The sequence below is a fragment of the Companilactobacillus kimchiensis genome, assembly GCF_001438805.1.
GTDB lineage: Bacteria > Bacillota > Bacilli > Lactobacillales > Lactobacillaceae > Companilactobacillus > Companilactobacillus kimchiensis.
In genome coordinates, this window is sequence record NZ_JQCF01000010.1 from 1 (window position 1) to 57,671 (window position 57,671).

At 34.8% G+C, this 57,671-nt stretch carries 63 protein-coding genes and 1 other annotated feature (1 of these 64 running past the window's edge); of the genes, 16 read left to right on the plus strand and 47 right to left on the minus strand.

The features are described from left to right. Positions 1 to 496: 496 nt before the first annotated feature. From IV57_RS06405 to IV57_RS06435, 8 genes are all read right to left on the minus strand, one after another. The gene (locus IV57_RS06405) at positions 497 to 2,461 is read right to left on the minus strand and encodes a fructose-1,6-bisphosphatase (protein ID WP_338025657.1); all 1,965 of its coding nucleotides are present in this window, start codon (positions 2,459 to 2,461) and stop codon (positions 497 to 499) included. A gap of 148 nt (positions 2,462 to 2,609) precedes the next feature. After that, positions 2,610 to 2,747, minus strand: a complete 138-nt coding sequence (locus IV57_RS13285; protein WP_169790824.1) for a hypothetical protein — start codon at positions 2,745 to 2,747, stop codon at positions 2,610 to 2,612. A gap of 6 nt (positions 2,748 to 2,753) precedes the next feature. Then, entirely contained in the window at positions 2,754 to 3,005 is a 252-nt protein-coding gene (locus tag IV57_RS06410; protein ID WP_057880683.1) for a GlsB/YeaQ/YmgE family stress response membrane protein, read from the minus strand. Positions 3,006 to 3,088: 83 nt separating this feature from the next. After that, on the minus strand, positions 3,089 to 3,682 hold the full coding sequence (locus IV57_RS06415; protein ID WP_057880684.1) for a type 1 glutamine amidotransferase family protein: 594 nt from the start codon (positions 3,680 to 3,682) through the stop codon (positions 3,089 to 3,091). Between the two features lie 132 nt (positions 3,683 to 3,814). Further along, positions 3,815 to 4,807, minus strand: coding sequence for a tRNA dihydrouridine synthase (locus tag IV57_RS06420; RefSeq protein WP_057880685.1), 993 nt, complete (start codon positions 4,805 to 4,807; stop codon positions 3,815 to 3,817). Between the two features lie 84 nt (positions 4,808 to 4,891). Continuing rightward, a complete protein-coding gene (locus IV57_RS06425; protein ID WP_057880686.1) occupies positions 4,892 to 5,704 on the minus strand; it encodes a chitosanase in 813 nt (270 codons plus the stop codon). Positions 5,705 to 5,716: 12 nt separating this feature from the next. Next, positions 5,717 to 7,189 (minus strand): MFS transporter, encoded by a 1,473-nt coding sequence (locus IV57_RS06430; protein WP_057880687.1) that lies wholly within the window; start codon positions 7,187 to 7,189, stop codon positions 5,717 to 5,719. Between the two features lie 67 nt (positions 7,190 to 7,256). Further along, positions 7,257 to 7,529 carry an ArsR/SmtB family transcription factor gene (locus IV57_RS06435; RefSeq protein WP_057880688.1) on the minus strand — a complete coding sequence of 91 codons (273 nt, stop codon included), beginning with the start codon at positions 7,527 to 7,529 and terminating at the stop codon, positions 7,257 to 7,259. A gap of 219 nt (positions 7,530 to 7,748) precedes the next feature. Between IV57_RS06435 and IV57_RS06440 the strand changes: the two genes are divergently transcribed. Then, positions 7,749 to 8,906, plus strand: coding sequence for a multidrug effflux MFS transporter (locus IV57_RS06440; RefSeq protein WP_057880689.1), 1,158 nt, complete (start codon positions 7,749 to 7,751; stop codon positions 8,904 to 8,906). 707 nt (positions 8,907 to 9,613) lie between these two features. Here IV57_RS06440 and IV57_RS06445 read toward each other — a convergent pair. Continuing rightward, positions 9,614 to 10,471, minus strand: a complete 858-nt coding sequence (locus IV57_RS06445) for an alpha/beta fold hydrolase (RefSeq protein ID WP_057880690.1) — start codon at positions 10,469 to 10,471, stop codon at positions 9,614 to 9,616. 85 nt (positions 10,472 to 10,556) lie between these two features. Here IV57_RS06445 and IV57_RS06450 point away from each other — a divergent pair, with 85 nt between their 5' ends. Continuing rightward, positions 10,557 to 11,030: a TetR/AcrR family transcriptional regulator gene (locus IV57_RS06450; RefSeq protein ID WP_236704332.1), complete on the plus strand. Its 474-nt coding sequence runs from the start codon at positions 10,557 to 10,559 to the stop codon at positions 11,028 to 11,030. Between the two features lie 88 nt (positions 11,031 to 11,118). Next, positions 11,119 to 12,114 (plus strand): tRNA dihydrouridine synthase, encoded by a 996-nt coding sequence (locus IV57_RS06455; RefSeq protein ID WP_057880691.1) that lies wholly within the window; start codon positions 11,119 to 11,121, stop codon positions 12,112 to 12,114. Positions 12,115 to 12,161: 47 nt separating this feature from the next. On the opposite strand, the gene IV57_RS06460 is transcribed toward IV57_RS06455, so the two are convergent. After that, complete coding sequence (locus IV57_RS06460) at positions 12,162 to 12,716, minus strand: hypothetical protein (RefSeq protein ID WP_157051924.1); 555 nt, start codon at positions 12,714 to 12,716, stop codon at positions 12,162 to 12,164. A 125-nt stretch (positions 12,717 to 12,841) separates the two neighbouring features. Here IV57_RS06460 and IV57_RS06465 point away from each other — a divergent pair, with 125 nt between their 5' ends. From IV57_RS06465 to IV57_RS06475, 3 genes are all read left to right on the plus strand, one after another. Then, complete coding sequence (locus tag IV57_RS06465) at positions 12,842 to 13,846, plus strand: amidohydrolase family protein (protein ID WP_057880693.1); 1,005 nt, start codon at positions 12,842 to 12,844, stop codon at positions 13,844 to 13,846. A gap of 21 nt (positions 13,847 to 13,867) precedes the next feature. Continuing rightward, a complete protein-coding gene (locus IV57_RS06470; protein WP_057880694.1) occupies positions 13,868 to 14,179 on the plus strand; it encodes a DUF2316 family protein in 312 nt (103 codons plus the stop codon). A 193-nt stretch (positions 14,180 to 14,372) separates the two neighbouring features. Next, positions 14,373 to 14,651, plus strand: coding sequence for a SemiSWEET family transporter (locus tag IV57_RS06475; RefSeq protein ID WP_083488917.1), 279 nt, complete (start codon positions 14,373 to 14,375; stop codon positions 14,649 to 14,651). A 34-nt stretch (positions 14,652 to 14,685) separates the two neighbouring features. On the opposite strand, the gene IV57_RS13175 is transcribed toward IV57_RS06475, so the two are convergent. The 4 genes from IV57_RS13175 to asnS all read right to left on the minus strand — a co-directional run bounded on the left by IV57_RS13175 (position 14,686) and on the right by asnS (position 17,408). Next, a complete protein-coding gene (locus IV57_RS13175) occupies positions 14,686 to 14,847 on the minus strand; it encodes a hypothetical protein (protein ID WP_157051925.1) in 162 nt (53 codons plus the stop codon). Positions 14,848 to 14,849: 2 nt separating this feature from the next. Continuing rightward, on the minus strand, positions 14,850 to 15,392 hold the full coding sequence (locus IV57_RS06480; protein ID WP_057880695.1) for a DUF1700 domain-containing protein: 543 nt from the start codon (positions 15,390 to 15,392) through the stop codon (positions 14,850 to 14,852). Then, positions 15,385 to 15,702: a PadR family transcriptional regulator gene (locus IV57_RS06485; protein WP_057880696.1), complete on the minus strand. Its 318-nt coding sequence runs from the start codon at positions 15,700 to 15,702 to the stop codon at positions 15,385 to 15,387. Before IV57_RS06485 ends, IV57_RS06480 begins: the two co-directional genes overlap by 8 nt. 314 nt (positions 15,703 to 16,016) lie before the next feature. Further along, positions 16,017 to 17,408: an asparagine--tRNA ligase gene (gene asnS / locus IV57_RS06490; RefSeq protein WP_057880697.1), complete on the minus strand. Its 1,392-nt coding sequence runs from the start codon at positions 17,406 to 17,408 to the stop codon at positions 16,017 to 16,019. 60 nt (positions 17,409 to 17,468) lie between these two features. Beyond that, positions 17,469 to 17,708, minus strand: a binding site (T-box leader). 76 nt (positions 17,709 to 17,784) lie between these two features. Between asnS and IV57_RS06495 the strand changes: the two genes are divergently transcribed. Both IV57_RS06495 and IV57_RS06500 read left to right on the plus strand, forming a co-directional pair. Further along, positions 17,785 to 18,501, plus strand: coding sequence for an alpha/beta fold hydrolase (locus IV57_RS06495; protein WP_057880698.1), 717 nt, complete (start codon positions 17,785 to 17,787; stop codon positions 18,499 to 18,501). Between the two features lie 83 nt (positions 18,502 to 18,584). Beyond that, complete coding sequence (locus tag IV57_RS06500) at positions 18,585 to 19,274, plus strand: hypothetical protein (RefSeq protein WP_057880699.1); 690 nt, start codon at positions 18,585 to 18,587, stop codon at positions 19,272 to 19,274. A 47-nt stretch (positions 19,275 to 19,321) separates the two neighbouring features. Here IV57_RS06500 and IV57_RS06505 read toward each other — a convergent pair whose 3' ends face one another. The 8 genes from IV57_RS06505 to IV57_RS06540 all read right to left on the minus strand — a co-directional run bounded on the left by IV57_RS06505 (position 19,322) and on the right by IV57_RS06540 (position 28,273). Further along, positions 19,322 to 19,657, minus strand: a complete 336-nt coding sequence (locus IV57_RS06505) for a hypothetical protein (protein ID WP_057880700.1) — start codon at positions 19,655 to 19,657, stop codon at positions 19,322 to 19,324. Positions 19,658 to 19,806: 149 nt separating this feature from the next. Next, the gene (locus IV57_RS06510; protein ID WP_057880701.1) at positions 19,807 to 20,976 is read right to left on the minus strand and encodes a MalY/PatB family protein; all 1,170 of its coding nucleotides are present in this window, start codon (positions 20,974 to 20,976) and stop codon (positions 19,807 to 19,809) included. Continuing rightward, entirely contained in the window at positions 20,976 to 21,842 is an 867-nt protein-coding gene (locus tag IV57_RS06515; RefSeq protein WP_057880759.1) for a DUF3737 family protein, read from the minus strand. The genes IV57_RS06510 and IV57_RS06515 overlap by 1 nt, the downstream gene beginning before the upstream one ends. A gap of 28 nt (positions 21,843 to 21,870) precedes the next feature. After that, complete coding sequence (locus IV57_RS06520; protein WP_057880702.1) at positions 21,871 to 23,661, minus strand: ABC transporter ATP-binding protein; 1,791 nt, start codon at positions 23,659 to 23,661, stop codon at positions 21,871 to 21,873. Then, positions 23,651 to 25,411 carry an ABC transporter ATP-binding protein gene (locus IV57_RS06525; RefSeq protein WP_057880703.1) on the minus strand — a complete coding sequence of 587 codons (1,761 nt, stop codon included), beginning with the start codon at positions 25,409 to 25,411 and terminating at the stop codon, positions 23,651 to 23,653. The genes IV57_RS06520 and IV57_RS06525 overlap by 11 nt, the downstream gene beginning before the upstream one ends. Before the next feature lie 324 nt (positions 25,412 to 25,735). Then, complete coding sequence (locus IV57_RS06530; RefSeq protein ID WP_057880704.1) at positions 25,736 to 26,116, minus strand: DUF2255 family protein; 381 nt, start codon at positions 26,114 to 26,116, stop codon at positions 25,736 to 25,738. A gap of 135 nt (positions 26,117 to 26,251) precedes the next feature. After that, a complete protein-coding gene (locus IV57_RS06535) occupies positions 26,252 to 26,995 on the minus strand; it encodes an SDR family oxidoreductase (RefSeq protein ID WP_057880705.1) in 744 nt (247 codons plus the stop codon). Positions 26,996 to 27,007: 12 nt separating this feature from the next. Continuing rightward, positions 27,008 to 28,273 (minus strand): MFS transporter, encoded by a 1,266-nt coding sequence (locus tag IV57_RS06540; protein ID WP_083488918.1) that lies wholly within the window; start codon positions 28,271 to 28,273, stop codon positions 27,008 to 27,010. Between the two features lie 95 nt (positions 28,274 to 28,368). On the opposite strand from IV57_RS06540, the gene IV57_RS06545 reads away from it, so the two are divergent. After that, positions 28,369 to 29,238, plus strand: a complete 870-nt coding sequence (locus IV57_RS06545) for a LysR family transcriptional regulator (RefSeq protein WP_338025658.1) — start codon at positions 28,369 to 28,371, stop codon at positions 29,236 to 29,238. Between the two features lie 135 nt (positions 29,239 to 29,373). Here IV57_RS06545 and IV57_RS06550 read toward each other — a convergent pair whose 3' ends face one another. The 5 genes from IV57_RS06550 to IV57_RS06570 form a co-directional block, all read right to left on the minus strand. Next, positions 29,374 to 30,474 (minus strand): lactate oxidase, encoded by a 1,101-nt coding sequence (locus tag IV57_RS06550; protein ID WP_057880708.1) that lies wholly within the window; start codon positions 30,472 to 30,474, stop codon positions 29,374 to 29,376. Between the two features lie 176 nt (positions 30,475 to 30,650). After that, a complete protein-coding gene (locus IV57_RS06555) occupies positions 30,651 to 31,262 on the minus strand; it encodes a TMEM175 family protein (protein ID WP_057880709.1) in 612 nt (203 codons plus the stop codon). Positions 31,263 to 31,273: 11 nt separating this feature from the next. Further along, the gene (locus tag IV57_RS06560; RefSeq protein ID WP_057880710.1) at positions 31,274 to 32,428 is read right to left on the minus strand and encodes a cation:proton antiporter; all 1,155 of its coding nucleotides are present in this window, start codon (positions 32,426 to 32,428) and stop codon (positions 31,274 to 31,276) included. A 107-nt stretch (positions 32,429 to 32,535) separates the two neighbouring features. Next, positions 32,536 to 33,486: a zinc-binding alcohol dehydrogenase family protein gene (locus IV57_RS06565; protein ID WP_057880711.1), complete on the minus strand. Its 951-nt coding sequence runs from the start codon at positions 33,484 to 33,486 to the stop codon at positions 32,536 to 32,538. A 72-nt stretch (positions 33,487 to 33,558) separates the two neighbouring features. Further along, on the minus strand, positions 33,559 to 35,964 hold the full coding sequence (locus IV57_RS06570; protein WP_057880712.1) for a glycoside hydrolase family 2 TIM barrel-domain containing protein: 2,406 nt from the start codon (positions 35,962 to 35,964) through the stop codon (positions 33,559 to 33,561). A 118-nt stretch (positions 35,965 to 36,082) separates the two neighbouring features. On the opposite strand from IV57_RS06570, the gene IV57_RS06575 reads away from it, so the two are divergent. Next, the gene (locus IV57_RS06575; protein ID WP_057880713.1) at positions 36,083 to 37,081 is read left to right on the plus strand and encodes an AraC family transcriptional regulator; all 999 of its coding nucleotides are present in this window, start codon (positions 36,083 to 36,085) and stop codon (positions 37,079 to 37,081) included. Positions 37,082 to 37,111: 30 nt separating this feature from the next. Here IV57_RS06575 and IV57_RS06580 read toward each other — a convergent pair whose 3' ends face one another. From IV57_RS06580 to IV57_RS06605, 6 genes are all read right to left on the minus strand, one after another. Further along, positions 37,112 to 37,438, minus strand: a complete 327-nt coding sequence (locus IV57_RS06580) for an AzlD domain-containing protein (RefSeq protein ID WP_057880714.1) — start codon at positions 37,436 to 37,438, stop codon at positions 37,112 to 37,114. Next, positions 37,425 to 38,132 (minus strand): AzlC family ABC transporter permease, encoded by a 708-nt coding sequence (locus IV57_RS06585; protein WP_057880715.1) that lies wholly within the window; start codon positions 38,130 to 38,132, stop codon positions 37,425 to 37,427. Before IV57_RS06585 ends, IV57_RS06580 begins: the two co-directional genes overlap by 14 nt. Before the next feature lie 266 nt (positions 38,133 to 38,398). Continuing rightward, the gene (locus tag IV57_RS06590; protein WP_057880716.1) at positions 38,399 to 39,016 is read right to left on the minus strand and encodes an AAA family ATPase; all 618 of its coding nucleotides are present in this window, start codon (positions 39,014 to 39,016) and stop codon (positions 38,399 to 38,401) included. Positions 39,017 to 39,019: 3 nt separating this feature from the next. Then, positions 39,020 to 39,730 (minus strand): hypothetical protein, encoded by a 711-nt coding sequence (locus IV57_RS06595; RefSeq protein ID WP_057880717.1) that lies wholly within the window; start codon positions 39,728 to 39,730, stop codon positions 39,020 to 39,022. Positions 39,731 to 39,890: 160 nt separating this feature from the next. Continuing rightward, on the minus strand, positions 39,891 to 41,081 hold the full coding sequence (locus tag IV57_RS06600) for an NADH-dependent flavin oxidoreductase (protein ID WP_057880718.1): 1,191 nt from the start codon (positions 41,079 to 41,081) through the stop codon (positions 39,891 to 39,893). A gap of 73 nt (positions 41,082 to 41,154) precedes the next feature. After that, a complete protein-coding gene (locus tag IV57_RS06605; protein ID WP_057880719.1) occupies positions 41,155 to 41,643 on the minus strand; it encodes a GNAT family N-acetyltransferase in 489 nt (162 codons plus the stop codon). Positions 41,644 to 41,887: 244 nt separating this feature from the next. Here IV57_RS06605 and IV57_RS06610 point away from each other — a divergent pair, with 244 nt between their 5' ends. Then, positions 41,888 to 42,199, plus strand: a complete 312-nt coding sequence (locus IV57_RS06610; protein WP_057880720.1) for a DMT family transporter — start codon at positions 41,888 to 41,890, stop codon at positions 42,197 to 42,199. Between the two features lie 50 nt (positions 42,200 to 42,249). Here the strand turns inward: IV57_RS06610 and IV57_RS06615 are convergent, their stop codons facing one another. Next, positions 42,250 to 43,293 carry a WxLIP family cell surface protein gene (locus IV57_RS06615; protein ID WP_057880760.1) on the minus strand — a complete coding sequence of 348 codons (1,044 nt, stop codon included), beginning with the start codon at positions 43,291 to 43,293 and terminating at the stop codon, positions 42,250 to 42,252. A 64-nt stretch (positions 43,294 to 43,357) separates the two neighbouring features. Beyond that, complete coding sequence (locus IV57_RS06620) at positions 43,358 to 43,954, minus strand: WxL domain-containing protein (RefSeq protein WP_057880721.1); 597 nt, start codon at positions 43,952 to 43,954, stop codon at positions 43,358 to 43,360. A gap of 247 nt (positions 43,955 to 44,201) precedes the next feature. Between IV57_RS06620 and IV57_RS06625 the strand changes: the two genes are divergently transcribed. Both IV57_RS06625 and IV57_RS06630 read left to right on the plus strand, forming a co-directional pair. Then, positions 44,202 to 44,957: an NrtR DNA-binding winged helix domain-containing protein gene (locus IV57_RS06625; RefSeq protein ID WP_057880722.1), complete on the plus strand. Its 756-nt coding sequence runs from the start codon at positions 44,202 to 44,204 to the stop codon at positions 44,955 to 44,957. A gap of 156 nt (positions 44,958 to 45,113) precedes the next feature. Beyond that, positions 45,114 to 46,259 carry an MFS transporter gene (locus IV57_RS06630; RefSeq protein ID WP_057880761.1) on the plus strand — a complete coding sequence of 382 codons (1,146 nt, stop codon included), beginning with the start codon at positions 45,114 to 45,116 and terminating at the stop codon, positions 46,257 to 46,259. Between the two features lie 71 nt (positions 46,260 to 46,330). Here IV57_RS06630 and IV57_RS06635 read toward each other — a convergent pair whose 3' ends face one another. The 7 genes from IV57_RS06635 to IV57_RS06665 form a co-directional block, all read right to left on the minus strand. After that, positions 46,331 to 47,044 (minus strand): B3/B4 domain-containing protein, encoded by a 714-nt coding sequence (locus tag IV57_RS06635; protein WP_057880723.1) that lies wholly within the window; start codon positions 47,042 to 47,044, stop codon positions 46,331 to 46,333. A gap of 5 nt (positions 47,045 to 47,049) precedes the next feature. Then, entirely contained in the window at positions 47,050 to 47,568 is a 519-nt protein-coding gene (locus IV57_RS06640; RefSeq protein ID WP_057880724.1) for a GNAT family N-acetyltransferase, read from the minus strand. Next, the gene (locus IV57_RS06645) at positions 47,568 to 48,020 is read right to left on the minus strand and encodes a MarR family winged helix-turn-helix transcriptional regulator (RefSeq protein WP_057880725.1); all 453 of its coding nucleotides are present in this window, start codon (positions 48,018 to 48,020) and stop codon (positions 47,568 to 47,570) included. The genes IV57_RS06640 and IV57_RS06645 overlap by 1 nt, the downstream gene beginning before the upstream one ends. Positions 48,021 to 48,139: 119 nt before the next feature. Further along, positions 48,140 to 48,415 carry a hypothetical protein gene (locus IV57_RS06650; RefSeq protein ID WP_057880726.1) on the minus strand — a complete coding sequence of 92 codons (276 nt, stop codon included), beginning with the start codon at positions 48,413 to 48,415 and terminating at the stop codon, positions 48,140 to 48,142. Positions 48,416 to 48,548: 133 nt separating this feature from the next. Continuing rightward, entirely contained in the window at positions 48,549 to 49,181 is a 633-nt protein-coding gene (locus IV57_RS06655; protein WP_057880762.1) for a DUF6198 family protein, read from the minus strand. A gap of 111 nt (positions 49,182 to 49,292) precedes the next feature. Continuing rightward, complete coding sequence (locus IV57_RS06660; RefSeq protein ID WP_157051926.1) at positions 49,293 to 50,813, minus strand: ABC transporter permease/substrate-binding protein; 1,521 nt, start codon at positions 50,811 to 50,813, stop codon at positions 49,293 to 49,295. Continuing rightward, positions 50,813 to 51,751 (minus strand): ABC transporter ATP-binding protein, encoded by a 939-nt coding sequence (locus IV57_RS06665; RefSeq protein WP_057880727.1) that lies wholly within the window; start codon positions 51,749 to 51,751, stop codon positions 50,813 to 50,815. The genes IV57_RS06660 and IV57_RS06665 overlap by 1 nt, the downstream gene beginning before the upstream one ends. Before the next feature lie 173 nt (positions 51,752 to 51,924). On the opposite strand from IV57_RS06665, the gene IV57_RS06670 reads away from it, so the two are divergent. Next, a complete protein-coding gene (locus tag IV57_RS06670) occupies positions 51,925 to 52,371 on the plus strand; it encodes an Rrf2 family transcriptional regulator (RefSeq protein ID WP_057880728.1) in 447 nt (148 codons plus the stop codon). A 67-nt stretch (positions 52,372 to 52,438) separates the two neighbouring features. On the opposite strand, the gene IV57_RS06675 is transcribed toward IV57_RS06670, so the two are convergent. Then, the gene (locus tag IV57_RS06675) at positions 52,439 to 53,299 is read right to left on the minus strand and encodes an SDR family oxidoreductase (RefSeq protein ID WP_057880729.1); all 861 of its coding nucleotides are present in this window, start codon (positions 53,297 to 53,299) and stop codon (positions 52,439 to 52,441) included. Between the two features lie 147 nt (positions 53,300 to 53,446). Here IV57_RS06675 and IV57_RS06680 point away from each other — a divergent pair, with 147 nt between their 5' ends. Then, positions 53,447 to 54,157 carry a B3/B4 domain-containing protein gene (locus tag IV57_RS06680; protein ID WP_057880730.1) on the plus strand — a complete coding sequence of 237 codons (711 nt, stop codon included), beginning with the start codon at positions 53,447 to 53,449 and terminating at the stop codon, positions 54,155 to 54,157. A gap of 161 nt (positions 54,158 to 54,318) precedes the next feature. On the opposite strand, the gene IV57_RS06685 is transcribed toward IV57_RS06680, so the two are convergent. Then, positions 54,319 to 54,507 (minus strand): hypothetical protein, encoded by a 189-nt coding sequence (locus IV57_RS06685; RefSeq protein WP_057880731.1) that lies wholly within the window; start codon positions 54,505 to 54,507, stop codon positions 54,319 to 54,321. A 4-nt stretch (positions 54,508 to 54,511) separates the two neighbouring features. Next, positions 54,512 to 55,204, minus strand: a complete 693-nt coding sequence (locus tag IV57_RS06690; RefSeq protein WP_057880732.1) for an NAD(P)H-dependent oxidoreductase — start codon at positions 55,202 to 55,204, stop codon at positions 54,512 to 54,514. A gap of 135 nt (positions 55,205 to 55,339) precedes the next feature. On the opposite strand from IV57_RS06690, the gene IV57_RS06695 reads away from it, so the two are divergent. Beyond that, on the plus strand, positions 55,340 to 55,774 hold the full coding sequence (locus tag IV57_RS06695; protein WP_057880733.1) for an ACT domain-containing protein: 435 nt from the start codon (positions 55,340 to 55,342) through the stop codon (positions 55,772 to 55,774). A gap of 314 nt (positions 55,775 to 56,088) precedes the next feature. Here IV57_RS06695 and IV57_RS06700 read toward each other — a convergent pair whose 3' ends face one another. Together IV57_RS06700 and IV57_RS06705 are read right to left on the minus strand one after the other, a co-directional pair. After that, a complete protein-coding gene (locus IV57_RS06700) occupies positions 56,089 to 56,940 on the minus strand; it encodes an alpha/beta fold hydrolase (protein ID WP_057880734.1) in 852 nt (283 codons plus the stop codon). 104 nt (positions 56,941 to 57,044) lie between these two features. Then, positions 57,045 to 57,671 carry the 3' end of a C69 family dipeptidase gene (locus tag IV57_RS06705; protein ID WP_057880735.1) on the minus strand. 792 nt of this gene lie beyond the right edge of the window, so the window shows 627 of its 1,419 coding nt (coding positions 793–1,419); the start codon falls outside the window, past its right edge — the gene reads right to left on this strand; it ends in the stop codon at positions 57,045 to 57,047.

The following is a 57,671-nucleotide window of genomic DNA, read 5'->3' on the forward strand; positions in this document are numbered from 1 at the left end:
AAATGAGTGGTTACTTTTTCAGCAGCCTCCACAAATCGCTGACTAAGGAAAACTTCGCTATTGAACCATTTTTTCTTCCTTGCTCCGAGCTAGGTTATTGTTTTCTATACTATGTATATAATTGAAAACCTTTTTATATTACTGACTTTAAATGGATATTAAGTATTAAAATCTATCTTTCTAAGAATAAGCAAAAGCCTGTATTGACTGAAAAATATCAGTTAATACAGGCTTTTTGAGTTAAAAATATGTTTTTTCATTAACAGAAACAAATATGCAAAGTGTTAATTAGTCTGGAATAAAAATCGAAAATAAGCTCAGCTGTGAAATTCTACTTGGTCAGCGTACTTTGCTGGCCTAGTAGAAGGCTCGATTTCAAAACAACTCCGAACTTGAGTTGCTTCGAAACGATACCCACGGCGTTCCAGCTTATTTCCGATTTTTATGGAAGACGGGAAGTTAAGTATACTTACGCTCTAACCAAGATTGGTTTTTATTATTTAGTTAATCTGTGTGACAGTTCTACTATTTGATTTTTGATTTTTTCACCAGTATCAGTTTCACTAACAGTAATTCGGTGCACGGATTGTTCAATAACTCTCTTGGTTGATACAACATCAGTCATATCTGCTATGGCCCGCGCCCTAGTTGTAAATGGTTCATGTGTCACTAATTGCAAACCATAAGAATTTGACAGCAATGTATAACCACCGATTCCAGTCGTTTTGTGATAGGGTTTTGACATCCCTCCATCGATAACAAAAATTTTACCATTGGCCATAATTGGTGACATTCCTGCTTTAACCGGTGTATGACCATTGATTATGTGACCGTCGTCATTTAAACCAAATTCTTGAAAAAGCTTATCAGCAAACCACTCCTTTTTTCGTAACGAATAATAAGGATTTAATTTCTCTTGATGTAATTTATCATCGTCAATAAAATATCTTTCAAAAGTCGTCATTTTTTCTTTTCCAAATAATGGTGACATTTTTCCGGTCCACAGATACCAAATAATATCTAAATTTGAATTACCATTTGTTGAAGAATTATTTAAGCAATCACGAATATTTTTATCAAAATAATCAAAAATCTCTTTTCCAGCATAGGTTTTACCATTAACTGTCCAACTCAATAAATTACCCGTTGTATCAACTGGAATACAACCATGAAGTAGTAAGTTGCCATTATATTTCAGATACATTGAACCATTATCTACTAAATATTGAATATGTTTTCTCAATTTAGGAGCGCTACCGAATTGCGAAAGTAAGTCTTGAACAATTAAATTCTCAGCTGGTGTTAACTCAAAAGGGTGCTTGGAATCCACTAATTGAAAACACCCATCTTTAATGTCATAAGTAACTCCTGAAATTTCAATAGTATTTTTATTAACATCCAGATCAGCCAATAACATCCGGTCGTTCATTTCAAAATCCGGATGAGATTCAATCGTTTGACCCTCTAATTTGAATTGCATAATGGCAACTGCTTGTTGAACACAATTATCAATGTCACTTGATTCACTCGAAATTTCTACACCCGTATCTGATTTCGGCTTAAATGATTTCAACGGCACATAATTTTTTCTAGCGAAATCAATCAGTGAAGAAATATCAATATTATAAGAATTCTGAATGATAGATAAATTATCATATCGAGCACAGATTCGTAACAGGTTCAACATACATAACTTTGAACCAGCAACACTACCCATCCACAAAATATCGTGATTACCCCATTGAAAATCAAAATTTTGCCAATGTTTTGCTAAATGCTCGATGATGTAATCTGGATGTGGCCCACGATCATAGATATCACCAATGATATGTACGTGATCAACTACTAATTTTTGAATTGAATGACAAGTGGCAATTATAAATGAATCGGCCATTTTTAAATCGATAATATTATCCATGATTTTTTGATAGGACAATTGTTTTGTATCAACGTTAAAATCTGCATATAACAATTCTTCAGTAATATATACATAATCCGGATCAATAGCTTTTCTGACTTTTGAACGGGTATATTTATTTCCAGTATAACGAAGAATATCGATCAGATGATTAAAAGTATCGATATACCATTGTTTGAGCGCTTCTTCATCGTTGAATTGCAACTTGGTTTTTCTCAAAATTTCTGAGGGATAATAAATTAAAAATGCTAGTTTTTTTTGACTATCTGGCGTCAACTTGCCCGTAAATAACTCAGCTATTTTTTGCTTAGTATTACCAGAACCATTACGCATAATATGTGCAAATTCATCATATTCACCATGAACATCACTAATAAAAGCCTCTGTTCCTTTCGGAAGGCTTAGAATTGCCGACAAATTAATGATTTCAGATTTAATTTCATTTCTATTCGAAAATTCATTTTCCATTTCAAATTGTATATACCTTTCATCAAATTTAGTTCTTAATCTCTTGTCACAAGTACATGATTCAAACCATACCATTTTATGACATCGGTTTCAATTGATGAAAGATGATTTTTTAGTTAAGGCATTCAATGTGCTAACAAAATACCCCCAATTCAAAATTCAAATTGGAGGTATTTCATATTAATATTCGAATGTTAGTTTTGTTAGACTTCCTTTGATTTAATTAATAAATTTTATCTTGTAGCTTATCACCTGATTGATCGATTTTTTTGGCTGCAAAGACAGTTCCACCAACCAAAAATCCACCTACAATTAAAGTACTTACCATCATGAACTTAAAAACATTCTTGATAATTTCCATATTCCTTTACCTCGCAGACATTTTTCTAACAACAAATGAAACTATGGCAACCAATACAATTGCACCAATTAGAGAAGGAAAAATAGCCATACCTGCTAGCTGTGGTCCCCAAGAACCCAGGATTCCTTCGCCGATACTTGAACCAATGATACCTGCTAGAATATTACTGATCCATCCCATGGATTTACCATTATTAGTCACCGCTCCAGCGATAGCACCAATAATCGCTCCGATAATTAAAACCCACAACCAATGCATAATATTAATTCCTCCTTTATTTATTATTTATAATTTAATGTTAATAAATTCCGGAAAAATTTGCACGAAATATGCTAGACAAATCAAGCGAACGGATTCCCATATTTATCACAGTATTGATAAAAGCCTAGTTTATGAAGATCTGTAATCTTATCAACCTCTGAATTAGAGGTAAATTGAATCTTCTTCAAAACTAAATTAGTAAATTCAAGTGCTGCCGTTCCATTCGATGTAACTAGATTTTTATCACTAACCACCTGCTCCATCTGAAAGTCAGTTGGATTTTTATATTCAGCGTAATCCTTCCAAAGATATTGAGCATTTCCAGTATGCTTATAACCTGTCAACAAACCATTCTTCGCTAAATAATCAACTGCTCCGCATATGGCAGCAACTGGTTCATTATTTGCCAATCGCTCTGCAATTAATTTTTTTAATTCAGCATTTTCTAACGACCAAGAGTTGCCACCAATTAAAACTAATAAATCCACTTCCTGATTCAAAATATCATTCAATTGATAATCAACTAATGTTTTGAAGCCACCAATTGATGTAACTTCTTTCTGAGTGGATGCGGTCTTAACAGTCCATTCTTGATTCTGATTCAATTGACTAGAAAGATAAGCTCCTTCCCAATCAGCATAATCATTTAACATAAAAAAGATTACTTTTTTCATTAAAAATCCCCCATATCTTCTTTGGTAGTTAAAACCTATTCTAAGTTATTAGATGTTTCAAACTAAAAAAGCTTCAATAACTTAGATTATTCTATCTAATGTTATCAAAGTTTTTATTTTACAAAACAGCGTTTAAGATGGATCGATTTCATTAATAACTGCTCGAGCCTGATCAGTGGTTTTAGTCATCATTAATTCATTTCGAATTGCTGATGCACCTTTCATTCCCCGCACATAAATCTTAAAGAACCGTTGTAAGGGTGCAAAGTGACCAGGAATACCTTTGGCCACAAACTCATCATATAGATCCAATTGATAACGTAAAAGGCCCAACAATTCATGGCTTGAATGCACTTGCGGTACTTTTTCGAAAGCATAAGGATTCATAAAAATACCACGACCAATCATAATCCCATCAACTCCAGGATGCTCTTTAGCTAATTGAATACCAGCTTGATAATCGGCAATATCCCCATTAATTTGCAACAAAGTATCTGGAGCAATGGCATCACGCATCTGGACCAATTGGTCGATTAATTCATAATGTGCCGGGACCTTACTCATTTCTTCGCGAGTCCTGACATGGACCGTTAGTACAGGTACTTGTTGTTTTAATAAAAATGGAATCCAAGTTTCGAATTCTTCTATTTTACTATAGCCTAAACGAGTCTTGACAGTCACCGGTAAATCACTTTGGCGGGCACCATCAATAACTTCCTGAGCGGTATCAAAATGGCGGATCAAATCACTACCACTGTGATTTTTGATCACGGCAATATCAGGACATCCCATATTTAAATCAATCGCTTCATAGCCATCTTTTTCCACTTCTTTGACTGCTTTAGAAAAGTCTACACCTGAATTCCCCCATAGTTGCACAATAGGCTTGGGATTTTCTTCAGGATCAATATATAAACGACCCTTGGTCGCCTCTTTAGCCAAAGGATGTGTAATGCTCAAGGCATTAGTAAATTCCGTATAAAAATTATCTGGTGCAGCAGCTCGCATGATAACCCGCCGAAAGACTGTTCCAGTCACAGCCTCCATTGGCGCCAAACTAAAGAACGGACGATTTTCCCCTTTAGCTTTTTCTGCGATGCGATTCCAGTATGCTGACTGGGTCACAATCTCACTTCCAATCAAATTTAATTACAATACTTACAACTATAACGGCTTTTAAGACTGATAAGCAAGTATTAAGTCCAAAGTTTACTTATTCAAATGATAAGAGTCCCCATACATTTTCCATGTTAATGGCCGTCGTAAGCGAAAATTTCTTTCTTTAATGAATTCTCGCTGTGCATTGATTCGAGATAAATCGTGATGAGCTGACTCTTGACGCATCACTTTTGACCGAACATTTAAAAAGGTTCGTAAATAGACGGCTTGATTGATTCCTTGTATTGGACTCTTTGAAAGTTTTTTAGCCTTTTTTCTGATGCCACCAAAACTGGAAACATCATTTCCTGGACCATGCACCACAATGGCATCGTAATAAATATATTGACCCAAAGGCCCCAAATCATCTTCTTTAGCCGCCTTTAAAGCTGGCTTCATATACTGCTGATCCAGAATATCATCTTGAGCTTGAATAAACTTTTTGTCATGAGCCGCCTTTTTCCAATCTGTAACAAATTGTTTTCCCAGTCCTTTATGGCTAGAAGTCCCTTGGACTTTCTGCAATGCTGGTAAATAAGCTACTAACTTATTTTTCGGTGATAACCGTTGATAGCGTAAAACTACTTGACGTAAATCCCCAGTCGCTGTTGTAAAGCCAATAATCCCTGCAGTATAACCACGACCATCACCAATATCTTCAATATAACTATATTGTTTTTGATAATCCATCGTTGAATTCTCAGCACTACTGACCAATGAAAAAGTTGTCTTACGTAATTCTCCTGTTCGAATAGTATGTTGTGATTGATAACCACTGGCCTGCTTTTGTACTAAATAATAGCTTCCTAGAATCAAAACCAACAAAGCTAATAATATTCTCACTAAAACTCTACGTTTAGCCACAAGTATTCCTCATCATTTAATAATTTCTTTATTTTTATCTCGCAGATTAACAAAGAAAATAATTATAAATAAAATTAGAGTCGCTATAAAGACCAAGTGCATCCCATTCAGGATTATTTTCTTCATATCATTAATATATACCATATTAGTGGAAGAATTTTGATTTGCACTGATAAACTTATTAATCTGTTGTGAATTGATTCGACTATCTTGTCCTAAAGATCGATTGATAGCCACATTAAAAATCAATCCAAAAATGCCGGTCATAATTGTCTGCCCCAGGCTCCTACCCAGCGTTAATATTGAAGTTGCCATTCCAATATCTTTTTCAGTTACCACCTCTTGCGCGACTAAAATATTAATGGTAATAACTATTCCCAAACCAGCACCTGTAACACCAGAAATGATATAAAAAATGAACATTGGAAAATTAATCCCAGCAAAAATCAAAGGTACATAAAATAGCATTTGTATAATAACGATTGGAATCGTAATTTGTTTAGGTGAAAATCTTTTAACCAATGCACCAACAAAAAACGATGCCACTAACCACATTACCGGACTTGGTGTAACTGCCAATCCAGCGACGGTCGCTGGCACTTTATAAATTGACTGTAGCCAGATAGGAAAATAAACTTGGAAACCAACTTGCATTCCGCTTAACAAGCTTGCTGTAATAATTTCAATCGTAAATAATTGATTTTTAAACAGTGTTAAGGGAATAATCGGATCAATCGCTTGCTTCTCGGACTTATAAAAACAAATAATGAATGCTATAAATATCAGTCCAATAATTAAAATAGGAATTATTGTTAAATGCTGATTACCTAACATTTGAAATAATAATAAAAGCGATACCAATAATCCTGATAAACTTAAAACGCCTTTAACATCAATGGGTTCTTTTGATACCGTATGTTTATTTTCTTTCAAACCAATCCATACTAAAAACAAAACAATCACACCTAACGGTACATTGATGAAAAAAATCCAATGCCAATTTAGCTTATCTACAATAAAGCCACCGATAATTGGTCCCATTAAAGCTGAGATACCCCAAGCAGTATTATTCATGGCTAACATATTAGACCGCTTTTCATAACTAAATAAATCAGCAATAATCGTATACGTCACGGGTACGATTGCACCGGCACCAAAACCTTGTATAGCTCTGAAAAGAATCAAAGAATAAATATTACTAGAAATTCCACAAAGAAACGAACCAACACAAAAGACAATTAAACCAATCATAAATATCGGTTTCCGTCCAATTTGATCGGATAATTTTCCATAAATTGGTGTACTGATGGCCATCGTTAACAAATACATGGCAAAAACCCAGCTTTGCATGGATAGCCCATCTAGTTTACTAATAATGGTCGGTAAAGCTGTAGTCACGATTGTCGTTTCCACTGACGTCATAAAGGTTGCAATAAAAATGGCAATCATAATCAATAATAAACTGGAATGCTTGTTTTCATTCATAACATTGACCTCTTTTTGTTGTTCGATAGTTATCGAACTATAATGGTAAAAAAAAATTAAAGTGTCGCTAAAAACCTGGTAAATATTCTTGAAACGTCGCCATATTTAACGATAAATATTTAATTTGTGCTTCCTTTCTAGTATTAGTTAAACCAACTGTTCTCAATAGCTTAAAATGATACGAAACTGTCGATTTACTTAAGTTCAACTTTTCTCCCACCTCACCACAGGTCAACTCACGTTTGGCTTGATAAAGGATTCTAATCATTTTTAATCTATTATGATCAGACAATACTTTAAATATTTCTGTTCTTTTTAAATCTGCTTCTTCTGTTTTCATAAATTTATCCTATAACAAGTGATAATTTCTAGCCACTTCAAAACATCGAAAAATACGAAATGGAAAATTTCATTGCAAAAATATAATTTTTTCTATAACATGATAAACATACTTTAACAGAAATTAGGTGAGAACCATGGATCTACAAAACATCATGGCTTGTATGCCCGTAAATGATGCAGGACGTTTTTCAGCAGAATAAAATTTAGGAGTTTAAAAATGAAAAACGTCCGTAACACCGTACCATCACTATTATTAATCATTGTTCTGGTAGGATTTCCCCAGATCAGTGAATCGATCTTTACCCCTGTTTTGCCCAATATCAGCCAAGGATTTAACGTTTCAGCGGCAACTTCACAATTAACAATGAGTATTTATTTCATTGCTTTTGCGATTGGAGTCCTATTCTGGGGGCAATTATCTGATAAAATTGGCCGCCGCTTAGCAATGAACTTGGGAATTGTCGTTTATTTGCTAGGGAATATCGGTCTATTTATTAGTCCAACTTTCCATATCTTATTAACAGCACGTTTTATTCAAGCCTTTGGGGCCAGTGTCGGTTCCGTTGTCACACAAACTATCATGCGCGAAAGTTTCAATGGTATAACTGGTGCCAAAGTCTTTTCCAAAGTTGGCGCAGCTATGGCACTGTCTCCCGCTTTTGGACCACTGATCGGTGGTTTGATCCAGACATATCTTGGCTATCGAAATGTTTTCAGTGCTTTAATTATTATGGCAACTTTAGTCTTGTTATATAGCTACTCATATTTGCCAGAAACGCGTAACGTCAAAAATATCCAACAAGTATCTTTATTAAGAGTGACTTGGAAATTAATAAAAGATCCCATCGTTTGGGCTTATGGAATTTTGATTGGTGGCATCAACGGGATCCTCTTTGGTTACTATTCCGAAGCACCATTTATCTTTATAGAACATTTCGGTTACTCAGCTGTTAAATATGGCAGTTTGGGTCTGACCTTAGCTTTGGCTAGTTTACTTGGAGCTATTTTGGTAAATGTTTTGGTGAAATATCTCAGATCTGAAATGATTGCTCTGATTGGCTTAATTTTCAGTAGTCTTTCGGGACTATTATTGATACTTAGTTTACAACTCAATCAAGCCTATCTTTTGATCATCGGTTTCTTTTTGATATTCTTAGGACTAAACACCACTCTGCCAATTGCTTTAAATCTGGCTTTAAAAGGTTATGAAAACATCATTGGCAGTGCCAGTGGCATTTTCAGTTTTGGTTATTATTTAATTGTCAGTCTGATCCACAACGGAACCATCTGGTCCTTGCCGATATTCATTTTAGCAATCAGTTTGATAATGTTACTTGTTTACCTACTAATTGCTTTTCGAAAAGTTGAGAAATAAATATAAGAACCAAATATCAATTGCTATTTGGTTCTTACTTCAGTTTGATTAGAACGCAAGTTAACAGAGTTATTATTATGCTGCCGTCTTCCGCTCGGCAATATCGGGGGCTGGAACGCAGTGGACATCGTTTTGAACCAATTTGAAGTACAAAATTGTTTCAAAATCGAGTCTTTCACTAACCTAGCCAAGTACGCTAGGTAAGAGAAATCTCACTGCTGAGCCCCCGAATTGCTCTCGCTCCAGACTAGATTAGTTGTTTCTATCTTTTAGTAATTTAAATTATTTTAAGATATATCAATTTATTCAGATTTGTTTTAAAAGCAAAATGACCATATTGACTGAATGTTATATCAGCTAATATGGTCATTTTTTCATTTAAAAATATTATTTGTACATAATGGTTTTAGACTAAATCACTTTTAATTAACAAAACTATCAAAGTAATATTTAGTCTGGAGTAAAAATTGGGAATAGGCTCAGCCGAGAAATTGTTCTTAGTGGGGAACCCACTTAGAACAAGACCGATCTTGAAGACAACCGGTCTGTGGTTGGTTCCAAGCCGTGTCCTCAGCGTTCCAGCCTATTCCCAATTTTTGCGGAAGACGGGAAGTTAAATATACTCTCGTTCTAATCAAACTTAAGCAATGGACCAATATTTTTCAGTCAATATTAGTGTTTATTTACAGAATATATTGGTAAAGCTTTTATTTATTAATCGGATTCTCCTGAACATGATCACTTATTAGTTTCGTTGTTTCAGCGGCATTAAACTCCATTAACCAGTGACCGGCATCTAATTTTTTCAATTGATAATCAGCTTTAACAAATTGAGCATTTTTTTCAATTCCAGCCGGAGCAATTGCCAAATCCTTGGTTCCCCAGATTAACATTGTTGGGACAGTTACTGGTGTATATTCAATTTGTGGTGTTTGGAAAAGAGCTCGATACCAGTTGACAACTGCGGTAATAGCACCTGGATCGGAAAAAATATCCAAGTAGGTTGTAACTGTTTCTGAATCAAAACCAGCCCACAATTTTCTCAAAACAGCATAATCATCTTTTTGTAACATCGCTTCAGCTGCACCAGGTTGTTGGAAAACTTGGACATATGAACCTTTTTGTTGTTGTGCGGGATCATTTTTTAGAGCCCATTCATAAGCTGGCAGGTCAGGTACAGAAATGGCATTCCATGAGCCAATCAAATCAGGATAGAGCGTTGTAACAGTCCAACCAACAAGTGAACCCATATCATGACCAACTAAATGAAATTTTTTATAAAAGCCAACCTTGTTGGCTAAAGTGACAACATCATTTGCCAAACTGGTCATCGAATAGGCCGCAATTTCTTGTGGTCGTGCTCCTTTGGAGTAACCTCTTTGATCAAAGGCCACACAGCGGTAACCAAGATCTGACATTTCTTTCATAGCTGGTTCCCACATCAATGAACTCTCAGGGAATCCATGTAAGAAAATAATTAATTCTCCAACATTATCTAATCCGGCAGTGCGAACATTAAAATCTAAATCATTAAAATTCATAGTTGTTTTTTGTATCTTTGACATTGTAAATCCTTCTTCATTGTAATTTTCGAGTACAATAAAAGGATAACAATTTTTTACCAAAATTTGTGGGACAATTGGAGGGGCAATGTCTATGAGTAGTCGCCAAGAAGAACAACAGATTATTATTGAGTCACTGAAAGTGGCCTTATTTAAATTAATGAAAGAGAAATCCTTTAACTCAATAACTGTCAGCGAACTGGTAAAAACTGCCGGTATTGCCAGGTCAACCTTTTATCGACACTTTAACGACAAACTCAGTTTTGTCCGTTCACTAATTCAGACTGAAATGGATCAATTTGACGCCGTCTATCAGCCACAGACAATTGAGGAACGCTTTGAGGATAAATATATCAAAGAAGTTTGGCATTCACTCCTAGGCAATAAAGCCCAGATCAAGGGACTAGTCGAAGCTGGTTTATCACATATTTACTTGGAAGAATTCAACCATCATTTACTAAAGTTATTCCCTTATTCTATGACGATTGACGAAAAAATTCATCTTTACGGTTTAGCCGGAGCACAATATAATATCATCTTTAATCTGTATGAGCATATTTGAGATAAAATATTAGTCGCCAACAATAAAAACTAGTAATATGGAATGATATGATTAACAACACTTATAACTAATAAAGAGGTAATTTCGTTTGACAGAATCAACATTTTGGTCACAAATTGCAACACAAGCTAAATCAGAAAATCGGCCATTTTTCACTATGGCACCAATGGAAGCCGTCAGTAATACCGTCTTTCGCCAGGTGATCACGCATGCCAGTGCTCCTGATACATTTTTCAGTGAATTCGTTTATGCCAAAGCTATCACTGATTATAAAACTAAATTTCCCATTCATGGTCGGTTATACGTTGATGAGCGTGAAAAAAAACGACCAGTCGTTCAACTTTGGGGAAATGTGGCTGAAGATTTTGAAACAGCAGCAGCTTCCCTAAAGGATCAAGGATTCCAAGCGATTGATATCAACATGGGTTGCCCCGACAGTACCGTCATCAAAAATCATGGTGGCAGTGATCTAATCAGAAACCACCAATGGGCACAAGATGTTATTGCGGCCGCGAAAACTTCTGGCTTGGCAGTCAGTGCCAAAACACGTCTTGGTTACAGCAAAGTCGACGAATTCAAAGACTGGATTCCTTTCCTACTTAACCAACACGTTGATGTTTTGACGATTCACCTCCGGACTAAAATGGAAATGAGTAAAGTCGAAGCTCATTTAGAGGTTATCGACGATATTCTTAAAATGCGTGACGAAATTGCTCCCGAAACTCTAATTCAAATCAATGGTGATATTCTTGATTATCAAGCAGGTTTAAAACTAGCTCAAGAGCATCCTGGACTAGATGGCATCATGATTGGTCGCGGAGTCTTCGCTAATCCATTTGCCTTTGAAAAAGAGCCACAGACTCATTCATTAACTGAATTATTGGATCTTTTAAAGATGCAATTAGACTTATTCGATGACTTTTCACAAAAGTACGATCTGCCACGTTTCCCCTCACTAAAACGTTTCTTTAAAATTTATGCTCGCCCAGAACTTGGTGCAACTGACTTAAGAAATAAAATGATGGATGCTAAGAATACTGATGATGTTCGTCAAATCCTAACCGACTATCAAAATAATATCTAATCAATTCAAAAGGCCGAAATCCCAAAAAGATTTCAGCCTTTTTTTTGCTATAAATGATTAGGAATCAATAATCGATACAACTCTAGAGCTTCACTTCTATCAATTGGTTCCTGAGCCAACGCAATCTGTTGGGCAAAATCTAAAATGGCATTGGCTAAAAATTCACTCACAAACTCTTGTTTGATTTTATTGTACTCGCGCAGCATTAAAATTTGTCTAGTCATGCCACTAAATAGCGGTTGAATTTTTGGCTGAAGATTACTCCATTGCAATATTTTAATTAATTCGAGGTTATCATAAATAGTATTTATAACAATCTCGCTAGCATTATCGAAATCAATTTTTTCAGTCGCATCAATTTGTTTCTTAAATTCAGCAATTACAATTAAAAATTGAACTACGACTACATCGGTCAAATCTTGATGATGCCGATAAAAGGTAGCCCGTGACACCCCAGCATCTTGACAAAATTGTTTGATTTCGAGTTTATCAAAATCCATCCCTTTCTTATATTCAAAACTTAAAGCATTCAATAATTTACCTTCACTACGATGTTTTCTTTGATCAATTTTTATTTGTTCATCTAAAAATATTTTGGTCATTGTCTTAATGATACATATTGGACCAATATGTATCTTAACTTCCTTTTTTTTAATATTGTGACTATATATAATACTGATTGTTGATTTAAATTATATACATTATTAATCAACCAAGGAGCATAACTATGAAAATAATTACTGTTGAAGAACATTACGAATCAGCTAAAATCACTCAAGCAATTAATCAGCAAACCGGTATAAATTCAAAACCTAGCATAAGTAATGATATGCAAAAATATATGAAAAATTCATTACCATCACCGGGAATCATGCAAGATGTGACTAAACAACGCCTTGATTTCATGGATCAATATGGAATTGATAAACAAATTTTATCCTATGGAAATTCATCCCCACAAAATTTAGATCCCAAAATTTCAATTCCCCTCTGTCAGAAAGCCAATGACGAATTAGCTCTAACAATTGCCAATAATCCAACTCGATTTGGTGCCCTAGCTGTTTTACCAGTTGGAGATCCAATCGCAGCTGCTAATGAATTAAAGCGTTCCATCACTAAACTCAATTTTAACGGTGTTTTACTCAAAGGAAATTACCAAGGTAAATTTTTTGATGATCCATTTTTCTTCCCGATTTTTGAAATGGCTAGTAAATTGGATATTCCAGTATACTTTCACCCATCATTTATTCCAACCGATATATCAGACCATTATTTTAAAAGTGACCAATGGTCAGACATTGTCACTGGAATATTCTCTAGTGCTGGTTACGGATGGCATATGGATGTTGGAATTCAAGTAATTCGAATGATTCTCTCTGGAATTTTTGATAAATTACCAAATTTAAAACTAATCTCCGGTCACTGGGGCGAAATGGTTCCAATGTTTCTAGAACGACTAGACGATGAATTAAACAACTATTCTGGTCTACAAAAATCATTCTCAGACTACTATCGACAGAATATTTTTGTAACTCCCAGTGGAATCTTAAATAATCCTCAATTAAATTTCATCTTAGTGGAAATGGGACCCGAACATATTATCTATTCAATCGATTATCCATATAAACAACCAGATAATACACAAACATTTTTGGAGAAAACCGATTTAACACCCACTGAACTTGAAGCCTTCAGTCATGGAAATGCCGAAAGAATCTTTAACTTAAAATAAATATCATTTGGAGGAACTATTATGACTTTAAATCCACAACAAATCACCAATACTATTAACGAGTTACAAGAAAATTTCGAACTTAGTGGTTTAACTAAACAACAAGTCGCTACTGACCTAAATATCAGTCTTAATAAACTAGATACTATTATGAATCTAAATCAAGAATCCTTAAATGATCCTTGGATCGTACGTAATTATCTAATTGATAAAGTAAGAGCTAAGAATCAAGAACCAGTTCCTTTTACCGCCTTGGCTGGTGACTGGCATCACTACTGGTTCTTAAACAGTCGTATCATTGATAAAAGAAAAATCACGGCTGGTGACAATTAATTTATTAGCATGGAAAAAAATAGAGGATCGTAAGAAATTAATCTTACGGTCCCTTATTTTGTGAAACATCGTTTCAATTGACATGATGTATTGTCTGATTTACCGTATATACAAAGCATTTTTCATTAATTAATTACACAATTAATGACTTTCAAATGTTTGAGGATAAAGAGAGTGGAAAGGAAGTAATTTTTTGCAAAAAGTTGATTCAACGAAAGTAGAACGAATTGGAACGATAGCAAGTGTCATGTCTGTCTTGATGTATGTTTCGTACATCCCCCAGATCATATCCAACCTATCCGGTACCAAAGGCAATCCAATTCAACCATTAGTTGCCTTCATCAACTGTACAATTTGGACGGCTTATGGATTACTCAAGAAGGAAAAGGACTGGCCAATTATTTGGGCTAATATTCCAGGGATTTTCCTTGGAGCCGCAACCTTTATCACTGCAATTTTTAGTTTTAATTAATTACTCCCGACAAGTTCAGAAATGGATTTGTTTTTTATCTCCATTTTATTGGTGCATACCAAGCTCCAGAATTGTTCACCAGCTTGCTGACATCAAAATTCAAATTACTAAAAGAAATAACAGCTATTAGCATACCGGCAATTAATAAAATTATTCCAATCCAAACAATATTCCGATTAAATTTCAACAAATTCATTATCAAACACCTCTCTTATTAAACGTCTTAAACAAATATTTACTTGATCTGAATAGTCCATTACTAGAACCCAATAGTCCTTGTTCACAAATTATTCCTAATCCCAACAGGATCAATGACATTCCAAATTGTAATAAAGCATAAGTCCAACCAATTTTAAATATCACGACAAAGCTACCTAGGAATATCCATAATCCTGAAACAATAAAAGCAATAGTACAGATAAAGAAAGCAAATATTGCAGCTAATAGAATGATATATCCTGCCATCAAGATTGGTCCCCAAATTGGCAACGCAATCGTTAAAAATAAAGTGCTTTTGATTCTATTTTTTGTTTCCGGTATCTCAACATCCTCATCTGACAGAATATGCAAAACAACTTTTTCAACCCCACCGATATTACTAATTGCTTCACCGGCATTCATACCATTTTCAATCAAATCATCTAAATATTCTGAATAATAATCAATGTAATCATTGGCATTTCTGACTCCGTATTTTTTCAAACGTTTTTGTAAATCTACTAAAAAATCTGTTTTATCCATCAATACCTGCCCCTTTTATAAACTCAAAAATTTTCTCGACCTGTCCCCAATCATCGACAAAACCAGCAATTTCTTCTTTGCCAATTTCAGTTATCTGATAATACTTGCGAACACGATTGTTATGAATCCTACTTTTAGAAACAATAGCCTTCTTAGTTAAAAGACGTTTCAAAATTGGATACAAGGTTGATTCTGAGATTTCAATTAAAGGTTTCAAATCTTGAATGATGGCATACCCGTAAGATTCTTTACGTTCTAACTCGGACAATACGCAAATATCCAGCAAACCTTTTTTTAATTGTGTGTCCATTCTTATACCTCTTTATACATAGTATTATGTAATAGGATGTATTAAATGTCAAAATGAATTTGATTTATAATATAAATCATTTCATTTGATGACTACAATGTTGATGCTTTACCCTCTGCTCCCCCAATCGATATACCTGTCCTATTTTCATTGACCATGAAGATTTTGTCAGTAATGACGCTGACCTAATAATTGATGGTCAGATTCCACTAGAAAAGCAGGTAAAGTTTATTATTAATTTAATTGTTAAATAAAAAAGATCGGAAAACTACGGTTTCATAACCATAATTTTTCCGATCTTTTGCTATTCATTATTAGAATTCAGCGTTACCAGGTGTTCTAGGGTAAGGAATAACATCTCTGATATTTTCCATACCAGTGATATACATAACTAATCTTTCAAATCCGATACCGAAACCTGAGTGAACTGTACCACCGTACTTACGTAATTCTAAGTACCACTTGTAGTCTTCTTCGTTCATATCAAGTTCAGCCATTCTCTTTTCAAGTACATCCAAACGTTCCTCACGTTGTGAACCACCAATCAATTCACCAATTTCAGGAACTAACAAGTCAGCTGCAGCAACGGTCTTACCGTCATCATTAGCACGCATGTAGAAAGCCTTGAAATCCTTTGGATAATCAGTGATGAAAACAGGTTTCTTGTAAACTTGTTCTGATAGATAACGTTCATGTTCAGAATCAAGGTCAAGTCCCCAGTAAGGTTTAACTTCAAATTCAACATCAGTAGCTTTTTCCAAGATGTCGATAGCATCAGTATAAGTCACGTGGGCAAAACTTTCGCCAGCAGTAGCCTTCAAACGGTCGATCAATGTCTTATCAACATTTTCATTCAAGAAATCAAGTTCTTCTTTAGCATTGTCCATTACGTAGTTGATAACGTATTTCAATAGTTCTTCAGAACAATCCATTTCATCTTGCATATCAGCGAAGGCCATTTCTGGTTCGATCATCCAGAATTCTGAAGCATGACGACCAGTATGTGAGTTTTCAGCTCTGAATGTAGGGCCAAATGTATAAACGTTTCTGAAGGCCAAAGCAAATGGTTCAACTTCAAGTTGACCTGAAACTGTTAGGTTAGTTTCTTTTCTAAAGAAGTCTTCGCCGTAATCAACTTTACCTTCATCAGTCTTAGGAACATTATTCATATCCAAAGTTGTAACTTGGAACATTTCTCCGGCACCTTCAGCATCAGAACTAGTAATGATTGGTGTGTGAACGTAAACAAAACCATTGTGTTGTAAGTATTCGTGAATGGCAAAAGCAGCAAGGGAACGAATACGGAAAACAGAATAGAAAGTATTTGTTCTAGGACGAAGATGAGCAATTGTTCTCATATATTCATATGAATGAGCCTTCTTTTGAAGTGGGAAGTCCGCATCAGAAGCTCCTTCTTCAACAACTTCAGTTGCATGGATCTCAAATGGTTGTTGTGCTTTAGGTGTTAATGATACTTCACCAACAACCTTGATAGTTGTACTGATTGGGAATTTAACTACATCAGCATAGTTTTCCATATCGGCAGTCATAACAACTTGAACATTCTTAAAGAATGAACCATCGTTTAATTCGATAAAACCTACTCGCTTTGAACCTCTGATTGTACGGATCCAACCAGAAAGGGTGATTTGATCACCGTCAGCAAATTCTTTTTTGTACAAATCTTTAACTAAAACGTTTTGCATAATCGATCTCCTTTTGATTTTGGAATACTATAAACGAAAAAAAGACCTTTCATCCCCTATAAAAGGGACGAAAGATCTTTCCGCGGTACCACCCAAGTTTTTTTGTAAAAAACACCTCAAAGTACATAAATATACTCTCCAATTGTAACGCATTGGGTCACGTCTAGGCCTACTCTGATAATTCATTTCAGCTAGAAGAAAACAAAGATGTTTTTCCTATATACCGACACGTCAGGTTCTCACTACTCCTGACTCCCTGTGGATGAAGTATATAGTACTCCTTCTTTTAATATCTACATATTAATTTTCTTAAATGTAGCATATTTTCATACAACTTGTAAAGTACAATATTAATTAGAAAGCGAGTGTTTATTCTATGAAAAAATTATCCAAATGGCTTATTGGAATCATAATTACTTTAATTATTCTTTTAGGAGCCATGTTCTTGATCATTAAAAACAAAGAATATCAGCCATCAATTCAAGCTAATGACGCTGCCAAATCTAGTATTACTGTTGATAATACTTTTAAATTCCAAGGGGATGACAGCAAACCGATGGTCATCTTCTACCCTGGTGCGCTAGTTGAACCCAAGAGTTATAGCATCTGGGCTAAAAAAGTCGCTCAAGCAGGATATTCGGTCTATATCGTCAGGTTCCCTCTCGATCTAGCTGTCTTAAATAGCAATGCTGCTAATAAGATTCAAAAAAATAAGCCTTATATTATCGGTGGTCATTCTTTGGGTGGAACTATGGCCTGTCGTTACGCTAAAAAACATCCCAAAACACTCAAAGGAGTATTCCTTTTAGCAAGTTATCCTGAAAAAAAGGGTGATTTACATGAAATTAAAGTACCAATTATCTCACTAACTGCATCCAATGACGGTGTTTTAAACCGTACCAATTACCAAAAGGCCAAAAAATTCCTACCAAACAATACAATTTATGAACAGATTTCTGGTGGTAATCACGCGGGCTTTGGCAACTACGGCAAGCAACAGGGCGATAATGCTGCTACAATCAGTAATGCAAAACAGCAAAATATTATAAGCCAACTTTTAATAAATTGGCTTAATCAAAGTATTAGTGAATAAATTAAAGCGTTTTCATTGATTTCCACAAAAACGCATACATTTTTGTTATACTTGGACTAATCGTTACAATTTTCGGGGGAATTATGACTATTTTAATTAAGAAAAAGCTATTTTTAACTGAGGATTCAGTTCCATTTATTCAAAATTATATTAATTACATTCATGAAGTTAATCCTAATGATATTTATGAAGGCTTAAATGATAAACAAATTTTAAAAAATAAATTTATCTTTCAAATCTATCAATTAGAGAACTTAGATTCTATCAACATTGATTTGCATATAACTACCGACAAAGTTTATGTTTTAGCAAGGTTTTGGAATTCTAAGATAATCAAGATAGGTTCGATACCGCTAACAAATGGCCTTAAAATTGCCTTAGCACAAGATTCATACCCTACACTAACTATTACTGGTGGTAACTTTAAAAAGGTTATAACAAATAAATATGGTGAAGATGAGGTTATTGATGAATTTGAACCATATCAAATATCTTTAGCTGTTCATAAAGCTGATCCAATTGATTACAAATCTGCTCAAATTGATACACTCTACCACCGTGCCTTTAAGAGTGAAAACAGTTTGATTACCCTTTCCAAGAATCTAATGCGTTTCTTTGCCGTGTTTGGACTATTACTTGGATTGGGATTCATGTTTTTAGGTTTCTTCTTGACCGGTTTGATGGTAATTATTGCCTTCTTCGGCGTTAATTCCTATACGTTATTGTTAGCTGATACTCATATGCAGACGCAACGACAACAACCAACAAATTGACGATAAAAAATGTTCAGCCACTTAATTGTGACTGAACATTTTTTATTTTAATAATTAGACATTAAAGCTGAAACAAATGATGCAACGAAGAAAATATAAAGAACTACACAGACAATTGCAATGATAAATTGTATTAATCCTGCCCGGTTCCAAGTTGCTTGAACGGCTTTAAAGGTTTCAACATCTTTATAATCACCTTTTTGCCAGGCCCATGTATTACCTTTGAATCCAACTACAAAGATCCAAACAATATTAAATAATGGAATTAAACAAAGTAATGGTAAATACGTTTTATTTCCGATTCCCCAAAAAATATTGTACATAAAGGCGCCCCAGTTCCAGCCTTTAATTTCAGCAGGCACTTGTTTCCCATTCTCATTCATGAATATATCCCCCGATATAACAAAACAGCTTTTACTGACTTCAGAATTTGGTCAATTTAAGATTAATCAAGTATAGCGTAAGATTGCTCAATTGCCTATTCCTACTAAAAAACTGTTATTGGATTTTTCCCAATAACAGTTTTTAGTATCTATTTTTGATAATCATCAATTGATTTTTTCAAACGATTCAAGCCATCCATGATCATACTTTCAGGACTAGCAATATTCATTCGAATAAAGTGTTGTCCATCGCCACCATAAACCGAGCCTGAATTAACGATCAAACCACTGTCTTGACGAATGAAACTAGCTAAATCATCGGCATCATTAGTTATTCGATCGACATCAAACCAGAGTAAATAAGTAGCATCACCTGATACCCATTTGATTTCTGGTAAATTCTTTTTGATAAAGTCTAATACCAATTGACGATTGGAAATTAATTGTTGTTTCAAAGCTAATAACCAATCATGCCCCTTCGTATAGGCTGCAACTGTTCCCGGAATCGCGACAAAATTAGGCTCAGCCAATTCTTCACTATTCAAGCCACGACTAATTTGAGACCGCAAATTTGAATCTGGCACGATCAATGTGGCAGCATGCATCGCTGCCACATTGAAGGTTTTGCTTGGTGAAACTGCTACAACAAGATTCTTAAGATATTGTTTATTTAATCCAAAAGTGGGATTGTAGCCAGTTTTATTTAAGGTAATATCACCATGGATCTCATCACTAAACAGTTTGACATCATATTTCTGACACAATTCCGCAATTTTTGTCAATTCAGCAACTGTCCAAATTTTACCAACAGGATTATGAGGATTGCAGAGAATCATCATATTAGTTAACGGATCACTGAGCTTTTCTGCCAAATCAGTAAAATCAATTGAGTATTGGAAAGTTTTAGGATCATAAACTAAATCATTCGAAACCACATGGCGACCAGAATTGACAATTGAATTGTAGAAAATATTATAAACCGGTGCTTGGACTAGAACATTATCTCCCAATGAAGTTAACCGTCTAACTGCTGAAGATATTGCTGGCACAACTCCGGTGGCAAAGATCATCCAATCCTCTTGAGGTCGAACATTGTGTTCACTCTGATACCAGTCAGCCACAGCTTTAAAATATTCCGCTGGAATCTCCTCATAACCAAATAATCCCATGGCTATCTTATTCTGCAAAGCTTCAATAATTTCTGGAGCAGTTTTAAAGTCCATATCAGCGATAGTCATTGGTAATTCGTTAGTTCCAACATCCCATTTGGCGGAATTTCCAGCTCGTTTTTTATTCAAAGTTTCAAAGTCGTATGACATTAAGCACCTTCTTGAGTAATTTTTTCAGCTATTTGAATATTAGTCTTTTTGGGATCAATCTCAGGATCATCAAAGATGATTTTATCAACTGAATGAACTTTGATCGAACCACTGATAGGATTCTTGATACTCATCACGTTGGTTGTGATATCAGCCTCAATATTTGAACAATATTCAAAGGCCAAATCAGTCCTCAGAACCTTACAGTTGACCATCTTCAAACCATCGATATAACAAAGTCCTTGGTCACTTTCAATCGTACAGTTGATCAAAGTTAGATTCTTAGTATTCCAAGCTAAATATTCACCACTGATTTTCGAATCATAGATCGTCACATTCTCACAATTCCAGAAGGCATCTTTTGAAACAAAAGTTGAATTGTGAACCTCAATATTCTTCACACCATCAAAAACATAGTTACCAACAACGTTAAGATTTTCTGCATAGATATTTTCACTATCTTTACCAAAATAATTGCCATTAACTTGGACATCTTTTAACTTAATATCTTTACAAGTCCAAAGTGTTTCCTCTGCATCTGCAAAATGAACGTTATTCAAACGAATATCTGATGCTCGACGGAACAACTTAGGTGCTTGAAGAGCCGAATTATTGATTTCAATATCGTGAGTGTACCAAATTCCTGAACGTGACATAGTTTCAAAAATACTATTGTCGACTGTAACATGCTTGGCATACCACAATGGGTACTTCCATTTGAAGACAACATCTTCCAAATTTAAATCATGTGCTTCTTTCAGCGGTGATTCACCATTACCAAAAGTTGCATCGTTTAAGGCTAGGTCATGTCCCTTAAATAGAGAACGTTCACCTTCGTAATAACCTTCATTAATTTGTTTTTTCATAAATAATTCTTCCAATTCTTTTTTATAATTAATTTTCTGATGATTGTAATTCATATAATTCTGCATAATGACCACCAGCAGCCAAGAGTTCTTCATGGGTTCCCCGCTCAATAATACGACCCTGACTCAAAACCAGAATTTGATCTGCATCCTGAATGGTCGATAAACGGTGAGCAATCGCAATGGTCGTTCGATCATCACGCATTTTTGCCAAACCTTTAGTAATACTCTGTTCCGTTTGAGGATCAATATTTGCCGTCGCCTCATCCAAAATCAAAACTTTTGGATTTCTCACAATCGTTCGGGCAAATGAGATTAATTGACGTTGACCTGTTGAAAAACTGGCCCCACGTTCAATGACTTTAGCATGATATTTTCCCGGTAATTTTTGAATAAAACTATCAGCATCAACAAACTGACCAGCCTGTTCAACCTGTGCATCAGTAATCTGCTCATCAAACATACGAATATTCTTAGCAATATCACCATAAAATAGATATGGCTCTTGAATTACCAAGCCTAATTTCTGACGCAATTCTTTCGTTGAATAATCACGAATATCATGGTTATCCAACAGAATCTGACCCTCGCCAAACTCATAAAATCTCAATAACAAACTGATAATTGAACTCTTGCCACTCCCGGTATGACCAACAAAGGCGACCGTCTGTCCAGGTTCAACTGTAAAGTTAATATCTTTTAGAACTGGCTTCCCTGGCACATAACTGAACGTCACATGGCGGAATTCAATCTTTCCTTCAACAATTTCAGCTGAGCTTTCCTCATTTTGAACTGGAGCATTGGTATCATTATCAAACAACTTCATGATCCGATATCCGGCCACTAGTCCATCCTGGAAGAAAGACATGTAATTCATGACATCTGATAACGGATTGAAGAAATTCTGTTGATAAGACAAGAAGGCATATATGACACCTGCTTCAACTAAAGTATTCATGCTCTGCCAACCAAAACCACTCAATGAAATAACCTCTGCCAGTGTAAACATCAAACTGATAGTCGGATAAAGCAAGAACGCATTAACATTGATCATCTTATTTCGCATTTGGAAATAAGCTCCATTACGGTCTTCAAATTCGGACGTCATTCGTTTTTGCTGTCCAAATTGTTGAATTATATTAATTCCCATTAACGATTCATTCAGTTTCGTATTAATTTGGCTCAAATATTCTCGTAAATGTTGATAAATTTTAAAACTCAAACGTTGATATAACCAAACTAAAAAATACAAGACTATTACAAACATTACTGTCGCCACAGCCAACACGACATTAACCGACAGCATTGCGATAAAAGCTGAAACCATGGCAAAGAATGCTACGAAAATCATCAAAAATAAAGTCCAAAAATTATAGAGTGTCTTCGTATCATTAGTCACCCGTGACACAATTGATCCAGCCGGAGTTGTGTCAAAATAATTTAAACCCAAAGTATGTAATTTATGAAATAATTGGCTTCTAATTTTTTCTAACGTTCGTTCAGCTCCCATAGCAAAAGCAAATTCTTCAATAAATTGAATAATCGCCTTGATGATAGTTCCCAAAGCATATAGCAATGCAAAACTAATAATGATCTGCATACCGGTACTTTGGTGAGTCAAGTAATGATCCATATAGAATTGCAACATTCTTGGTAGCATCACATTAATGACACTCAAGAGAACGGCAAAAACAATGGCGATAAAAAATTGGCGTTTGAATAACCAAGCAAATTTAAATAAACGTTTTAAAACTCGGTGTTGATCCTTTTTAGACAAGGAATGAATTTCATCCAAGGTCTTCTCGTTCTCATTTTTCATTACTCAACCTCCCCTCAAGTTCAGCATTCTTAGCTTGTAAGTTAAAGGTATCAGCATACCAACCAGCTTGATTTAGTAGCTCTTGATGTGTTCCCTTTTCAACAATCGTGCCATCAGCCACTACAATAATTTCGTCAGCATTTTCAACTGAACTCAAGCGACTGGCTGCGATAATGGTTGTTCCATGACGACGATTATCGGCAATTCTAGTTTCAATATTTCGTTCAGTTTTCGAATCAACCGCTGACAAAGAATCATCCAGAATCAATAACTTTGGATCACTCAAAACTGCTCGAGCAATGGCTAAACGTTGTTTCTGACCACCAGATAAAGACACTCCTAATTCACCGACCTGGGTATCATAGCCATCAGACATCTGGCTAATATCGCCATCTAAGTCAGCAATGTGAGTAGCCGATTCAACCTGCTCCTCAGTTGCCTTAATATTGGCAAATCGCACATTGTTTCGAACATCAGTTGAAAACAAAAAATTAGTTTGTGGTACATAGCCAATCGTATCCAAATAGCTATTCAAATCATATTTACGAATATCAATTTTACCGACATTAATGGCACCATCGTAATGATCAAAGTCACGCATCAATAGCCCAATAATGGTTGATTTACCACCACCAGTTGGACCAACGATACCCAACGTTTGACCAGCATTCAATTTGAAATGAACATTTCTTAAAGCTGTCGCCTGATCATCTGGATAATGGAATTTATCAATTGCAAAGTTGATCGAACCATTAGGAACTGTCGTAAATGCATTCTCAGTTTTAACTAAGGATGATTTTTCGGCTAATAATTCATCAATTCGGTCATAACTAGCTGAACCACGTTCCAAAAGGTTAAACAAACTCCCGACAGCATACATTGGCCACATTAATTCAGCCATATAAGTGATGAAAGAAACTAATTGACCAATCGTAATCCGTTGATTTAATACCGCTAGACCACCAAAAATAATCGTTAAAGTATAAGAGATCCCCATAATCAACGTCGTTAGTGGATCAAACATTGCATCCAGACGATATGAGCGTTTATTAGCTTTGATATTTTCATCAACGTACTTGTCAAAATCAGCTTCGTCTTCTTTTTCTTGTCCTAAAGCTTTTAAAACTTTAATACCAACGATACTTTCCTGAGTTTTATTATTGATATTAGAAAAAGCTGCTTGTGAATCTTTAAAAGCTGTATGAATCTTGCCACCTAAGACATTTGCCATTAGCGCCAGTAATAACAATGGCAATACTGCCATTAAAGTTAACCGCCAATTAATAAACAAACCCATAGCTAAGATCATTGAGGTTCCCGTGATCAAGGAATCAGCCAAGGTTAAAATACCTGGACCTGCCACATCACGAACCGCATCAATATCATTAGTCGCATGAGCCATCAAATCACCTGTTCGCCATTTTTGATAAAAGGTGCTATCCATTTTCATAAAATGCCGGAACAAACGACTCCGCAGTTCACGTTCCAGAACATAAGAACTACCATAGATCATTTTTTGCCATAAAAACCGTAATAAATATTGTAAAATGGCAACGACAAATAATATCGTCATATTTATAGCAAGATATCTAGTTGTCATATTTTTTTTACTGACCGTATCCACGATATTTCCAATAATCCGTGGTGGTATCACATTACAAATTGCTACTAAAATCAGTGCGGTCACACCAATTAAATATTGTTTCCATTGGCGTTTAAAAAACCAACTTAATCGAGAAAAAATCCCCATAATTATCTCACCACCTAAAATCCCTATCATAACTTTGATAACAACTTTACACCCTAGAGTAGACTTTAACTCAAGCAAAAGGTCTCAGTTTTTTTAATGAAAACGGCTACATAGTGAATGATTTTTTTAAACAAAAAAGGTTCCCTCTTATCTTACGGATTTTTCCTGTTTGTAAGATAGCAGAGAATCTTTTATCAATCAGTTAGCTTAAATATTTTGGTAGGAATACGTAATTTTATCAATAGTTGCAGATAAAAAGCCTTAAATTTCTTCACCAACTGCAGCATTATCATCATCAAGTAGTGTCACATCCCTGAATCTAATCTATCTAGGAATGATCTCAATTGTAGAGCTTTGTGGTCCTGCTTGAACCATTGGTGATAAATAAGAACTCCCCTTATACTTTTCTTCGTAACCTTGATCAACTAAAGCATTAACTCTATCATCATTAAGTTTTTCAAAAGTTACTTCATGATTTGATCCATCTAAAAAAATTCTACCGGCTTTTTGCTTGATTGCTGAATTATACCAGCGAGAATTTTGACCATTCCAAGCCCTGATAAATAATCTACCATCTGTTACTACTGACCAGATCCATGTTGGTGTTCCATAAGTTTTTCCATCATCATAAAATGGTGAAACTTGAAAATCATCGGCCTTTGAAAAATTTTGAAGCTGTTCTGCCGTCCATGTTTTTTTGTTCATAATATTTCTCCCAATTATTAAGGTCTATTTGTTTTCGACTTATATGCTATAGAATAAAGTTCAATTACTTTAATAGCTAATACTTATAATGCATTTAAAACTATACAAAAATGTAATAATAGCGACTAACCTTGATTACCAAGGTTGATTTGTTGGTCCAACGGTAAACTCACTAACATTTGTGTCATCAGGTTGATCAATTGCAAAGGCTACAACATTTGCAACTCTAGAAGGACTAATTTGGTATTTATCATAATTAGCTTGCATTGCTTTTGCTGCATCGGGGTCAGTGATCGTATCCAATAATTCGGTATGAATTGCTGCAGGGTAAATTGTAGCTGTTCGAATATTACTGTTTGCTTGAGCCGATTCCATTCTCAAAACTTCCATTAAATCACGAACCGCATGTTTGGTTGCACCATAGACACCAACCCCAGGATATGGCTTTAAACCTGCAACTGATGAAGTAGTAATAATGTGACCACCGTTTTGTTCTTTGAAAGTTGGCATAACTGCTGCAATGCCATTTAAAACACCCTTGATGTTGACATCCACAGTCTTGTTCCATTCGTCAGTCTTCAACTTATCAATTTCAGAACTTGGCATTAAACCGGCATTCAAGAAAATAACATCAACTTTGCCAAATTCCTTTTTAGCAGCTTCGACTAAGGCTTTACTGTCATCAGGATTGACAACATCAGTAATTTTGTAAATTGCTTCTCCACCGTTTTCCTTGATTTTATTCACAATTTGCTGAAGCTTGTCTTCACGACGTGCTCCCAAAACTAATTTGGCACCCTTACTAGCTAATAACATAGCTGTTGCTGCTCCAATACCACTTGATGCTCCTGTAATAACTACTACTTTATTTTTAATCATATTTATGATCTCCTATTTAATTTGACTTTCTATTTCATTTAATTCACTGTGAACCATTTTATTTCTTACTAAAATTACTGCAAAAGTTACTAATAACATGACAATTCCACCAATTGGCAACATTATCAATCCGCTTGAACTCAGCAGGATACCTCCGACACTAGTACCGATGGTCGTTCCGACATTTCCTAATGAGATGAATAATCCATTTGCAAGGTCCAAACTCTCTGGAATTGCCGCAGAAATCAAGTATTGTTGGATATTGTTACCAATTCCGTAAATCATTCCCCAAAGGAGAATAACTGGGAACATTAATAATGTTGATTGTGCTAAGGCGATAATTAATAAATAAACAACGATCATTAAAAATGGATAGATGATTACTAATTTACGCGGTGCACGTGATAGCACATTTCCAGCTATTAAGTTTCCGACGATACTCATTAAACCAAAAATGAATAATGCCAAACTCAATTGAGTCGCTGAAAAGTTACTTAATTGAGATAATAAATCTGAAACATATCCGTAGACAACGAACAAAACACTACCAATTAAAATTGTGCCTGCGCCAGATACCCAAAGTGATTGTTTAACTAGAACCTGTTGCACACTAGCTTTTTCTTTATCCTCAGTAGACGTAGTTTCTTTTGTATCTTGCTTTGGAAGAAGAAAGTAATTCAAAACCAAAGCGGCTAAACTGACCAAGGCGAAAAAATACATTGCTGCTGAATATGAAACGTTATTGGCAATCAACGTTGTAATCGGAGTACCTAAAACTGTACCAGCACTAACACCGATCATTACTCTTGAAACTGCTTTAGAAGCCTCACCCATATCTGAAACTTCAGCGGCAATCGTAAATGCCAATGAACAATAAACTGGATGCAATACTGCTGGTAGTAATCTGAAGAATAATGCCAATCCAAAGTTCGTAACTAAGCCACCCAAGATATTTGAAACGACGAATAATAACAACGTGGCCAGCATTATTTTTCTGCGATTAATTTTTCTGACAATAATTGGCATAATTGAACCGAAGATTGCAACTATCAAGGCAAACATACTGACGAACAATCCTGATGTAGCAGTTGACACTCCAAATCGTTGACTAATAATAGGTAAAATTCCTAAAATACCTACTTCAGTGTTCAAAATACTAAAAGTACCTATTGCTAATGTAAGAATCAATAATTTTTTATTTCTCATATAAGACCTCTTTTTTCTATGTGATTTATGTAAACTCATAAAATATCTATTTTGACTGTTTGACAACGTCATGTCTTAATCAATGACATTAGTATAAAACCTAATTTTGCACTTGAAAATTTACTATTTTGAATGCTAGTATAAATACAATTAATACTGGAGGCTTGATGATGATTGACTTTTATTTATTAGAAGCATTAGTGACATTCGATGAATATGGAACCCTTGCTAAAGCAGCCGAACACTTGGGTGTTACTCAACCGGCATTGACTCACGCCCTGAAAAACCTCGAGGAAAAATTGAGTGTACAACTATTCGATCGTAAGCCTAACCGACTTTACTTAACTGACACCGGTAAATATGCTGTTCAACAGGCCAAAAGAGTGATTGCTGCCAATTACAAATTCACCGATAAAGTCAAACTCTTTGAGCAGAATCAATCAACTATCACTATCGGAGCAAATGCTCCAGGTCCACTGATAGTTATCCGCTCATTACATCTGGAGAATCTTGTCGTTCAAGATGAACACGTTCAGCAGGATTTTGAAAAAGTACTTACTGAAGAACAATTAACTTGTCTATTAACAAATGAACCTTTAAACACTACCGAGATAAACTCAATTTTTCTTGGTAGTGAAAGAATGGCTGTCAACTTAACATCTGATAACAACCTAGCTAAAATTGAATCACTAAAATTTGCTGATTTAGCTGGTAATACTTTTCTATGCCCACAAGAAATAGGTTTTTGGAAGGATATCTATGAATCACAAATCCCTAATGGCAAATTTATCTATCAGGACCAATCAGCTGAATATAAGGAACTACTAAACTTTTCAAGTCTGCCATTTTTCACAACAAATCTAACTAAACTGGATCCTAACTGGGGTGATAATCTGCCTAATAATCGTGTATTTAAACCCTTAACGGATGTATCGGCGAATCAAACCTTTTACATTAGCTTCTTGAAACGTAATCAAAATAGATTAAAATCATTAATTCAAAAGGCTCAGGATCAATGGTCAACAGTTGATTTTTAACTCTAAAAACTTCTAATATTTAGACAAAAAAAGAGTATTACCTGCATTTAACACACAGGTAATACTCTTTTTTAAACATATTTTATTAAATATAATAATTTCAAAACATAAAACTAACACCTTAACTATCGAATATTAATAGTACAAATCAGTATTTTTAACATCATTGATAGTCTTAGTACCAGCGAGTTGCATAGTAATTGATAGTTCCATATTTAGATGTTCGATCACATCAGTAACACCTTGAGCACCACCGAGGTTCAAACCATAAATAATTGGACGACCAACAGCAACCAAATCAGCACCACTAGCTAAAGCCTTGAAGACATGTTCTCCACGTCTAACACCACTATCAAAGATAACGGGAACACGTTTATCAACACGATCAGCGATATCAGGTAGGATATCAAATGATGCTGGAGCACCATCTAATTGTCTACCACCATGGTTTGAAACCCAGATACCATCAGCACCGAATTCAATTGCTAAATCAGCATCATCAGGTGATTGGATACCCTTAACAATAACAGGAAGCCCTGACATATCTTTGATCTTTTGAATATCTGAAGGTACGATTCCTTGTTTGGCAGCAGCGTAAATTTCACCGATACCCTTACCTTCACCATCGCCTTCAGAATAAGCAGCTAAATTAGGCATTGGAAGTGGGAATTGGAACTTGTTGATAACGTCCTCTTCACGATAACCACCTAAAGTTGAATCAACAGTCAAGACAATAGCCTTAACACCGGCTTTAACAGCCTTATTAATCAAAAATTCATTAAATTTATCATCTTTACTCATATACAATTGGAAAAATTGTGGTGCATCAGGAGCAGCAGCGGCACCATCTTCTAAAGAAGTGCTTCCATAAGTACTCATTGAGAAAATTGAGCCGGCAGCAGCAACACCCTTAGCAGTATCCTTTTCCCCATTAGCATGGGCTAATCCTTGGGCAGCTGATGGTGATTCAATAATAGGAGTCTTCAAAGCAATATCCCACAAATTAGTGCTTAAATCAGCGTGGTCAATTCCTTGTAAAACACGGGGCATGATTTTAGCTTTATTGAAGGCAGCAGTATTTTCTTTCATGGTATATTCATCTTCAGCACCACCACGGATATAACCAAAAGCCCCCTTCTCATTACTCATATGATCTTTAACACGAGCCTCAAGACCAGCAATATTTACAATTTCAACATGGTTCTCAGCTGTACTTGCTTCATACTTTTTCTTCATTACAAATCCCGTCCTTTTAAGGTTATTTATTCAACAAAGATTAGTCTAACCTACCTTGCCAAAATATGCTGAGATTTGTTCCGGAATTATCAATTTGTTTTTCAATATTCATGAAATAATTTATTTTATATTAATGACCTAAAATGTTAAAAAAAATAACTGGTAATTTAAATTTTTTAACTACCTAAGATATTACTCAAACGAAGATAAGCGATAAAGTGAAATCCGATACCTGCTAGTAAAAAGATTGCCCCTAATGGGATCGAAAAAATTGAGGCAAGTATCGCCAAAACATAAAGTGACATACTGACTAACGGATCAAAACGGTTTTTATCAGATTCAGATTTGAGCATAGCATCAGATTGCAGTTCCGGATGTCGAGCAATATAACGATATAGAATATGAAACATGGCCGAAATAACCAAAGCCACTAAATCATAAGCGATAAAGGCTACTCTAATATCATTCGTGTTCCCCATGCTTAATGTATCAGCGACTAAAGCCATTGGATAATTAATTAAGGTGATACTAAATAACATCAACAAATTGATCAAATTCAAATTACGATCAATTGCCTTCAAAGCATTAAAATAATCATGATGAAATAACCATAACGTGCCAACATAAAAATAAGAAACTACATATGCTACCAAAATGGGCCATTGATGGATCATTGCTGTTAATAAATGACCAGTTTTAAATGCTGGAACAGTGAATTCCAATACCAAAATAGTAATCAGAATGGCAAATACTCCATCACTAAAAGCCAGCAATCGATCTTTCGTCATCTTAATCCCCCCTATTCCTCAGTTTTCAAAATTTTATTAAATAGAATCGGACAAACTAAACAAGTAATAATGGCTGCTAACGTGATTGCCCCTGATTGAGCCATGCTGATCAATTTAAGATTCCGACCAACTTGTAAAATTGGCAAAACCAAAGTAATCGTTGTGGCTGTCACAATTGAAGCCCCTGCAGCGTATCTTCTACCAAATCGTTTGCGAAAAACAAAATAAACAATTGCTTTAGATAATATAAAGGCCATTAGAAATATTGGAATCAATAATACAGCATCCCAATTCGTAAATAAGGTCCGCAAGTTTAAATTAACTCCTGTTGTAATAAAGAAAACTGGAATAAAGAAGCCATATCCAATCGAGCTTAATTTATCCTCTGTATCTGGTTTGGGTTTGAGCAATTTCATCACTGCCCCTGCCAAAAAAGCCCCCAAAATACTTTCAGCACCAATTTGTTCAGCGAAAGTCACTAACGTAAATATCAAAAAGAATGCTAATCTAATATCCAATTGTGTCGTCGCTTTGTCGATTTTATCAAAGAAGACGTAAATCCGATTAAACCGATGCAACAAAATAATAGCAATAATAAAAATCACTGGTAATCCTAAGACTGAAATGTAATGACGTTGTTGAACCGCTGAGTATATCGTCAAGGCTACTAACGGAATGAACTCTCCAAAAGCCGACGTTAATAAAATCGTTTGCCCATAATTAGTCTGTAACAGACCGACTTCTTTTAATAAAGATATAATTACACCTAATGCAATGGTACTGAAAAGAATTACTGCTAAAACAAAATCAGTAAAGATGCCTGTTAAATAAAGAACTCCACTCAACAATATCGACATAAATAAAATTGTCATAAACCCAGTGAACGAAGTTCCTAACGGTGAATAAATTGTTTTATCTTTTTTAGGCTCCAATAATGAAAAGTCAATCTCCATTCCACCTAAGAAAATTAAAATTATCACACCTAAATTAGCTATATACTGCACGCTGGTATCAGGACGAGCAATGTTTAAACCAGTTTTGCCAATAACGATTCCCATTAATATTTCCGATATGGCAGTTGGCATCCGTTGAATGTGAAATCTAGCCGTGATCAGTGGCGTTATCAATGCCGCAAATAATATAATGATCAATGAAAATTTTTCCATAATTATCCCCTTAATAATTTGATAATATAACAATTTAGTAAATATTAGTAATCAAAGCCCTTTAACTATTGATTGCAAACAAAAAGCCGGTAAAATCACCGACTTTTTTAATTGATCACAACTACTTTCCCGAAACTGTGATTGCTCTCTAAATATTTATGTGCCTCTCTGATCTCAGTTAATTTATAAACCTTAGTTGGTTTTACATTAACATTATATTTCTTGATATAATCCAACATTTCATTCAATTTAGCACTAGTAACTTCACCAGATGACAACGAGGTCAAATAGGCTCCATTATGAATATCCCCGATGGGGTCAAATCCATCCATATACCATTGGCCACCAAGTTCGCCGGTATTGCAGACGATACCACTTGGAGCAACGTGATTAAACGTATCCTTCAATGTGGCTGGACCAACCAATTCTAAGACCTTATTAAACATTTTCTTAGTCTTTAATTTGCCGTCTTTATCTTTAACTACAGCATCATAACCAGCATCGAGCAACATAGTTTCCTTTTGCATACTCCTAGCTGAAGCTGTGACTTTAACATTGGGATATTTAGCCTTGATCAATCTCAAGGTCGCAATCCCGACACCACTAGCACCTGAACGGATCAAAACTTTATCATCAGCTTGAAGATTCATTGTTTTTAAAGAACCATAAGCAGTATAAAACGTTTCAGGTACAGCCGCTAAATCCGTCCAATCAAGCTTTGTTTCAACTGGATAAATTTGTTCATTAGGCAATAAAACAAATTCCGCATATGAACCATCGAATGCTCGACCCATTTCGCCCATGATTGAAATAATTTTTTGACCTTTTTCCAATTTATCACTGGTACTCTTTTCGACTACACCAACACATTCAATTCCCAAGATACGTGGAAACTTCACACTAGGAGATTTGCCTTCACGAGTAAAAATTTCTGAATGATTGATTCCAAAACCTTTGACCTTGATCAATGACCAACCTGGTTTAACTTTTGGAGTTGGTACCTCTTTATATTTTAAAGCTTTGGGGCCACCAGCCTTTTTAATAACAACTGCTTTCATATTCTTCACTCCAAACTAAATAAACTCATATTAATTATATGATAAATCCTAAAAAAGTACCCATAATTGGTTTTAAAATTTGATTAATTTTAAATTAATATCTGGTTCGCTTTCATTTGTTTTGGAGACTATGATCATAGCCAATCCATTAAATAGTTTCACACTAGTCTTTCCACTCAAACTGTGATCAATTGGATTACCATTGCCTACTCCAATGATCCTGCCATTTTCAACTTGAATCTTTATTTCGTTGTTGGCAGAACTAAGTAAGTGGTCATTATCATCAAAGGCTGATATTTTATAAAGATTTGTTGTTGTACCTTCAAACAATTTATCACAGGTAATATTTTTTAATTCCATATTACTATACTGTGAATCAGATGCCACTTCTTGATTGTTTTGATAAGCTTTTACCACCAAAGAACCAGATTGATATTGAACATGCCAATTAACTTGTCCATCTTTAACTAATTGTTTACCAAAACTTTGGTGATTGATAAACAATTCCAATTCAGCAGCATTACTAAATGCCCGAACATTAGTCATCCCTTTATCATCAATCTCAATTTGTTTCTTATTCCAACTAGGCATGACATGAACCATCGGTTTATTTGTCCAATTAGCTTGATAGTAGTAATAATAATCTTTCGGAAAACCACAAAGATCGGCTATACCAAACTGTGAACTAATGGCAGGCCAACCAAATGGTGCCGGTTCCCCATAATAATCAAATGCCGTCCACAAAAATACTCCACCCATATAAGGATTCTCTTTCATATACTGTAAAGTTCTTTCTGGATGTGCCGTACCGCCTAACCCAGGATCACCTTTTTTTCTGATACCCGGTAAAACCATTGAGAAATATGATCCTAAATTATTACATTGACTTTTTTCTAGATTATCTTGATAAACTCCCCTAGTTGAAAAGTAAGACGCATTTTCGGTACTCATCATCGGCAAATCAGGATACCGCTGCTTTATTCGTTTGGCACTGGGACCCATTACTTCAGCTTCCGGATAATTCACACCTAAGACATCTAAATTTTCTAAATAATCTGCATTAAGTTCCCCACTTGGAGTTAACAATTCGGCCGATATAATTAAATGTTCAAAATCATATTTTTTTATTGTCCGAACTAATTTCGCAGCAATTCGGCTCCCTACTGCAGTGTTACCACTAAGTTCTTCGTTAGCAATTGACCAAAAAGCCAGTGATGGGTGCATGCGACTAGCTTTGACAGCCCTCTCTAAATCATTAATTCTCCAGGGAGTTGATTCCAATAATCTATTTTCATTAATTAAAATAACCCCGTATTTATCACATGCCTGTAGTAATTCTGGTGATGCAAAATGATGCGTGCTACGCCAGGCATTAACACCCATTTTTTTCATGAGTTTAACTTTATAATCAACAATATCTTGATTCAATGCTATTCCAACACCAGCAAAGTCTTGATGTTCACATACTCCGCGAAGTTGATACTTTGTTCCATTTAAGAAAAATCCTTCCGTTGTATATTCAAAGGTTCTAATACCAAACTTTTTATCAATCTCATCATTTGGAATAATAAAAGCGGCTTGATACATTTGGGGATTTTCAGGCGACCATAACTTTGGTGAAGTGACCTTAATCGATTTTTTAAAAGTATATGAGGATAGACTATTGATTGACTGTGGTTCAAATTGAATCATTGTCTGACCATCTAAAATAATTTTAGGGGCAATAATTTGGGTGTTCTCTGAATTATTTTCAACCATACATTCCAAACCTAATTCAGCATACGATGTCGTCAATTTCTTGGTATAAATATAAGCACTTGCTCTATTTAAACTAATTGATGCCTCTTGCTCTAACCAAACCGTCCGATAAAGACCAGCTCCCTCATACCACCAGCCTTCTGAACCAGATGTTTTATCAACCTTCAATAGAATTACATTTGTTCCTTCTGATCCATAATGAGCCATCTCTGAGATATCATAAGAAAATGCTGAGTATCCACTATTGTGACGTCCCAAATAGGCACCATTAAACCAAAGATCAGTAATTCCCATGACTCCTTCAAAATTGATCACAGTTTTGAAAATGTCAGAATCATCTTTAGGTAGTTGAAAAGTCTTTCGATAGTAACCAATTGAATCTGGCTTTGAACCGGTCATCGCTTTGTTCACGTCCTCAACATATGGTTCATCACGCTGCCAATCATGTGGAATATCAATCTTTTTCCAAGAATCATCCAATTTTGAAGTTAAATCAGTATCAGTTAAGGCCTTCAAGCCATTTGTTTCATTACCACCAGCAATTAATTTCAAAAAATTTCTTCCACCTTCACTAATGGGAAGTCTTGAACCTAATTCATTGGGCAATGGTGCTGTGTATCCGCCAAGCGCTAATGCTTTCTTGGAGATTTTTCTTGGTTGCTGTTGTAATTCTCCATAATGAAACAACCAGTCGTCATTCATATTTATTCTTTTATGCATATCATTTCATCCCTTCAGCTTAACTTCAGATTACCCAAATTTTGAATATGATATAATGTTTTTATTCAATAATTCGCAAACGCTTACTGTCATTTTCCAACTTGGTGGTGATAAATTTATGAAAAATCAGAATTTCAGTAAACTAAATAACACAGTTAATTCCAAAGGTTTAACAATCAATACAACCGAACCGATTTCTATTTTTTATAAAAAAAAGTCTGCTGATAAAATTCTTTACACTATGGTTAAAAATGGACAGATCAATTCATTCGAAGCCCAGGATTATCAAGCAATGCATCAAGACAAAGATTTTGAATTAATGTTTGTTTTACAAGGTAGCTTAACTAATTATTTAGAGAATCAACAAGTCTCCTTTAAAGCTGGTGAGGGCTGCTTTCTAAATCCTCAAATCAAACATACTGAATCTTTGGACAATAATTGCATGGTTATGTTTATTAATCTATCTGTTTCATTGTTAAGTCAATTATTACCGGAATTAAAAACCGATACTCAAATCTACTCATTTTTAAAATATAACTTAAAACAAGATAATAACTGGCAAAGAAATTATTTAAAATTCAGTCGTATCATGCCCTCTACTAATAAATCATTGGATATATTATTGGACGTGTTGCAACAGGAAATTGCTTCTCAAAAAATCGGCTCACATTATCTCCAATTAGGACTCATTTTAAGGCTTCTTTCGGAATTAAATGAAAAAAATCATTTCACCTTGAATAGTGTTTCATTTGAACTTTCTAAGGATGATTATTTAGTTGATCAGATAATTCATATCATTAAAAAGGGATATGGCTGTGTTACTCGACAGGAACTGGAGGAAAAGCTACACTACAATCCTGAATATATGAATCGTTTGTTAAAGGAAAGAACCAATCTAACTATCACTGGTTTTTCTCAAAAAATTAAAATTAATGCCGCTGAAGAATTTTTAACTACTACTGATCTAACAATTAAAGTTATTGCTGAGCGCCTGGAATTTTCTAGTGAAATCTATTTTTATCATTACTTCAAAAAACATGTTTTATTATCTCCCAATGCTTTCCGACAAAAATTTAAAATCAAAAAAGCAGCTAAACTCCCTTTCGAGAAATATTAGCTGCTTTTTTGTTGAGACATATAATAATATTTAAATTGCTAAACGCACTAATGCTAGAGAAATAATTCCCACAATCACAATCAACAATAATTTTTTCGTTAAAATCGCCGTCAAAACGGTCGGAATTGAAGCAATCAAGTTGGCATAGTCGATCTGTGGTAACTGACCTAAATGTTGCTTAAAAAGATTCTCAAACCACAATGCAGCCATAATGGTGATAGGAACAAAGCTTAGAAATTCCACAACCTTTGCAGATAAATTAAATTTTTTCAATAAGATAAACGGTAGAATCCTTGATAACAAGGTAACAATTCCACAAGCTATCAGCGTCCAAAACACAAATTTAGTCGATGGCATGTTTCAAAATCACTCCTAACCCACAGCCAATTAATGTGACCACTAAAATCAATAAGTCACTAGAAATAAAAATTAGTCCAAAGTATACTAATGGCAACATAACTGCCACAACCATCAATTGCACTTTCAATGAAATGGTTTTATCACTGATCAACTGTAAATAAAGCAAACCAATAAACATTGCCACCAAGGCAAAATCCAATCCTAATTTTTCGGGATCACTGATAATCTTGCCTAACATCGCTCCTACTGTCGTCGAAACTACCCAAACCAGATAAGCCATTAAATTGACAGTATTAAACCATTTAAAAGTTAATTTACCATCTGTGAAGTTTAATTTATTCATACTCAAGGCAAAACTTTCATCGGTAATTAAACTACCGATCAAAATATTTTCCACAAGTGAATTTTTCTTAAAAAAGTTTGCTGTGGTCATACTCATCAAAATCATTCGTGAATTAACCAAAAAAACTGATAAGACAATTGATACGATTGGCGTCCCGATTGCCAATAAACTAATCAAAATGAACTGTGCCGATCCTGCATACACGATCAAAGACATCAATGTTGCCATTAAAACGCTCATTCCCGCCGATGCCGCGACAATCCCAAATGAAAGCCCTATTCCAATGTAACCAAATACAGTTGGCAGGGTATCTTTTATGGCACTCTCGACACTCAAGCTGTCATCCATATACTCTCCCCCTAATTTCATATAGATTATTATAATAATTTTAATTTAGTTATATGTCAATTAGACAATAAAATCATTATATGTTATTAACATACTTTTTCACCCACTGGATCTTGGTTGATAACTGCTGATGAAATTACTGATTTCAATAAATTGAATCTTACCACTACGATCAACTGGGACAATTAACTTCAAATAAAAAATTACTACCGAATGAATAAGCGGTAGCAATTTTTTGATTATTTTAGCTGAAATACGGTCACATTTTAAAAGGCCATACGCGATTTTACTTTCAAATAACTATCTGACAATACTTCTCGTGGATTCTTAAGATAGATCACATTATCCGTATCGTAAATATTATCTAACTTATGCGTCGTGATAATCACTGTTTTTCCTTGTTCTGTCAGTTCCCGAAACCAATCAAATATCTCCTGAGCATGTTTCAAATCAACACCACTTTCTGGTTCATCAAAAATATAAAGATCTTTATCAATGATTGTATTGATGAATACTAAGAGAATTCTTCGTTCTCCTCCAGAAAGGTTCCCAAATTTAACGTGTAATATTTTTTTAATTACCACTGGAACCTTGAAACTAATAATTCCATGTAACTGTTTCATAAACTGTAAAATATCTTGTACCGTCAACTCAAAATTAAAATTATTACCTTGGGAAAGATAGGCTATCTCATTAGGCTTAGGAAAACCAATGAAATTATTACCTCGTTTACCATCCACATCAGCAATACAATCCAATAATGTTGATTTACCAACTCCATTTTCGCCAAGAATAAAGTTTAACTGACAATCTTCAAAATATAAATCAACTTGATCAAAAATCGTTCTAGTTCCATAAGTATAACTAAAATTTTCAATTTTCATCTGCTAGACCCGGCTTAATTGACTTTTAATCGATATTTTATCAAAAATAAAAAATCCCATAACCAAATACACAAACGTACAAGTCCCTTCAAATATCCCAAAAGCGACTGTTGTATAAGGTACATTGTAAAGTCCATAGATCAACTGAAAGGGATTAAAAACAGTTAAGAAATAATTCCAAGTCCTCTGTGGTCGGATGCCTAATAGGAAAATACCAATTAGCAGAAACAAATTAATTATCACAGTAAAGGTATTCTGTTTGACTTTTAAAATCAATAAACCTGACAGCATAGCGGCACATAAGAAAACTGCTAGAAACGACACTAGAAAACTATACAAAAAAGTCCATGGTGAAACTGGCGTAATAAATATCGTGACGACTAAATTAAATAGTAGAATTTCTACTTGAATAATCAATAACTGAACTAAAAAAGACGACATAACGACTGAAAATCGTGAACCGGCTAAATATGACAGTGTTTTTAGGAAGCCATTCTCACGTAATTGAATAACATTCATTAAAAAACCATTCAAAATCGTAGTAACTACAATGTAGGCCCAATAGAGATATAACACTTCATTGTCTCGAAAACTGGGTCCCTTATTAATAAAGACCATAATAATTGGAATAATCAGTGTGTAAAAGAAAACCATTTTTTCTTTTAAAGCAATTTTCAATTGTAATTTGAACATTGCCATATCATTTTCAAGCATAAAAACTCATCCCCTATAACGATTAAATATTTACTAATAAAATTAATATAGTTTAATGTTGTTGTCAATCGCCAGACTGATATATTTCAAAATGTCTAGTTTGAATAATTAAACACAAAAAAACAGATACATTTTTCGTATCTGTTTTATTTTTAAATATTTATTTGCCACCGCCAAAAATATGGTCTAAGGTATTGTTAAATTTCTGACGATCATTTACGGTATGTGGCTCACTACTCAATTGTAGTCCATCATGGAATGATCCCATCAGAAAGTCCCAGAATGTACCCATTAGGCCTAACTCTTCACGATCAGCTGGCGAAATGGTATAACGAATCTCTTTCTCATCACCGGCCATAACTTTTTGAACCCAATGTGGTTCTCGTAAGCTTTCACGCCCGATAGCAGCAAAATCGATTCCCTCATCAAGAACCTTTTCAGCATCTTTAGGTGTTTGAATATCCCCTACAACGATCAATGGCAAATCGCCAAGATGTTGTTTGATAGTTACATTTAATGGCGTTTCGACAGTCTTATCATTGAGTGACTTTCTCCAGACGCTCCCCATGGAAACATGTAGATAATCAATTGACTTAGTCTTTAAAACATCGATCAATTTCAAAGTATCATCAAAGCGGATACCTGGAGTTTCAATTTCCTCAGGTGAGCTCCGATATCCCATCAAGAAAGGTCGATCCGCATACTTATCGATGGCATCCTGCACTTCATCAATAACTGCCAATGGGAAAGCCATTCTCTTTTCAACTGAACCACCCCACTTATCGGTTCGACAATTAGAATGTGGTGAGAAAAATTGTTGAATCAAGTAGGTATTAGCTCCATGGATCTCAACTCCATCAAATCCTGCTTCAATTGCTCGTCTAGTGGCTTGACCAAAATCTTTGATTGTCTGTTCGATTTCAGCCTCACTTAATTCACGTGGAGTTTCCGAATTATTACGAGTTGCTTTTACCGCACTAGCACTAACTGGTTGTTGTCCTCGCAAAATAGCCGTTGAAGACATCCGACCAGCACTAAAGATTTGTAAAATAGCCTTTGTACCATTTTGATGCATAGCTGAGGCCAACTTGGTTAACCCAGGAATAAATTTGTCGCTAGCAACACTTAACTCACCCTCAAATCCCTTACCTAAATCATTAACATTAGAAGTTGCGGTAATAAACAAACCAGCACCACCACTGTGAATTTGATAATAACGCAATTCGTCAGCTGTAACTTCACCATTTGAAAAACTCATTTCCTCTGTCATTGGTGGAATCACAACCCGATTTTTCACGGTAATACCTTTTTTCTCAAAAGTATAAGGTTCCAAAAATTTATAATCTGTCATCACAAAATCCTCGCTTTCTAATTCAGATTATCACAACGACTACATTTGTAAATTATTATCACTTATAGTTATATTATCCAATAATTTTTTCCATATTATACCAAATTTCATTGCCATGAATTGAATCCGAGATACCTATATTTTGATAGCCATTTTTTTCGTAGAATGGTACCCGATCTAATAAACAAGTTAAAGCAATACTCGTTCGTTTTAACTGTCGCGCTTGCTTTTCAAATTGTTGTAAAAGTTTACTCCCGATACCTTGACCACGAAATCTGGGACTGATAGCAATCGTTAGAATCATTTGATGACCACCAGATTCTCGATTGCTTGAGATATTTTCATACATTTCATCACTAACAAATCGGTCGTTTACTGCCGGTCCACAGACAAAACCCAAAATATTTCCAGCATCATCTTTAGCGACAATAAAATTACTCCCTAAATTTAAAATTCTATCTTGATAACTAGCACGACTACCCGCCTCAGCAGCATTAAACCCAGCTTGTTCAATTGCCATAATGGCGTCTAAATCATTTAATGTAACTCTTTCAAATTCCATAAAATATACCTCTCTATTTCTAATATCATACCAAGCTATATTTTTAACGTTAAATAAATTTCCTCAATAAAACTACTTAACGAAACAAATTTAACTATCATTCAGATTGAAAAATCCCTGGTAATAATGAGTTTTAACAATATTTATAATTTATTCGAAAAAAATCCAAAAAATAATTAGTGCATTTTCAATAAAAATCGGCTATGATATTGAAAGCAAAAATTTTAGAGCCGGGGATAAGCCTATGAATTACTTATTACTTTTAGTATCAATCGGTTTTGAAGTCTTAGGAACTTCACTCTTAAAGAAAACAGACGGTTTCACCAACTTGTGGCCTACTATTGGCACATTAGCTTCATATTTTATTTGTCTGTTTGTTCTTTCACACGTTTTGAAAAGACTACCTTTAAGTTTAACTTACGCTACTTGGGGTAGCATTGGATTGATACTCGTAACTATTGCAGGAATAGTTTTTTACCACGAATCAGTTTCATTAGCATCAATTGCGGGACTCGTTCTAGTAGTCTCAGGCACTGTTTTGATCAATGTCTTTTAATTCAAATTATTAAAAAATGAAGTGTGATTATAAAATCACACTTCATTTTTTTATCTCTTATTCTTTCTGTAGATCAAAATTACACTGCCAGCAATCACAATCAAAATTGCAATACTACCAAGAATGATCCAGATATCCTTGGAGCGATTTGGAACCGTCTTATTGAGTTTAGCATTTTGTTCGCTAGTAACTGTAAAGTTCCGTTTCAAATTCCAAGAATTTTTATTATTGTTAGCTTTCACACTAAGATCCATCGTATAAGTTCCGGGTTTTAAACGTTTGTTCTTATTAGCACCAGTGACAGAATTAACATCCACAGGATAATCGAAATCACTATTTGGAGCCATAGACATTTTTGCCTTATCAGCCTTCAAAATAATCTTAGGACTATCCTTGGGGGTAACTTTTGCATCAACCGTAACATTTTTTTCAATTGTTGGTACATCGTTATCCATTTCAGCATCAACATAAACTTGACCACTCTTAACTGCTTGAAAAGCTTTGACCAATTTAAGATCAGGCTTAATCGTAGCTGTATTTTGTTGTAATTGTAAGCCTAATACATAATTATATTTATTTTTTAAGGAAACGCCCTTTGGTAACTTACTATCATTAGCAACCTGATCATTTTCTTCAACAAATATACCGCCTAATAATTCGCCAGTAAATTCACTCTTAGGGGCTGTCAGATCAATGGCAACTTCCTTCGAGGATCTAGCATCAACGGCAACTGTCTGCGGATAAGTTGCTAATTTTTCAATATTATCTTGTAAATCACTATCTGGTGCAATGTTATGTAAATTATAATCAATCACCCCATTAACATCGGTTGTCGCACGATTGACTAAAACCTTATACGTATGATTATTAATATCATCATTATTAATTTTAAATTTAATTGTCTCCTTTTGACCAGGAGTTACTTTCAAATCATAATAACTAATATTTTTATCGATCTGATTACTAGCTGGTTCAGGTGTAATACTGTAATTCACTGGTGTTGCTGCTGCAGCGTTGACGGTATTTTCAGTAACCATAAAAGTTAGTAAAAAGCTTGTACAGAACATTAGAAAAATCAGTAGATTCTTTTTCAAAACATTACCTCCCCGAAAAAAAAGAAGTGGCATATTTAATTAATATACCCCTCCTCAATTAATTTTAAGCTGGTGCGTTAGCTAAAGTCCAAGTCAATGTTGAACTATAAGAGCCTCCAATATTACCAGCTGGTACTGCAAGTGAAGCGTCGGTTGGTTCATATGAAGCGGTGAAAGAACCAACACCTGCACCAGCAGCTGCGTTCAAAACAGTTACAGGAGCACTAGAAATTGGTGTTGTACCAGTAAATGTAGGTAATGTTGAAACGTTATCCGCATCATCGGCTTTAACTGGAGTTGTTGAACTGTCTGCTACTGACAATTGAGCATTCTTCAAAGTAGCACCACCCGTTCCAGCAGTAAATGGTGAATCAGCTACTGAAACCGACCAACCAGTTGGTTCACCAGGGTTAGCAACTTGCAAACCACCTGTAATGGCAGTTGATTTGTAAGTAATATCGTCGGCACTTGAATCTACGGTACCAAATGCAATCCCAGGTTCACTCTTAAGCATTACTGGTTGTGGCGTAATAGTCGCCGTGGCACTTGTAGTTGGCGGTGTCGTCGTAGCAGCCTTAGCCTCAAGTCCACCAGCCCCAATCGAGCCAATTCCTAAAATTGCTGCACCTATTAACAAACTATTCTTTAACATTTTTTTCATTATATTTCCCCTCCATATCCGATAAATTATCGATATGAATTAGGACCAATCTACAAGATAGCCTTTTGGTCTAGGATCCAAGGGAATGACACTCTCATACCATCTTTATTAATGGAGATTTCTTTATCTCCACATTCAGTTATATAATCATTCTAGATACCAAGCAATCATAAGCACCGCATATTTCTGATTTTATACAGAAAGTAAATTATAATAAATATAACAATAATCGAAGAGGACTAAATCAATGGATGAACCGAATTTAACCAATAATTTAATGATCAATATTGCTAATATCATTTGGAGTTTTGATGCTACTAATAAAAAGGTTTTAATTCTATTGGTTAAAAATTCTCTAGGCGTTGATGCTGACAAATGGGGTTTACCCACAACATTATTAAGAACCAATGAAAATGCTGAAGAGGCATCTCTTCGTTTAATTCGTGAAAAAATCGGTATTAAGTTACCTGATTTTTATACTGAACAGTTAGCTACTTTCAGTAATGTTAATCGAATTATCGATCATCGGGAAATCGCCTTAACATATATGACCTATTTGCCGCATCCATCAAAATTAACTGCAGGTTATGGGGCCAAAGATGCTGAATGGTTCAAAGTTGACTATTTACCTGACCAATACCTGTTAAGTCATCATGACTTAGCTTTCAAAACTTTAAGCACTAAAATATCGGAAAAAGAATTTTATAAAAATATTCAAGAATATCATGATACCAACCAATTGGCCGCTGATCACTCCTTAATATTACGTTTAGCTTTTCAAAGAATTACGAATCGGTTAGATTATTTACCAACTATTTTACTAATTTTGGGTACCAGTTTTACTCTCAAAACAGCTCGAGAAGTCTATGCTACCTTTTGGAAAGAATCGGCTAAAAGCATTGATAACTCAAACTTTCGCAAAACTCATGCCCATCTTTTTACTGAAGTTGGTTTGGAACACGGTAAGAGTGGCCGTCCAGCCAGACTATATAAACTAGCCTGATTACTTGACCCAAAATAAGACTAATGCTAGTCTTGTTTTACACTATTTAAGGTATTTCTTACCTTTAATAAAAATAGTTATGTTTTTATATAATTCTGGGAGGTATTTATTGTTTTGAATACAGAAGTAAAGGATAAAAGTGGTCTGAAACTATTAATGGTCATCGGAACCGCTTGGTTATTTGATGCGGCTGATGTAGCACTATTATCATTCATCATGCCACTACTTAAGAAAGAATGGACTCTAACCGATGGTCAGATTGGATTGGTTAGCTCGATCACTACTGTCGGAATGATGATTGGGGCCGTTCTTTTCGGATATTTAGCTGATCGTTTTGGCAAAAAGAATATTATTATCATTACATTATTATTATTTTCTATTAGTAACCTAGCTTTAGCTTTGACAACTAACCTTTCTCAATTTTTATTAGTCCGATTCATCACTGGAATTGGTTTGGGCGGTGAATTACCCGTAGCCACAACCATTATTGCTGATTCATTTTCTGGACACAAACGCTCTAGAATGTTAATTCTTGTTGATAGTTTTTGGGCCATCGGTTGGATCATTGCATCCCTACTAGCCTTCCTCTTTATGCCCGTCTATGGCTGGCGTCCAACCGTTATCATTACTTCAATTATGGCCTTATACACTTTGGTTATTCGTCGTCATTTACCAGAACAAACTAATATTAAGAATGAAAAATTAAACTTAAAATCGACCCTCAAGCAAATTTGGTCATCTGATTTTCGTCGGGCAACCTTTTGTTTAAGTATTCTCTGGTTTGTCATCATGTTTTCTTATTATGGAATGTTTCTTTGGCTCCCAAGTGTCTTGATCAAACGTGGCTTCTCAGTCGTACATAGCTTTGGTTACACGCTACTGATGAGTGTGGCACAATTACCAGGCTATTTCTTAGCTGCCTATCTGATGGGGAAAATTAGTCGTAAGAAGGTACTAGGAATCTATCTTATTGGCACAATTATCGGAGCCTTCCTATTTGGAACCGCCCAAACTGTTTGGTTAGTCGTTCTTAGCAGTTGTATATTATCATTCTTCACCTTAGGGGCCTGGGGTATTATGATTGCTTTAACTCCAACTCAATATCCTATTGAAATTCGTGGTGTAGGAATTGGATTCACTCAATCAATTGGTCGCATCGGTGCTACTATTGGACCTTACTTGATTGGTTTTTCTTTGGGAAAAGGTATCAACGTCGCAACTATCTTTTCTTATTTTGTCATAGCTCTCATTATTGGTATCCTTGTTTTAACCTTTGGAATGGTCGATCGTGACCAACAATGATTTTTTCGTTTGAATAATAAAATGGCCTCAATTCAAATTACGAATTGAGGCCATTTATTTTATTTTAATTTTTATAAACTAGCTGTTTCTGAATGATCCTTTGTCAAAAGTTCAATTCGTCCATCAACCTTAAAATATTTTTCAATTAAATCTTTCAACTCAACAATCGCCTCACTGGCACGTTTGGCCTGCTTTTCATTGATTGCTTCAATAACTAAAACTGAATCAGTAGTATCCTCTGTCAACATAGTTCTTTGAGCCTCACGCCAATTAAGACAACGGCAAATGGCACCAGCTTGGTCATAGTAAATGATTTCTCCTGGTAAAGCCGGAGCGTCTTCTGTAGCCCCTAATGGTTTAAAACCTTCGCCACCTTGAGCTTCTCCCAAATGGAGATCACCATCAAAAGCATTAATATTTTCACCACCACAGGGAACACCATATTTCAAAGAAATACTATTATAAATATCCACTAAAGGATTGATTGGTGAAAATTCACGTCCTTGGCTAACTCGTTTCAATAAGGCTTCAATGGAACAACGAACACCCTTTTTGGTTTTAAATTGTCTAAAGGCCTCACGCCATTCATCAACAACTTCATTATCTTTAAATGATTCATTAGAAATAAATTTTTCTGACTCTTTAGCTGAATCGCTTAACAACTTAGCAAAGTAAGGATCATCTTTTTCATCAACATGATTGTCAATACCATGAATTACTAATGTACTGATTTGTGCTTCAGGGAACAATTCCCAGAACTTATTATCTACTATTACTTTTGTCAAAATTACTACCTCAAATCCTTCTTTAAAATATAATCCGTTTGAACTGAATCACCCATTACAAATTTATGTTCACTATATCGTTCAAATCCCATTTGACGATAAAATTTTTGAGCTGGGAAATTTTTTTCCCAAACTCCTAGCCAAACTCGTTTTTTTTGTAATGCTTGAGCTCGATCCAAACCTAACTCCAATAACTTTTTACCTAATCCCAAACGTTTAAAAGGTTTTCTAATATAAATTCTTTGAATTTCCAAAAAATCGTCTGCCATTAATTCACTCTGAGCATCCAGAATATTAACCTTCAAATAGCCTGCTAGTTGCTCGTCCAAATACATAAAATAAAATTCTGAATTAACATTAAGCATTTCAGTTTTAAGAACTGTCAGATCATAGGCCGAGTCGATATATGCTTTTGTATTTGCTGGCGTATTAAACTCTCCAAAAGTATCAGTGTATGTTTCAATACTGATTGCTTGTAAAGTTGCTAAATCCTGCAATGTACATCTTCTTATTTGAAATGCCATTAATATATCCGCTTATTACCTTTCTTAACATATTCCCAGTTCTCAGAAATATTACCTTCAACCGTCTCCAACAATTTAAAAATTTGTTTTCGTTCGGCCGACGATAATCCCTTAAGGGCAATTTCATTTGAAAAATGTTCTTCTCGGTCAAGAATCGGATAAACTTTTTTACCTTTTTCAGTTACAAATAATTTCTTTTCTTTTTTATTATCCTGTGACTGTTTCCTGACAATAAACTCATTATTCTCTAACTTTTTGATGGCCCGAGCTGCCGTGGTACGATCAACTTTGATCATTTCAGCGACTTTCTCTTGAATAATTCCAGGATGCTCGTAAATTCTAGCCAAATAAATATACTGTCCCTTAGTTAAATCGTATTGCTTAAATTCAATATTACTGATTGAATCCAATGAACGTGCGATTACTCCAATTGATCTCAAAATATCTGCCACAAACATGCCTCTCTTTCGAACAAAAATTATTGTACAACCATTTTGTTGTAATTGCAACAAAATGTATAATAAAAAAAGTGACAATCAATAAATTGCCACTCTAAATTAATATTCAATTTTTAATTAATGGCATAGCCAACATTGTGAGCAAATTGATCAATCGATTCTTTATATTCTGTACCGTTAGTTAACTTTGTAAGAACATCTTGAACCTTACGATCATCACGCAATCTACCAAATAGATATTGGAATGAATAATTCTTATTTAGTAAATTATATGTCTTTAAAACAAAATCTTTAGCATAATCCTCTTTATCTAAATCTTTTGCCTTATTAATATCGGTATATAGCTCCGATAGAATTCTCTTTGCTTCAGTATTGTCATTTAGTTTCATCAATACACACCACCTAATTAAGTATTAAGACTCCACGTAATAATAAGCGCCTATGAAAGCGTTTACTATATTCCGTGTTTCTATTATATAACTAATAGGAGAAAATTTCACTTAAATGCCAAATATCTATAAATTAATTATTTGTTGTTTTAAAATTATGTTTTAATCCTGGCCAAACCCATTTATCGGCACTAGCTATCAAAATTCCATTAAAGATAAATGAGAACAAAGTTCCAATGTTAACCGAATACACCCCTTTGATAGCAACTCCAGCCACAATGATAATGATAATTGGAGGGACGAAGTCAATGATCTGAGCAGCGGTCGAATTACCCTTCAAATATAAAAATCTTAGAATATTAGTCGTGTCGTCATTAGGATGCATCACAATATTAGCCCGCTGATACAAAGAAATAGCTATACAAAAGAAGACTACTCCTAAGCACGATAAAATAGCTCTTAAAAATATTGAAAGATTGGGTACACCCACTCGATTTAATAAACTCGTAAAGATATTTACGAAATAACTGAAAAAAAGAACGTATAGAATTTCACCAATCAATCGTTTTCCATCAAATCGTTTAATCAAAAACTGATTAGTGATGGCATTAATTACTCCCATAGTAAACAGTAGTAAACCAGTATTCCAAGCAAACCAATGATTCATATTCACTGCAGCGGCCGTCCATAGGCCACTACCCATATCAGCTGAAATACATAATCCATTACCGAATGCGTTTAGAATCAATCCTGAAACTAACCCAATGATTCTCGTTTGTATCGAATTTTTGATACTATCACTCCTCACAATATGTTGATTATGGTACAACACATTGACCTTTGGACACAAAAAAAGTTGAGAAATAATCTCAACTTTTTACTTTAATAAATTATGACTGACTAGATATTCATGAGCTACTTTTGAAGCCTTCTCATGTTTTACAGTTACTAAATAATTCATTTTTTGCATATCAGTAGCACTGATTTTTCCAGATAGTTTATTCAAAGTCTTCTTAATTTCAGGATACTTTGTAGCAAATTTTTCTGTCATCAAAGGTGCCCCCTGATATGGTGGAAAATAATTCTTATCGTCTTTTAAAACTACCAAATTGTATTCTTTGATTTCTGGGTCCGTCGTATAACCGTCGACTAAGTTAACTTTATCATTAGCAATTGCCTTATAACGAATCGATGGTTCCATTGTTTTAACGCTGGCAATATCTAAGTTATAGGATTTTTTAACTCCAGGAAAACCAGCTGGTTGCTGATAAAAATCAGGATCGAAACCAGCATGTAATTGGCCCTCAATTTTAACTAAATCACTGATGGTCTTTAAATTATATTTCTTAGCAAAACTCTTTTTAACTGCTAAATCATAACCATTTTGATATTCCATTGGTTGCAAATAAGTCATCTGAGCTTGTTCTTTTAATAATTTTTGAGCCAAAAGATAAGTTTTTTCAGGATCATGCCCTATCTGTTGCTTATTTTTCACTAAAGTTTGTAAGACCGTTCCCGTAAATTCTGGATAAATATCCACTGAACCCGTCTGCAAGGCTTTATAAAGAAATGAAGTACCACCAAAATTTGGTTTTAAAGAAACCTTCATATTAGGATGATCCTGTTCAATTAAATCCTTATACATATTGATTAAAATTTCTGGTTCGCCACCCATTTTACCGGCAATGGTAATATTAACATCAGGTCTAGCAATACTACGATACCCAGCATATCCACCAAATAAAACAATCATTGTGGTAACCAAAATACCTATTTTCTTCAAGGAAAGTCTGGAAATGATTTTGATCAAAAAACTAAAGATCAAAGTCAAAATAGCTGAAAGTACTGCACCAATGAGCAAAAGAGCATTGTTATTGGTTTCAATTCCCAAAAGAATATAGGTACCTAGACCACCAGCACCAATTAATGCTGCTAAAGTAGCAGTCCCAATGATCATGACCATAGCAATTCTAATGCCGGAAATAATCATCGGCATTGCTAATGGTATTTGAAATTTAAGTAATTTCTTAGTTCTAGACAATCCAAAAGCCTCAGCAGCTTCCTCCAAATTAGGATCAATAGTTGTTAGTCCTGAATAAGTATTTTGAAAAATTGGCATCACCGCATAAATAACTAATGCGATAACTGAAGGAATTGTCCCAATTCCTACGAAAGGAATTAGGATACCCAATAAAGCCAAACTAGGAATTGTTTGTAAAATACTGGTTATTTGTAAAATAACTTCGGCAGTTTTTTTATGTGTCATTAGAATAATTGCTAAAGGAATTGCAATTAGTGCCGCAATAAATAATGAAATCAATGATATTGAAATATGTTGACCCAACGCCTCCATGATACCGCCACTCTGAGTTTGTAAAATATGAATTACTGCATTCACTATTTCTCACCTTCCTTAGCTAAAAAGTCTAATAGATCGGCAGTAGTAATTTTACAACTCGTATTATCATTATCAAAAATGACGATCCCACTATTATCTTTTAATTCTGTTGCCAAACGATTAATTGAATCCTGTTTTAATAATGTTGAATTTATTTCAGATTGGGTTCCCTGACCCAAACCAGAATCCAACAATTCACCGACTGTTGCTTGGCCAGTCTTTTCCAATTGAAAGAATCCCTTAACGAAATCATTTTTAGGATGGTTCAAAATATCATCCCGATTACCAATTTGTTCCAAATGTCCTTTGCTTAAAACGGCAATCGTATTACCTAAACGAACTGCCTCATGCATGTCATGTGTGACAAAGATAAAAGTGATCTTTAATTCACGATGCAACTTTAAAACCAAATCCTGTAATTGAGTTCGTGAAATTGGATCCAGAGCACTGAAGGGTTCATCCATCAATACCATTTTAGGACTCGTTGCTAATGCCCGAATGATACCAACTCGCTGCTGCTCCCCTCCAGATAATTCATTAGGAAAACGTTTCGCATACTCTTCTGGTTTTAAACCAACCTTATTCAATAAATCCCAAGCAACACGCTTTCTTTTTTCTCTAGGCCAATGTAATGATTCTGGTTGAATGGTAATATTTTCTTCAATCGTCAAATTAGGAAATAAAGCAATATTTTGTAAAACATAGCCCATATTGAGACGCATTTCTTGAAGATCATATGTGGCAATATCCTTATTATCAATTAATATTTGTCCAGAAGTTGGTTTGATCAGACGATTGATCATCTTTAAGGTCGTCGTTTTTCCACTACCACTTGTTCCAACCATCACAAAAAAATCTCCATCTTGAATTTCTAAATTCAAATCCTCTATGGCTGGATTATCCTCATATTGTTTATATACGTGTTCAAACTTTATCATAACAAATCTCTTTCGTGTAACTTTTTAAGTAACAAGAATACTCAAAGAATAATATATGATAATTCGAAATAACTGTCAAACGAAACGCACATTATCAATTGATTGACTAATTTGACAAATCATTCTATGATAATACTTGTAAAATCAAAAGTTACATATGAGGTAAAATATACATGAGAGTATCAACACGTTTTAGTGATTCCATTCATATCTTAGCTTTCATAGATATCTATGATCAAAAAAAACTTTCGAGTGAAATAATTGCTAGTAGTATTGAAACATCCCCGGTTGTTGTTCGACGACTAATGGGAGTTTTACGAGAAAATAATTTAATTGCCACTAAAAAAGGCACTGCTGAACCCAGATTATCCAAAAGTCCGAAAGATATCACGTTGTTAGACGTATATTTGGCCGTTGAAGGTGATAAACAGTTGTTTACTCTGGACACCAGTACCAATCCAGATTGCATCGTCGGTGGTAATATACAAAAAGTTTTAGGCGCATATTATGAGGATGCTAAAATGGCCGCCTTACGAAAATTTAATAATATTTCGTTACAAGATGTTATTGAAACTATCTTAGTTGAGCAAAAAGCAAAAGAACATCGTATTAATAATTAAATTTGACGATTGTGACAAACCATCAAAAAAACTGTATTAACCGGAAAATTCCAGTTAATACAGTTTTTTATTTTTTATAATTTTTTATTAAAAACTCTTTTAGCCCTGTGGCAGGACGTCCCATTATCTTTTGATAATCATCACTGACAACATTCAAAAGTCCACGTCCACCAGCATCATACATTGAGGACAACATATGACCTTCGTTACCATCATTGTAGATCTCACCGAATTCATTCAAACTGACTGGTTGATATCCAATTGGTGATCCAGCAACTTCACTTAAAACTTCAGCCAATTGAGGCATTGTATAATTTCTTGATTGCGTTAATGTATAAATTCGCCCATTTTCTAATAGCTCTGGTGTCGCTGCAACCTTCGCAAAGGCTTCTGAACTATCATTCAAACTAATAAATGATAAAGCCTGATCATTCATCGGATAAATCACATTTTTTCTTTCAATTAATTCTGGCAAATATGGCACTAATGGATCAGCGTACAAACCATTTCTAACAATAGTATAAGGTATACCTGATGAAGCCAATCTTCTAGGTAAATAACCATAAAATGCTGACAAGTCAAACGGATTATTGGCTTGATCGGCAATAAATCCCATTGCAAGAATATGACCTAAGTTAGCCTTTTGAGCAGCCTGAACGACATTCTCCAATTCAGTGACCCGACTAAAACTGTCATGACTCTTGCTAGGAACATAAATCAGAACATCCTTATCCTGAAAAGCCTTGATCAAACTATCTTCTTGAAGAAAGTCGATTGGCACAACGCCAGCTCCAGTATCTGAAATGTGTTTTGCCTTAGCAACCGTATGAACTCCAGCAGTTACATCCGTACTAGGAACCAATTTCAATAATTCTTTAAATATTTGGCTACCTAAATGACCTGTAGCACCCGTAATAATATACTTCATTATTTGACTACCTCCTGATTACGTTATACATGTTACTGTGATAGTTACAAGTAGTCAAATGATTTATCTTTTGAATTTAATATTTTTTAACAAATATATGGTAATAAATAATATAATAAATTTAAATAGCTTATTGGAGGGATTCTAATGCAAAAAATTATCATTGATCAAGATTTTTGGGATATTTTTCCAGACGTGGAAATTGCTGTAATGACCGCACACAACATCAATAATAAAGATGATTCTGATGTACCAACTGATCTTATCCAAAATGCCAATGAGATTGCTAAAAAATGGGTTCCTGACGACCCGATCAGTGCCAATCCTGTTGTGAAAGCCTGGCGAGATGCCTATCGAAAGTTTAAAACTAAGAAAGGTGCCCGTAATGCTGTTGAGAATCTTCTCAAACGTGCTAAAAACAACAAGGGCGTTGGCAACATTAATCCCATCGTTGATGTCTACAACTCCGTTTCACTAGAATACGCCTTTCCCATTGCGGCTGAAGATCTGGATAAAATTGTTGGTGACGTTCATTTGACGGTCGCAAAGGGTGGGGAAAACTTCACTCCTATCGGTGAGGATGAAGCTGAAGAAGCTTTACCAGGCGAAGTAGTCTACCGTGATAATCAGGATATTATCTCACGTTGTTGGGCTTGGCGAGACAGTGCTCGAGTTGCTGACACTGATGACACCAAAAATCTACTCTTCTATATGGAAAATATTCAACCAGATCGAAAATCTGATCATTTAAAGGCCGCAGATGCTCTAAAAAATCGCTTCCATGACTACTTAAAAATCGATATCAATGACGTTACTATTTTGAATAAAGCTCACCCTGAATTCATCTTTGCTCAATAAAAGAGTTTCAATTTACACTTTTAAATTCTAGGCTTTAGCAAGATTTAAAAATATTAAAATAGCCCAAGAATAATTTCATTCAATTATTCTTGGGCTATTATTTTTTTATAACCATAAACAAACGAGTCGTGCCCATTTTTTATGAACTTAAACTTTTTTTTTTACCATTGTTCATGATTCCAAAGACGACCATCAACTTCGCCCTTTAATTGTTCAGTTCTTTTATTTTGTTCTTCTACAACCTTTTGCATCGCTACTAAGAAGGCTCGGTTTTCATAAGCTGTTTGTTGTTCCGATAATTTTTTAACCTGGTTACTTAACCAGATACCTGTTTCATCAACATTATCCATAAGTTTATTCTTCCTCCCCTTGTTTAATCAAACTGATGGTACTTTTCAACTGATCAACATCTTCTCGACGTTGAATAAAGGTATTCAAAACAGTTTCACATTCAGTACAGCTAGTGCCACTGAAATATTTCAAACGATCAGTGAACTCACGTTCAAACCAGGCCTGACGATTAGCCAACGTATCCGGATAAACCTGAGTCAAGTAGCGTTGATAGTCTATCAATGTTTGCATTTGTTTTTGATCATCCAAATATTGGAATTGCGAAATCACAAAAGTAGGTAAAATCTGCATTTTAGCCCGATCAGCGATTGCATGATACGGAGCCATAATTTCATCGATAGTGATATTCTCACTGCCACCGCGTTGAAAATCTTTTGCTGGCATCCCTGTATTAACAACAATTCCAAACTCTTTATCACCGAGATTATCATCCCCATCTCCGTAAATAAAATTACGAGTCAAAACTTTATCTTCCCAATTTTTCAAACCAGCCGGTGCCGCATACCAATATAATGGAAATTGAAAAATTATTCGATCAGCATCCATCAACAAAGCCTGTTCTTTATCAACATCAATTTCTTTCAAGTCTTCGACGTGATGCCATGTAACATCTTGTAATTTTGCACCCTGCATTAAAAATTGCTGCGTCTGTGAGGCATTTATTTCTGGATGTGAAACTACTATTAAAGTCTTCAAAATCAACATCTCCAATCACTAATAGAATAGCAAAAATTCCCAAAGGATGACAGTTTCAACAATTTTTTGAAACAAACAAAACTACACAATGATATAATTTAAAAGATATATTAGAAACGTTTAAGGAGATAAATAATGGAAAGATATTATATTGTTGATAGTTCTATTCTTCCTGAATCCTTTGATAAAGTTATAAAAGCGCGTAACTTACTTGAAACTAGAAAAGTTCATAATGTCAGTGAAGCCGTCAAGGAAGTTGGTATCAGTCGTGGTACCTATTATAAATATAAGGACTTAGTTTTTTTGCCTGACGAAGAAATGACTGACCGAAAAGCCGTTATTTCAATGATGCTTCATCACCAACAAGGCATTCTTTCCAAAGTTCTCGTTGATATTTCTGAATCAAATGCCAGCATTTTAACGATCAACCAAAATATTCCAATTCACGGTATCGCTACAGTTGTTATCTCTTTGGATATTAGTCATCTTAATGGAACTATTGACGAACTCTTGGACAAATTAAAATTATCCGATTCTGTCGATAATGTTCGCCTTATTTCCATCGAATAATACTCTAAAAAACCTCCGAAATCATCTGATATGATTCGGAGATTTTTTTATATTCTATAATCTTATTTAGGCCAAGCGATATACATTGCCAAAAGGACATTCACCATTCCTACAAAGTACAAACACTTAGCACCGATATTATTTTTAATATGACTTCCGGATATTAAAAGGAATAGTCCTAAAATAAAAACTATTGCTATGATCAAAAAATTCATTCTGTCACCTATTTTTCCGATTAAATATTTTACTTAAAGACACTTTAAAGAAAAAATGTGACGAATCAATGAATTTGTTATGTAATTTATATAACGTTTTTAAGGGCGATTCCACAAGAAATTTTCTATATCGTGTAATACCTTAGGGTTTCTTCTAGTCAAAGCACTATGTTCAGCACGTGGTCCAGTGAACAAACGAGCTTGATAAGTTTGATGTGATCCTTTAAAAACTCTTTGTAACGATTGGGCTGATGCAACTGGAACTGCTTTATCAAAATGATCTTCAGTGGTCAGTTGTCCCATAATATTTAACTCCCTAATATGCAATTTTCTAATTGTTGAATCCGGTTCGATATATGTTCTGAAATCCCGATTTAATTGCTTGGAATAACGCCAATCATTTCTCCGATAAATATCTCGATTCAACACTTGCATTGGTGCAGCAATATTTACTAAAGAATCAATTTGTGGTTGATTCTTTTTTTGACTATAAGTTTCCAAATAATACAACACTGCATTGTTTCCCCAAGAGTGGGCCACGGCATTAAATCGAGTTACACCATAATTCTGATGTAGCTTTTTTAATGTGGCATCGATCCACTTGGCAGTATGATGATAATCTGACTCATGATTGTTCAAAAAAAGAATTTGAATCTCAGGATTATGTGCTGATTTAGGCCAATTTCCAAATAATCTAACTTTACCTTGTGGGTTAACCGTGATCGTTAAAGTTCTTGTCGCATAACCATCTATTTGTGACTGATCAATCAAATAATCCATTGAATGTACTGTCCCACCAAAGCCATGGAAAAATAGTGTTGGTATTTGACGTTTATTAGATTTCGTTGTTTCGGTAGTACTGGCTGAAACTCGTTGTTCTAAAATTAGGCCACTGACTGCTGTGGTTAATATTATTAGCATAACTTTTATTATTAAATTAATTTTCTTCATAATTATCACCAAATATTTATTATTACCAAATTCTAAGACAATTTGAAACTTAGTCAACCAAAAAAGACCTGAATCAAATTCAGATCTTTTTCATAAGTTCTATTCTAAAGATTTTGACCTTTTTCCCAAGTGGTCTTAGAAAGCATCAAGCCTTGTTTAACAATACTATCAAACAATTGATGAGTCCGATGAGAAATTTCGCCAGCGGTTTCTAAATTACTCTTAGTCAAGTAATCCGCTACATCACCAGTAACTCCCTCATCAGCAGCTTCAACCCGTTGACGGGCATATGACTGACAAGAATCCAGATAAGCATTGACAGTTTCAGCATATTCGTGGAAATGTGGCTCGATCATAACTGACAAAGTCTTTTCTAACCAGTAAATATTATCGACTGAAACATCATTGGTAGTATTCTTATAATCTTCTGGAGTATCAGTAATATTAGTAAAGAATGGTACATAAGGACTATAAGCAAAGAATCCTAAAGCAATCCATTGAATGGCCGCGTGATCATCATCAACATCATTTCTAATTTGGAGAATTGATGAAGCTTGGTTACGATCCATAGCGATTGAACGGAATTGTTTTTGTTCATCTTTGGTTCCTGAAGCAAAAGTTCCAAAGGGATCAAATTTAGTTCCGTTATAGTGTGATGACAAGAAAAATTCAACATCTTCAATGGCAATCTTCTTGCTAGGTTTTCTAACCATAGCCATATCTTGGGCTGT

What these genes read in the sequence shown, in the direction of transcription:
- IV57_RS06410 (WP_057880683.1), bottom strand. Translation starts at nt 3,005, where the DNA reads ATGCATTGGTTGTGGGTTTTAATTATCGGAGCGATTATTGGTGCTATC.
- IV57_RS06535 (WP_057880705.1), bottom strand. Translation starts at nt 26,995, where the DNA reads ATGATTAAAAATAAAGTAGTAGTTATTACAGGAGCATCAAGTGGTATT.
- IV57_RS06520 (WP_057880702.1), bottom strand. Translation starts at nt 23,661, where the DNA reads ATGAAAAATGAGAACGAGAAGACCTTGGATGAAATTCATTCCTTGTCT.
- IV57_RS06650 (WP_057880726.1), bottom strand. Translation starts at nt 48,415, where the DNA reads ATGAAACTAAATGACAATACTGAAGCAAAGAGAATTCTATCGGAGCTA.
- IV57_RS06605 (WP_057880719.1), bottom strand. Translation starts at nt 41,643, where the DNA reads ATGGAATTTGAAAGAGTTACATTAAATGATTTAGACGCCATTATGGCA.
- IV57_RS06610 (WP_057880720.1), top strand. Translation starts at nt 41,888, where the DNA reads ATGAATTACTTATTACTTTTAGTATCAATCGGTTTTGAAGTCTTAGGA.
- IV57_RS06515 (WP_057880759.1), bottom strand. Translation starts at nt 21,842, where the DNA reads ATGAAAAAACAAATTAATGAAGGTTATTACGAAGGTGAACGTTCTCTA.
- IV57_RS06525 (WP_057880703.1), bottom strand. Translation starts at nt 25,411, where the DNA reads ATGGGGATTTTTTCTCGATTAAGTTGGTTTTTTAAACGCCAATGGAAA.
- IV57_RS06700 (WP_057880734.1), bottom strand. Translation starts at nt 56,940, where the DNA reads ATGAAGAAAATTAATTTAATAATAAAAGTTATGCTAATAATATTAACC.
- IV57_RS06695 (WP_057880733.1), top strand. Translation starts at nt 55,340, where the DNA reads ATGGAAAGATATTATATTGTTGATAGTTCTATTCTTCCTGAATCCTTT.
- IV57_RS06625 (WP_057880722.1), top strand. Translation starts at nt 44,202, where the DNA reads ATGGATGAACCGAATTTAACCAATAATTTAATGATCAATATTGCTAAT.
- IV57_RS06630 (WP_057880761.1), top strand. Translation starts at nt 45,114, where the DNA reads ATGGTCATCGGAACCGCTTGGTTATTTGATGCGGCTGATGTAGCACTA.
- IV57_RS06530 (WP_057880704.1), bottom strand. Translation starts at nt 26,116, where the DNA reads ATGAACAAAAAAACATGGACGGCAGAACAGCTTCAAAATTTTTCAAAG.
- IV57_RS13175 (WP_157051925.1), bottom strand. Translation starts at nt 14,847, where the DNA reads ATGAATTTGTTGAAATTTAATCGGAATATTGTTTGGATTGGAATAATT.
- IV57_RS06675 (WP_057880729.1), bottom strand. Translation starts at nt 53,299, where the DNA reads ATGAAGTATATTATTACGGGTGCTACAGGTCATTTAGGTAGCCAAATA.
- IV57_RS06590 (WP_057880716.1), bottom strand. Translation starts at nt 39,016, where the DNA reads ATGAAAATTGAAAATTTTAGTTATACTTATGGAACTAGAACGATTTTT.
- IV57_RS06550 (WP_057880708.1), bottom strand. Translation starts at nt 30,474, where the DNA reads ATGAAGAAAAAGTATGAAGCAAGTACAGCTGAGAACCATGTTGAAATT.
- IV57_RS06580 (WP_057880714.1), bottom strand. Translation starts at nt 37,438, where the DNA reads ATGCCATCGACTAAATTTGTGTTTTGGACGCTGATAGCTTGTGGAATT.
- IV57_RS06560 (WP_057880710.1), bottom strand. Translation starts at nt 32,428, where the DNA reads ATGGAAAAATTTTCATTGATCATTATATTATTTGCGGCATTGATAACG.
- IV57_RS06435 (WP_057880688.1), bottom strand. Translation starts at nt 7,529, where the DNA reads ATGAAAACAGAAGAAGCAGATTTAAAAAGAACAGAAATATTTAAAGTA.
- IV57_RS06680 (WP_057880730.1), top strand. Translation starts at nt 53,447, where the DNA reads ATGCAAAAAATTATCATTGATCAAGATTTTTGGGATATTTTTCCAGAC.
- IV57_RS06500 (WP_057880699.1), top strand. Translation starts at nt 18,585, where the DNA reads ATGACTATTTTAATTAAGAAAAAGCTATTTTTAACTGAGGATTCAGTT.
- IV57_RS06470 (WP_057880694.1), top strand. Translation starts at nt 13,868, where the DNA reads ATGACTTTAAATCCACAACAAATCACCAATACTATTAACGAGTTACAA.
- IV57_RS06600 (WP_057880718.1), bottom strand. Translation starts at nt 41,081, where the DNA reads ATGACAGATTATAAATTTTTGGAACCTTATACTTTTGAGAAAAAAGGT.
- IV57_RS06595 (WP_057880717.1), bottom strand. Translation starts at nt 39,730, where the DNA reads ATGCTTGAAAATGATATGGCAATGTTCAAATTACAATTGAAAATTGCT.
- IV57_RS06620 (WP_057880721.1), bottom strand. Translation starts at nt 43,954, where the DNA reads ATGAAAAAAATGTTAAAGAATAGTTTGTTAATAGGTGCAGCAATTTTA.
- IV57_RS06440 (WP_057880689.1), top strand. Translation starts at nt 7,749, where the DNA reads ATGAAAAACGTCCGTAACACCGTACCATCACTATTATTAATCATTGTT.
- IV57_RS06540 (WP_083488918.1), bottom strand. Translation starts at nt 28,273, where the DNA reads ATGACGTTGTCAAACAGTCAAAATAGATATTTTATGAGTTTACATAAA.
- IV57_RS06665 (WP_057880727.1), bottom strand. Translation starts at nt 51,751, where the DNA reads ATGATAAAGTTTGAACACGTATATAAACAATATGAGGATAATCCAGCC.
- IV57_RS06545 (WP_338025658.1), top strand. Translation starts at nt 28,369, where the DNA reads ATGATGATTGACTTTTATTTATTAGAAGCATTAGTGACATTCGATGAA.
- IV57_RS06575 (WP_057880713.1), top strand. Translation starts at nt 36,083, where the DNA reads ATGAAAAATCAGAATTTCAGTAAACTAAATAACACAGTTAATTCCAAA.
- IV57_RS06570 (WP_057880712.1), bottom strand. Translation starts at nt 35,964, where the DNA reads ATGCATAAAAGAATAAATATGAATGACGACTGGTTGTTTCATTATGGA.
- IV57_RS06495 (WP_057880698.1), top strand. Translation starts at nt 17,785, where the DNA reads ATGAAAAAATTATCCAAATGGCTTATTGGAATCATAATTACTTTAATT.
- IV57_RS06445 (WP_057880690.1), bottom strand. Translation starts at nt 10,471, where the DNA reads ATGTCAAAGATACAAAAAACAACTATGAATTTTAATGATTTAGATTTT.
- IV57_RS06485 (WP_057880696.1), bottom strand. Translation starts at nt 15,702, where the DNA reads ATGGACACACAATTAAAAAAAGGTTTGCTGGATATTTGCGTATTGTCC.
- IV57_RS06460 (WP_157051924.1), bottom strand. Translation starts at nt 12,716, where the DNA reads ATGACCAAAATATTTTTAGATGAACAAATAAAAATTGATCAAAGAAAA.
- IV57_RS13285 (WP_169790824.1), bottom strand. Translation starts at nt 2,747, where the DNA reads ATGGAAATTATCAAGAATGTTTTTAAGTTCATGATGGTAAGTACTTTA.
- IV57_RS06450 (WP_236704332.1), top strand. Translation starts at nt 10,557, where the DNA reads ATGTCTATGAGTAGTCGCCAAGAAGAACAACAGATTATTATTGAGTCA.
- IV57_RS06480 (WP_057880695.1), bottom strand. Translation starts at nt 15,392, where the DNA reads ATGGATAAAACAGATTTTTTAGTAGATTTACAAAAACGTTTGAAAAAA.
- IV57_RS06565 (WP_057880711.1), bottom strand. Translation starts at nt 33,486, where the DNA reads ATGAAAGCAGTTGTTATTAAAAAGGCTGGTGGCCCCAAAGCTTTAAAA.
- asnS (WP_057880697.1), bottom strand. Translation starts at nt 17,408, where the DNA reads ATGCAAAACGTTTTAGTTAAAGATTTGTACAAAAAAGAATTTGCTGAC.
- IV57_RS06430 (WP_057880687.1), bottom strand. Translation starts at nt 7,189, where the DNA reads ATGAATGAAAACAAGCATTCCAGTTTATTATTGATTATGATTGCCATT.
- IV57_RS06585 (WP_057880715.1), bottom strand. Translation starts at nt 38,132, where the DNA reads ATGGATGACAGCTTGAGTGTCGAGAGTGCCATAAAAGATACCCTGCCA.
- IV57_RS06505 (WP_057880700.1), bottom strand. Translation starts at nt 19,657, where the DNA reads ATGAATGAGAATGGGAAACAAGTGCCTGCTGAAATTAAAGGCTGGAAC.
- IV57_RS06640 (WP_057880724.1), bottom strand. Translation starts at nt 47,568, where the DNA reads ATGGCATTTCAAATAAGAAGATGTACATTGCAGGATTTAGCAACTTTA.
- IV57_RS06415 (WP_057880684.1), bottom strand. Translation starts at nt 3,682, where the DNA reads ATGAAAAAAGTAATCTTTTTTATGTTAAATGATTATGCTGATTGGGAA.
- IV57_RS06685 (WP_057880731.1), bottom strand. Translation starts at nt 54,507, where the DNA reads ATGGATAATGTTGATGAAACAGGTATCTGGTTAAGTAACCAGGTTAAA.
- IV57_RS06510 (WP_057880701.1), bottom strand. Translation starts at nt 20,976, where the DNA reads ATGTCATACGACTTTGAAACTTTGAATAAAAAACGAGCTGGAAATTCC.
- IV57_RS06465 (WP_057880693.1), top strand. Translation starts at nt 12,842, where the DNA reads ATGAAAATAATTACTGTTGAAGAACATTACGAATCAGCTAAAATCACT.
- IV57_RS06555 (WP_057880709.1), bottom strand. Translation starts at nt 31,262, where the DNA reads ATGACGAAAGATCGATTGCTGGCTTTTAGTGATGGAGTATTTGCCATT.
- IV57_RS06670 (WP_057880728.1), top strand. Translation starts at nt 51,925, where the DNA reads ATGAGAGTATCAACACGTTTTAGTGATTCCATTCATATCTTAGCTTTC.
- IV57_RS06405 (WP_338025657.1), bottom strand. Translation starts at nt 2,461, where the DNA reads ATGGTATGGTTTGAATCATGTACTTGTGACAAGAGATTAAGAACTAAA.